The organism is Pseudomonas sp. GB2N2 (assembly GCF_054897705.1).
In genome coordinates this window covers 5092969-5140000 of record NZ_CM142701.1, presented here as the reverse complement: position 1 = coordinate 5140000, position 47032 = coordinate 5092969, and the positions used below count along the sequence as shown (strand labels likewise).

Sequence of the window (47032 nt, the reverse complement as noted above, 5' to 3'; positions counted from 1 at the left end):
CACGCGCCACCGCCGAGTTCTTCACCAAGCCCGCCTTATTAAGGACAGCCGCGATCGGCATATCTTCAGTGGCGATCAACTCAACTTCCGGCAGGACATCCGGTAGCTCACCATCTTTCATTCGGTTGCCCGCCGCACGGTGGGCATTGGCCGCAGCCTCCTCACCATGGAAGCGCGCAACGATCTCTTCAGCCAATTTGATCTTGATGTCGCGCGGGTTGGCACCCGCCTCGACATCGGCGCGCAACGCATTGATCTCTTCCATGGAGCGGAAGCTAAGCAACTCGAAGTAACGCCACATCAGCGCATCAGGAATGGAAACCAGCTTGCTGTACATCACACCCGGCGCTTCCTGGATGCCAACGTAGTTGCCCAAGGACTTGGACATCTTCTTCACGCCATCCAGACCTTCAAGCAGCGGCATGGTCAGAATGCATTGAGGCTCCTGACCATAACCGCGCTGTAGCTCCCGCCCCATCAGCAAGTTGAATTTCTGGTCGGTCCCGCCCAGCTCTACATCCGCGCGCAAAGCGACCGAGTCATAACCCTGAACCAAAGGATAGAGAAACTCATGGATGGCGATTGGCTGGTTGGTCGTGTAGCGCTTGTCGAAGTCATCGCGCTCGAGCATGCGAGCGACGGTGTATTGCGAAGTCAGGCGAATGAAGTCTGCCGGACCCATCTGATCCATCCAGGTGGAGTTGAACGCCACCTCGGTCTTGGCGGGATCGAGAATCTTGAACACCTGAGTCTTGTAGGTCTCGGCATTCTCGAGAACCTGTTCGCGAGTCAGCGGGGGACGCGTCGCGCTTTTGCCACTAGGGTCACCGATCATCCCGGTGAAGTCACCTATAAGGAAGATCACCTGATGCCCCAACTCTTGGAACTGACGCAGCTTATTAATAAGCACGGTGTGACCCAGGTGCAAATCCGGCGCGGTCGGATCGAAGCCTGCTTTGATACGTAGCGGCTGGCCACGCTTGAGCTTTTCGATCAGCTCGGACTCGACCAACAGTTCTTCCGCACCACGTTTAATCAGCGCTAGCTGCTCTTCAACCGACTTCATAACAGACCCGCAAGGCTCGAATTCAAAGGGAACCAACCATACAAGATCACGCGTCAAATACAAAGTTTGGCCGGCGCAATGACGCCAATCCGCCGGCAGAGTGACCACGGACTTGCTTCAGAGATGATTTGGTTATATTTTATACAGTTATTTCATCTTCATCATGTCATTCATCTTTTCCAATTCATCTTTTTCAAAGTCAAAATTACCTATGACCCAAGAATCGTCTAAAGCGCCACCGCTTTACCCGAAGACCCATCTGCTCGCAGCAAGTGGTATCGCCGCCCTTCTGAGCCTGGCGCTTCTGGTATTTCCTTCCAGTGATGTAGAAGCCAAAAAGACCACCCTGAGCCTTGAACTGGAAAGCCCTGCTGAACAACTGTCACAAGACCAAGACGCCGCAGATGCTGCACAAGCCACAAATGAGCCGGTAACTTCCCCCTTCGCACAGATTGAAAACAGCGAGGAAGAGTCCCAGGAAACCGCCGAGGCTGCTCCGGCGCCGGTTGTCGAAGAAAAGAAGGGCCCCAATCACAGGGAAGTGACCGTTGCCAAAGGCGACACACTTTCCACGTTGTTCGAGAAAGTCGGCCTTCCTGCCACTTCGGTGCATGAAGTTTTGGCCAGCGACAAACAGGCCAAGCAATTCAGCCAACTCAAGCATGGCCAGAAACTCGAATTCGAACTCAATCCCCAAGGCCAACTGACTAACCTGCACAGCAAAGTCAGCGACCTCGAAAGCATTACCCTAACCAAGAACGACAAGGGTTACGTCTTCAACCGCATCACCGCCAAGCCAACCGTCCGTTCCGCCTATGCGCATGGCGTGATCAACAGTTCGCTCTCGCAATCCGCTGCTCGCGCAGGTCTGTCCCATAGCCTGACCATGGACATGGCCAGCGTGTTCGGCTACGACGTCGACTTCGCCCAGGATATTCGCCAGGGAGACGAGTTCGACGTCATCTACGAGCAGAAAGTCGTGAACGGCAAGGCAGTCGGTAACGGGCCAATTCTGTCCGCGCGCTTCACCAGCCGCGGCAAAACGTACACCGCCGTGCGTTACACCAATAAACAAGGCAACAGCAGCTACTACACCGCTGACGGCAACAGCATGCGCAAGGCATTTATCCGCACGCCGGTAGATTTCGCCCGCATCAGCTCGAAGTTCTCCATGGGCCGTAAACACCCGATCCTGAACAAGATCCGCGCCCACAAAGGTGTCGATTACGCTGCTCCGCGCGGCACGCCAATCAAAGCGGCTGGTGACGGAAAAGTTTTGTTGGCCGGCCGTCGCGGCGGTTACGGCAATACTGTGATCATTCAGCACGGCAGCACCTATCGCACGCTTTACGGGCACATGCAGGGTTTTGCCAAAGGTGTCCAGACCGGCAGCTCCGTCAAGCAGGGTCAGGTGATTGGCTACATCGGAACGACTGGCCTTTCAACTGGACCGCATCTGCATTACGAATTCCAGGTCAATGGCGTGCACGTCGATCCACTGGGTCAAAAAGTGGCGATGGCCGATCCGATTTCCAAGGCAGAGCGGGCACGCTTCCTCGCGCAAAGTCAGCCGCTGATGGCGCGAATGGACCAAGAGAAGTCGACCCAACTGGCTTCGAGCAAGCGCTAAACCATGACCCTCTATATAGGCGTGATGTCCGGAACCAGCCTTGATGGACTGGACATTGCGCTGGTCGAGCTGACACCGGCGATCAATCTGATCGCCACGCACTACATTCCCATGCCTGATTCCCTGCGCGCCGAACTGCTTGCCTTGTGCGCCAGCGGCCCGGACGAGATTGCCCGCTCCGCCATCGCCCAACAGCACTGGGTGAAGCTCGCGGCACAAGGTATTCACACCCTGCTCGATCAACAAAACCTGAAACCCAAAGACATTCGCGCGATTGGCAGCCACGGCCAGACCATACGCCACGAGCCGGCGCGCGGTTTCACGGTGCAAATCGGCAACCCTGCCCTGCTGACGGAATTGACCGGCATCACCGTAGTCAGCGACTTTCGCAGCCGCGACGTAGCGGCTGGCGGCCAAGGCGCTCCACTGGTTCCAGCCTTCCACGAAGCACTGTTTGACGAACAGGCTGGCAATCGTGCCGTCCTGAACGTTGGCGGCTTCAGTAACCTAAGCCTGATTGAACCCGGTAAACCTGTGGCGGGTTTCGACTGCGGCCCGGGGAATGTATTGCTGGATGCCTGGATTCATCAGCAGCGCGGCGACAACTTTGATCGCGATGGCCAATGGGCTGCCAGTGGCAAGGTTGAGCCAGTATTGTTGAATGCATTGCTCAGCGATCCATTTTTCGTGACCAAGGGCCCGAAAAGCACCGGTCGCGAAGTGTTCAACCTGGCATGGCTGACACAACACCTTTCGTCATTGCCGACGATTGCTGCAGAAGATGTACAGGCTACGCTGCTGGAACTGACCGCGCTGACGATCATTGAATCGCTGCAGAGCGCTCAATCGGACACTCGAGAGCTGCTGGTCTGCGGTGGCGGCGCGCACAACGCCACGCTCATGAGCCGCCTGACCAGCCTTCTACCCAACGCGACCGTCAGCAGCACAGCGACTCACGGGGTCGACCCCGACTGGGTCGAAGCCATGGCCTTCGCATGGCTCGCCCACTGCTGCCTTCAAGGGATCGCAGCCAATCGCCCAAGCGTCACTGGCGCCCGCGGCCTGCGCGTACTCGGCGCCATCTATCCGGCCTGATACGAAACCGCAGACAGCAAAACGCCGCAGAACCCTCAAGCCATGCGGCGTTTGATAATGCGGTGAAGCGCGATCAGATCGAGAACGAAGAACCGCAGCCACAGGTGGTGCTTGCGTTTGGATTCTTGATCACGAAACGCGAACCTTCCAGGCCTTCCTGATAATCCACCTCGGCGCCTGCCAGGTACTGGAAGCTCATCGGGTCAACGACCAGACTCACGCCCTCGCGCTCGACAATGGTGTCGTCATCGGCCACTTCTTCATCGAAGGTGAAGCCGTACTGAAAACCTGAACAACCGCCGCCCGTAACGAATACGCGCAGCTTCAAGCGATCATTCCCCTCTTCATCGACCAGGCTTTTCACCTTGTGCGCGGCACCGTGGGTGAATTGCAAAGCGGTGGGGGTGAAGGATTCGACGCTCATGCTGACTATCTCCCGGCGTTACGCCGCCATAATGCGTGATGACGCGCATTATCCGCTTCTCCTAGAAAAGCGGTCAACTATTGTTACGGTATATCAATAAACCCGATTGCCGGTCCTCGATGCAAACAGGCCCGTCCGACGGGCCTTTTTGCTGAGTAGGATAAAGCCTTACGGCAACATGCCGGCATGGGACAAGCCCAGGCGCTCATCCAGGCCGAACAGGATGTTCAGGTTCTGTACCGCCTGACCCGACGCACCTTTGACCAGGTTGTCGATCACCGACAACACCACCACCAGATCGCCATCCTGAGGACGATGCACAGCGATACGGCAAACGTTAGCCCCACGCACGCTGCGGGTTTCCGGATGGCTGCCCGCCGGCATCACATCGACGAACGGTTCGTTGGCATAACGCTTTTCAAACAGCGCCTGCAGGTCCACCGAGCGATCGACGACCGTTGCGTAAAGCGTAGAGTGAATGCCGCGAATCATCGGTGTCAGGTGCGGAACAAAGGTCAGGCCGACGTCCTTGCCTGCTGCAAGCCGCAGCCCCTGGCGAATTTCCGGCAGGTGACGATGACCTTTGACTGCGTAGGCCTTCATGCTTTCCGACGTTTCGGAGTACAGCGAACCTACGGCAGCGCCACGCCCGGCACCGCTGACGCCCGACTTGCAGTCAGCGATCAAGCGCGTGGTATCGGCCAGACCGGCCTCGATCAATGGCAGGAATCCCAATTGCGTGGCGGTCGGGTAGCAACCGGGTACGGCGATCAGGCGAGCCTGTTTGATCCGCTCGCGATTGACTTCCGGCAAGCCATAGACCGCTTCCTCCAGCAGTTGCGGCGCGCCGTGCGGCTGGCCGTACCACTTGGCCCACTCATCGGCGTCTTGCAGACGGAAGTCCGCCGACAGGTCGATGACCTTGGTCCCGGCCGCCAACAGCTCACCGGCCAAAGCGTGTGCAACACCGTGAGGCGTAGCGAAGAATACGACGTCGCAGGCACCTAGCGTCTTGATGTCCGGAACACTGAACGCCAGGCCATCGTAATGACCGCGCAGGTTCGGGTACAGATCAGCCACGGCCAGACCGGCCTCGGATCGGGAAGTGATCACCACCACTTCTGCCTGCGGATGCTGCGCCAACAGACGCAGCAGTTCGACACCGGTGTAACCCGTGCCGCCGACGATACCGACCTTGACCATAAACCTGCCCTCAACGAACCCACTGGAAAGCCGTCGATAATAGGGCCCGTATCGCCCTGCGACAACCGGCAAGGTGACGTGCGGCCGCTCAAGCCTCTACTATCCGGGCTACCGTGAACCTGGGAATAACTCAAAATGCTTTATCTGTGGCTCAAAGCGCTTCATATCGTCAGCATGGTCTGCTGGTTTGCCGGCCTGTTCTACTTGCCGCGCCTGTTCGTCTACCACGCCCAAAGCGATGACACCGTCAGCAAGGAACGCTTCAGCCTCATGGAGCGCAAGCTGTACCGCGGCATCATGGGCCCGGCAATGATTGCCACGCTGATCTTCGGTATCGCACTGATCTACCTCAACCCCAGCATCTTCACTCAGGGCGCCTGGATTCACGCGAAGTTGACCCTGGTGGTGATCCTGATCGGCTACCACCACATGTGCGGCGCGCAGGTGAAACGTTTTGCCCGTGGCGAGAACACCCGCAGCCATGTCTTTTATCGCTGGTTCAATGAAGTGCCGGTTCTGATATTGCTGGCTATCGTCATTCTGGTCGTCGTTCGGCCGTTCTGAGTTCCATCAGCACCCGTCTTCAATTTGCACCACTCATCGGGGTACTTCCAATGTCGCTGCCCGCTCTGCTCGAACAACGTTTGCGTTTGCCCGTCGTGGCGGCGCCGATGTTTCTGATTTCCAACCCACAATTGGTGCTCGCCTGCTGCCGCAATGGCGTGGTCGGCAGCTTTCCCGCGTTGAACCAGCGTGAGAGCAGCGGCTTCAAGGCCTGGCTGCAAGAGATCGAAGCAGGCCTGGCGACGCTGGAGAACCCGGCGCCTTACGCGGTGAACCTGATCGTCCACAACAGCAATCCAAGGCTTCAAGCGGATCTGGATATCTGCATCGAGCACAAAGTGCCTATCATCATTACCAGTCTTGGCGCCGTGAAAGAACTGGTGGATGCCGTCCACAGCTACGGCGGCCTGGTGTTCCATGATGTGACCACTCGCCGCCATGCCGAGAAAGCCGCCGAAGCCGGTGTCGATGGCTTGATCGCCGTGGCCGCTGGTGCCGGTGGTCACGCCGGCACTTGGAGTCCGTTCTCGCTGATTGCGGAGATCCGCCAGTTCTTCGACAAGACCCTCCTGCTGGCAGGTTGCCTGAACCACGGCCATGAGATTCTCGCTGCGCAAGTGCTTGGTGCGGATCTGGCCTACTTCGGTACGCGATTTATCGGCACCACGGAAAGCCATGCGCCTGACGCCTATAAAGAGATGCTGCTGACGTCCAGAGCCGCAGATATCGTCCATACGCCCGCGGTGTCGGGCGTGCCGGCGAGCTTTATGCGGCAGAGCCTGGAAGCGGCCGGTTTCGACATGGCGGCGCTGCAAAACAAGGGCGATGTCAATTTCGGCTCCAAGCTCAAGCCCTTGAGTGATGAAGCCAAAGCCTGGAAAACCGTGTGGTCCGCCGGCCAAGGCGTCGGCGAAATCGATGACTTGCCGAGCGTTGATCAACTGATCGCCCGGCTGGACGCTGAATACCGCAAAGCACAGGAACTGGTGGCGCAGTTGCCAAAGCGCTGGCCGCGCTGAGATGAAAGCTTGGCCAGCCCCTACCGGCTGGCCTTACACTTGATGCCTGCAACATTCTCTATCTCAAATACTCGCGACAAGGATGCCTCGCAATGAGCGACACCCGTTTCAAGATCGTATTCGACGGCGCTCTGCTGCCGGGCGTTGACGTTACCACTGCGAAACTCAATCTCGCCGATTTGTTCAAAAGCGATGTGGCTGCGATCGAACGCTTGTTCAGTGGCCGACCTGTCGCGCTCAAACGTGACCTGTCACACGCCGATGCCCAGACGTATCTCCAGGCGTTGACCAAGACCGGTATCGATGCACGGATCGAAAGCGAGCCGTCCATTGAATTGAACCTGTCCGACGTTCACGAGCCCTCTCCCGCCCCTATCCCTATCCCTACCCCGGGCCAATGGGCATCGGCCGATACAGAATCTCCTTATGCGCCACCGCGCGCGCCAGTCGGCGAGGCGGTACCGGCGTTCGGCACGCTCAAGGCGTTCACCTCCAACGGACGCATCGGCCGCTTGCGCTATCTGGCGTGGACGATGGCGTTGATGCTGGTACTGATGGGCGTCACCGGCGTATTCGTTTCCATCGGTTTGTCGCTCATTGCCTTGACCTCGACTGTCGGCCTGGTGATCGGCGGGCTGGTCGGGGCCGCGCTGTGCATGGCGTTCCTTATCGTCAGCGTTCAGATCAGCATTCAACGTCTACATGACCTCGGCTGGTCCGGCTGGTTGTATCTGCTGACTCTGGTGCCATTCGTGGGCGGTCTTTTCCCTATTTTACTCGCGGTACTGCCGGGCAATGCCACAGCCAACCAATACGGCGCACCGCCACCGGCCAACACCACCGCAGTAAAGGTACTTTGTGCAATTTGGCTGCTATTTGTCGCCGTTGTCTCCATTGGCGCACTCACCGGCGGTATCGGCGCCCTGCAAAATGAATACGAAAGCACCACCGAGAGCAGCTACGACAGTGGCTCGGTCACTACCGATGAAGTGGAAGTCGCGCCGGCTGCAGAGGCTGAAGCACCTGAGCCAGTGCCGGATTCCGCAGACGATGAAGCCGAAGAAGCCCCGGCCCCTGTAGACTCTGCGAAAGAATGAACAGCGCTCCCCGCCCGTGACACCTGCGTCGCCGGCGCGGCGCGGTTGCGATGGAGAACTGCATGACCCGTTACGCTCTGATCACTGGCGCTTCCAGTGGCATCGGCCTGGCGATGGCCGAAGCGCTGGCCCGCCGTGGCCGCAGCCTGATTCTGGTGGCCCGACAGCGTGATCAGCTGGAAACTATTGCAATTGAACTGACCCAACGCTTTGGCGTGGAGGTGTTGTTCCGTGCCTGCGACCTGGGCGAACCGCTGCGGCTGTCCGGCTTCCTGCTGGAACTGGAGGAAGGTGACCGACAGATCGACTTGCTGGTCAACTGCGCCGGCATCGGTACCTGCGGTCCGTTTCTGGCGCAGGACTGGATGACTGAGCAAGACCTGATCGAAGTGAACATCCTCGCCCTGACTCGCCTGTGCCACGCCATCGGCAACAGCATGGCGTTGCAAGGTGGCGGGCAAATCCTCAATGTCGCCTCGGTCGCCGCGTTCCAGCCCGGCCCGTGGATGAGCACTTACTACGCCAGCAAGGCGTATGTGCTGCATTTTTCCGAAGGGTTGCGCGTCGAGCTGAAGAAATGCGCGGTCAAGGTATCCGTGCTCTGTCCCGGGCCAACCCGCACGGCGTTTTACCACACCGCACAACTGGACACGGTCAAGCTGGTCAACAGCAAACTGCTGATGAGCCCCGAGGAAGTTGCGCTCTACGCCGTGCGGGCGCTGGAGAAAAACCGCGCAATCATAATCCCCGGTCGACGCAACCGCTGGTTCGCCTTCCTGCCGCGACTCGGTTCGCGCTGGCTGAACCGGACAATTACCGGCATGGTCAACAAAGCCTACTGCCCGCGCTGATCAGCCCTACGGCAAAACACTGGGCGGGTGCATTCCTCATGAGTACACTCAGGCAAGCCCAAACAACGGAGAAAACAGCTGTGGATACTCTGTTCACCAAGATCATCAACCGGGAAATCCCGGCGAAGATCATTTACGAGGACGACCAGGTACTGGCCTTCCACGACATCGCCCCACAGGCACCCGTGCATTTTCTGGTGATCCCGAAGAAGGCTGTGCGTACCCTCAACGATCTCACCGAAGACGACAAGGCACTGGCCGGGCATATTCTGTTCACTGCCCAGCGGCTTGCACTGGAACTGGGCTGCGAAGAAGGTTTCCGTGTGGTCATGAATTGCAATGAGTTGGGTGGGCAGACCGTCTATCACATTCACATGCACGTGCTGGGTCAGCGCCAGATGCACTGGCCGCCGGGTTGATTTCAAAGCCGCCCCTGCGGCGCAATGACCCAGCGCAAACCTTCCCCGGCCGATTGGGTTAAACTGGCCGCCGAGATTCTTTCCGGAGGTCAGCATGACTACCCAACGTCACTACTCGCCGATTGACCGACTTCTGCTGCAAGCCGATGCCGCGATGCGTACCCTGCTGCCCTTTAGTGGCCAGCCGTACCGTCCATCCCCTGCGATCGTGCAGCCTGAAGCGCAGATGAGCGACGAAGACACGCGGCACGTGGCCGGGTTGATGCGCATCAACCACACCGGCGAAGTCTGCGCCCAAGCGTTGTATCAGGGCCAGGCCCTGACCGCCAAGCTGCCGCACGTGCGCGCCGCCATGGAGCATGCCGCCGAAGAAGAGATCGATCACCTTGTCTGGTGCGAACAACGCATCAAGCAGTTGGGCAGCCATACCAGCATTCTCAATCCTCTGTTTTATGGCATGTCGTTCGGGATTGGTGCCGTGGCCGGGTTGATCAGCGATAAAGTCAGCCTGGGTTTCGTCGCTGCGACTGAACATCAGGTGTGCAAGCACTTGAATGAGCACCTTGAGCAATTGCCGGCCGAGGACGAAAAGTCCCGGGCGATTCTTGAGCAGATGCGCATTGATGAAGAGCATCATGCCGAGAGCGCACTGGATGCGGGTGGTTTTCGGTTTCCGGCACCGGTGAAGTTCGGGATGAGTGTGTTGGCCAAGGTGATGACCAAGAGTACGTACCGGATCTGACCTATATCCCAAACAAAAAAAGGCGACTGCCGTGAGGTAGTCGCCTTTTTTGTGTTCGAAAATCTTAGGTCGGCATGTTGCGCGCGTAGAAGATTTCGAGCATTTCGTGTTTCACACGGTCCGTCACCTGGGCACGTTGCTCAGAGGACAGGCTGTTGGTTGCGTCGCCGAACAGGTAGTTATCCAGTTCGAAGTTCTTCAACAGCATTTTGGTGTGGAACAGGTTTTCCTGGTACACGTTGACGTCGGTCATCTGATACGCGTCGCGGGTATCTTCCGACAGGTAGTTCTGGATCGAGTTGATCTCGTGATCGATGAAGTGCTTGTTACCTTCGACGTCACGGGTGAAGCCGCGCACACGGTAATCCACGGTCACGATGTCTGAATCGAACTGGTGAATCAGGAAGTTGAGCGCTTTAAGCGGTGAAATGACGCCACAGGTCGACACGTCAATGTCCACACGGAAGGTCGCAATGCCGTCGTCCGGATGGATTTCCGGATAGGTGTGCACCGTGATGTGGCTCTTGTCGAGGTGGGCCAGGATGATTTCGGGCAGCGGGCCCGGGGACTCTTCGATCTGGCTTTCAGTCGGGGTCACCGGCTCTTCCGAGATCAGAATCGTGACGCTGGCGCCCTGCGGGTCGTAGTCCTGACTGGCAATGTTCAGGATGTTGGCACCAATGATATCGACAACTTCCGTGAGGATCTGCGTCAGGCGTTTCGCGTTGTACTCTTCATTGATGTACTCGACGTACGCCTGCTGGTCTTGCGGGGTTTCCGCATAGCAGATGTCATAGATGTTGAAGCTCAAGGTCTTTGTCAGGTTATTGAACCCGTGGAGCTTGAGTTTGCTTTTCACCGTTAAAAACTCTCTATGTATTGCGGCCCGGGCCGCGTGATCAAGCATGCCCGTCAGATGCGAACGACGCACCTGCGTAGGACGGTTAACACCTCTTCGCGATGGCGATTTTGGTTGTCTGTTCGGGCCAGCGGTCTGTCGACTGACGGACCACTACCCTGAAAAAAGTGGCGCATTATGCAGACGTCAGCTTGGGATCGCCAGAGTCTGCACTGCTTTTATGATAGTTGAATGTCGATTCAACCGAGTTCGATGATCTCGTAATCGTGCGTAATCTCTACACCCGCCGCGCCAAGCATGATCGACGCCGAGCAATACTTCTCGGCAGACAGCTCGATAGCACGTTTGACCTGGGCTTCTTTCAGGCCGCGGCCCTTGACCACGAAGTGCATGTGGATCTTGGTGAAGACCTTCGGGTCCTCCGTCGCGCGTTCGGCTTCGAGGAAAGCTTCGCAGCTTTCAACGGCCTGACGGGACTTCTTGAGGATGCTGACCACATCGAAATTGCTGCAACCGCCAACACCGAGCAGGAGCATTTCCATCGGCCGGACACCCAGGTTACGACCACCGGCATCGGGCGGCCCGTCCATGACCACGACATGACCGCTGCCGGATTCGCCGAGGAACATGGCTTCGCCAGCCCATTGGATGCGTGCCTTCATCGCCAAGACTCCACTGTCTAAAAAAGGGTCGCCAGCTTAGCACAGGGGCCTTGATTGACAGCGCTCCCCTTCCTAGGACATAACCGTCTGCTTTGTAGGTAAATTCTTAAATACTGCAGGAAGTGTCCTGTTAAGCTGACGCCAATTCGCTGGCGCGTCGCCAGCTTCGCAGCAACCTCAGCGTCTCATAAGAAAACCAAACACACCGCGCAGTCTTTTCGGGATACAACCATGGTTGCTATTACCCCCCCTACACCCAAAATCAAGAACCTCGACAAGTTGCTGATGCATTGTCAGCGCCGTCGTTATGCGGCCAAGAGCAACATCATCTGTGCTGGCGACCGCTCTGAGACGCTGTTTTTCATAATCAAAGGCTCGGTCACCATCCTGATCGAGGACGACGACGGTCGTGAAATGATCGTTGCTTACCTCAACACCGGGGATTTTTTCGGTGAGCTGGGCCTGTTTGAACAAGCCGGCCTCGAACAGGAGCGCAGCGCCTGGGTGCGCGCCAAGATCGAATGCGAAGTCGCGGAAATCAGCTACGCGAAATTCCGCGAGTTGTCCCTGCTAGATCCGGACATTCTTTACGTAGTCAGCGGACAAATCGCACAACGCTTGCGTAACACCACGCGCAAGGTTGGTGACCTGGCGTTCTTCGATGTCACCGGTCGCGTTGCCCGCTGCCTGCTGGAGTTGTGCAAGCAGCCAGACGCCATGACCCACCCCGACGGCATGCAAATCAAGGTGACCCGTCAGGAAATAGGACGGATTGTCGGGTGTTCCCGGGAGATGGTCGGGCGCGTACTCAAAGATCTGGAAGAACGCAACCTGGTGGATGTCAAAGGCAAGACCATGGTGGTTTTCGGTACACGCTAACCGTGAGCGTTAAGCCCTGAATACGTCTGCCTGCAACTGGCGATAGCGCGCGTCGAGTCTTTCCAGCGAATCCGGCGCAGCATACTTCTCATGCAGCGCGATGTGGCTTTCAGCGCGAACCCGCTGCTCCAGGCCGCACGCCTCGTTGAAGCGATTGACCGCCGCGACCATTGATTCCCGTTCGTTATCCAGCAACATGGCGCCGTGTACCAACCCGACGGGGCGCGAGCCGCCCTGGCTCTGGCGCCAGCGTTGCGCGGTGCCGACCATCTTGCGACCGTCGAGGTTGACGTTGAAACGGCCGTCGCAAAATGCCCCGTCCACTTCACCCAACGACGAAATGCCGCCCAGTTCATCCAGTAACTGACAGATCGGGTCGCAGAGGCGGCGATACGCGGTTTCGATTCGGTTCACGTCGCCCTCGCTACGCGGCGGTGCGTAGACCAATGCAATGTTAAGGGTTGACGCGGATTGCGGCACGGGTTCTCCGCCGGTTTCACGCAAGAGAACCGGCCAACCGGCTGCGGCCGAGACTTCGCAGGCGGCTTCGAAACCGGGCAAGCGATTCAGGCGGCGTGGCATGACCAATGCGCGATCGCAGGGTTGCCAGAACAGCAGGCCGAATTCTGAGTCGCCGGTGCAGACCGAGGCCAACAGATCCTGTTCGGCCTGGAGGCCGGCTTCGATGGTCAGGGAGATGGGCTGGGCCATTAATGACTCCGTAAGATATGAAGTCTTGGGGACATGACGGCCCCTTCATCGGAACGCCGCCCGGGGCAAGCCCGCTCTCACAGGGAATCGGGTTGCCCGCGAAGATGAAGGTTAGTCGAGTGTAGAACCACTCAACGCTGCACCGCGCTCCGGGAAGAACAGCCGCTGCAGCTCGGTGCCAGGGCTTTCGGCGCGCATGAACGCCTCGCCCACCAGGAATGCATACACTTCGCTGATTTCCATCAGCTCGACGTCAGCCCGGTTGAGGATGCCGCTTTCAGTGATCACCAGACGATCGCGCGGAATTCGCGGCAACAAATCGAGGGTAACTTCGAGGCTGACGTCGAAGGTGTGCAAATTGCGGTTGTTCACGCCGACCAGCGGCGTGTCGAGGGTTTTCAAGGCCCGTTCCAGCTCGTCGCCATCGTGGACTTCCACTAGCACATCAAGGCCGACGCTCTTGGCCACGGCCGCCAGCTCGGCCATTTTCACGTCATCCAGTGCAGAGACGATCAACAGCACACAGTCGGCGCCCAACGCACGGGCTTCTAAGATCTGGTACGGATCGATCATGAAATCCTTGCGGATCACCGGCAGTTTGCACGCCGCCCGAGCCTGCTGCAGATACACATCAGCACCCTGGAAGTAATCGATGTCGGTGAGCACCGACAGGCAGGTCGCGCCGCCCTTCTCGTAACTTCGGGCAATGTCGGCAGGAACGAATTTCTCGCGAATCACGCCTTTGCTCGGCGACGCTTTCTTGATTTCAGCAATGACCGCCGGGTGTTTCAGTTTGGCTTGAGCAATCAGCGCCTTGGCAAAACCACGGGGTGCATCGGCCGCCTTGGCCAGACTTTCCAGCTCGGCCAGGCTCACACGAGCGCTACGCTCGGCGACTTCCTGGACTTTGCGCGCCAGAATGTTTTCCAGAACCGTCGGTACACTCATCCTTCATTCTCCACTTTGAATACCGCGGTAAATGCACCCAACTCTTCAAGTTTTTCCCGAGCGAGGCCGGTGTGCAGCGCATCGTGCGCCAAGGCAACGCCTTCTTTCAAACTGCTTGCCAGGTCGGCAGCGTACAGCGCGGCACCGGCATTGAGAACGATCATCTCGGCGGCTTTCTGACCGTTTTCGGTTTTGCGCTTGCCGAGGGCATCGCGAATCAACTCAAGGGACGCGGCCGGGCTTTCCACCGACAGACCGTGCAGGCTCTGGCTCTTCATGCCGAGGTCTTCCGGCTCGACCCAATATTCGGTGATCTGGTCGTTTTTCAATTCCGCGACGAACGTCGGCGCTGCCAGGCTGAACTCGTCCAGGCCATCCTTCGAATGCACCACCAGCACATGCTTGCTGCCCAAGCGTTGCAAGACTTCGGCCAACGGCCGGCACAGCGCCTGGCTGAACACGCCGACCACCTGATGTTTCACGCCAGCCGGATTCGTAAGCGGGCCAAGCATGTTGAACAAGGTGCGCAGACCCAACTCGCGACGCGGGCCGGCGGCGTACTTCATGGCACTGTGATGGGACTGGGCAAACATGAAACCGATGCCGACGTTGTCGATGCAGCGCGCCACTTGAACCGGCGTCAGGTTCAGATAGATACCCGCCGCCTCCAGCAAATCTGCACTGCCGCTTTTGCCCGACACCGCACGATTACCGTGCTTGGCCACGGTGCAACCCGCTGCTGCCACCACGAAGGAAGAAGCGGTGGAGACGTTGAAGATATTCGCACCGTCGCCGCCAGTGCCGACCACATCGACAACGCCGTCGAGGGTCTTGAGTTCGACCTTGTCCGCCAGCTCGCGCATCACGGACACGGCGCCGACGATCTCGTCGATGCTTTCGCTCTTCATGCGCATGGCCATCATGAACGCGCCGATCTGCGCGTCCGTGCATTGCCCGGTCATGATTTCGCGCATCACATCGCGCATTTCTTCGGTGCTGAGGTCAAGTTGCTCGACGATACGGCCCAGGGCTGTCTTGATATTCATAGAAAGTCCTTAGCGCGTGCCGCCGGTTTGTTTGAGGAAGTTGGCGAACAATTCGTGGCCCTGTTCGGTCAGGATAGACTCAGGGTGAAATTGCACGCCTTCGATGTTCAGCGTCTTGTGACGCAGGCCCATGATTTCGTCGACCGAGCCGTCTTCAAGCTGGGTCCACGCGGTCAGCTCCAGACAGTCAGGCAGCGTCTCACGCTTGACGATCAGCGAGTGATATCGCGTAACTGTCAGCGGATGATTCAGGCCTTCGAAAACGCCTTTGTCTTCGTGGAACACCGGGCTGGTCTTGCCGTGCATGACATGGCGGGCTCGAACCACGTCGCCGCCGAACGCCTGGCCGATGGACTGATGGCCCAGGCACACGCCGAGAATTGGCAACTTGCCGCCAAAATGCTTGATCACATCGATCGACACGCCCGCTTCGGTCGGCGTGCAAGGACCTGGGGAAACGACAATACGCTCAGGGTTGAGCGCTTCGATTTCGGCGATGGTCAGCTCATCGTTGCGCACGACTTTGACTTCGGCACCGAGCTCGCCGAGGTACTGCACAACGTTGTAGGTAAAAGAGTCGTAGTTATCGATCATCAGCAACATGGCTAAAGAACCTCTTGAATTCACTGACTATAAAGACTGACTTTAAATGAACGACGCGCAGCGCTGTGTCAGACACAGCTGACATGGCATACGGGGCACATTGTTGGGTCAGCTTTCCGGGGTTTGTTCAGCCAGGGCAACTGCACGGAACATGGCGCGACGCTTGTTCAGGGTTTCTTCCCATTCCAGCACCGGCACCGAGTCGGCGACGATGCCGCCACCGGCCTGCACGTGCAGTTCACCGTTCTTGATCACCGCGGTGCGAATGGCAATCGCGGTGTCCATGTTGCCGTTCCAGGCGAAGTAACCGACGGCGCCGCCGTAGACACCGCGCTTGACCGGTTCCAGCTCGTCGATGATTTCCATCGCGCGAATCTTCGGTGCGCCGGACAAAGTGCCCGCCGGCAGGATCGCCCGCAGTGCGTCCATCGCCGTCAGCCCGGCCTTCAACTGCCCGGTAACGTTGGAAACAATATGCATCACGTTGGAATAACGCTCGATCACCATTTTTTCGGTGAGCTTCACCGAGCCGATCTCCGACACGCGACCGGTGTCGTTACGACCCAGGTCGATCAGCATCAAATGTTCGGCGATTTCCTTGTCGTCGGACAGCAGGTCTTTTTCCAGGGCCAGATCCGCTTCTTCGTTCGCACCGCGCGGGCGCGTGCCGGCAATCGGGCGCACGGTAATCAGGTTGTCTTCAACCCGCACCAGCACTTCCGGCGAACTGCCGACGACGTGGAAGTCGCCGAAGTTGAAGAAGTACATATAAGGCGTCGGGTTGAAGCAACGCAGCGCGCGATACAAATCAATCGGCGCCGCCTTGAAGTCGATCGACATGCGCTGTGACGGCACGACCTGCATGCAGTCACCGGCGAGGATGTATTCCTTGATGGTGTCGACGGCTTTTTCGTAGTCGTTCTGGGTAAAACTGGAGCGGAACACCGGATCAGCCGATTGTTGCTTGCTGAAGTCCAGGCCGCGGCGCGGGGTGATCGGCTGGCGCAGTTTTTCCAGTAACTCTTCCAGGCGCGCGCGGCCTTGCTCGAAGGCATCTTCCTGCGCCGGGTCGGCGAGGACGATCGCGTGCATCTTGCCGGCGAGGTTGTCGAACACCACCACGGCGTCGGACACCATCAGCAGGATGTCCGGCACACCCAGCGGGTCAGGATTCGGGCATTTGCCCAGGCGCTTCTCGACATAGCGCACGCAGTCGTAACCGAAGTAACCCACCAGACCGCCGTTGAAACGCGGCAGGCCGGGGATGGTCGGGACGTTGTAGCGAGCCTTGAAGGCTTCGACGAAGGCCAGCGGATCCTCTGACTCGTGGCTTTCGATCTCGACGCCATCATGCGTCACGCTGATGTGATGGTCATGAACCCGCAGCACGGTGCGACACGGCAGGCCGATGATCGAATAGCGCCCCCACTTCTCCCCGCCTTGAACGGATTCGAGCAAGTAGGAATTGGGCTCGTCGGCCAGTTTCAGGTAGATAGACAGCGGCGTGTCGAAGTCGGCCAGGGTTTCGCAGGCAAGCGGGATGCGGTTATAGCCGGCAGCGGCCAAACGCAGGAATTCTTCGCGGATCATGGTGTAGCCTCGTGGCTTGAGGTGCTAACAGTCAGGTATGCAAACGCGCCGGGATACCGGCCAGGAACAAGTCAGGCGCGCCAACGCCAGCGGGCCAGGGCCTTGATGACTTTCATCCAGAGTTTGCGAGTGACCACCACGATGGCGTTTCCAGAAGGGGGTTGGACAGCGTCGGCCAACGTTATCTCAGCGGCCGGATCCAGGCAACCGGGAATTAGCTTGCGCAGGTCGTCGATGACCAGCGCCGGCGACTCTTCGGCAATCGGCCGGCCATGGTTGTAACCGTAACTGAGGGCCACGCACTTGACCCCCGCCGCCTTCGCCGCCAGCACATCACTGCGTGAATCGCCGACGAACAGCGACTGCGACGCCGGGATGTTGGCCATTTTCATCACGAAAAACAGCGCCGCCGGATCGGGTTTCTTTTGTGGCAGGGTGTCGCCGCCGATGATCCATTTGAAGTAGCGGCCGATCTTCATCTGATCCAGCAGCGGCGCGACGAAGCGCTCCGGCTTGTTGGTGATCAGCGCCATTTCCACGCCTTGTTTGTTCAGCCACTTGAGGGTGTCGCGCACGCCAGGGTAAACCACCGTCAGCTCGTGACCGTCCTCATAAAAGCCGTTGAACAATTCCAGGGCATGTTCGGCTTCGACCTCATCGACACCCTCGGCATCGATGTGGTTGGCCAGGGCCCGACGCACCAGCACGTGCACGCCATTACCGACCCAGTCACGTACCGATTCGATGCCGGCGGGTTGGCGCCCGAGTTTGAGCAGCATGTTGTCCACCGCCGCGGCGAGGTCCGGAACCGAGTCGACCAGCGTGCCGTCCAGATCGAACATCACCAGACGCGGCAAGCGGCCTGGGAACAGCTGCTCAAAGCCGCTCATGGGCGGGCCAGGGCCAGTTCGGAGCGCATCTTCTCGATCACTTCCTGGTAGTTCGGCGCATTGAAGATCGCCGAGCCAGCCACGAAGGTGTCGGCGCCGGCGGCGGCGATTTCACGGATGTTATTGACGTTCACGCCGCCATCGATTTCCAGGCGGATATCACGCCCGGACGCATCGATCAGCGCGCGGGCTTCACGCAGCTTGTCGAGGGTGCCGGGAATGAACTTCTGCCCGCCGAAGCCAGGGTTGACGCTCATCAGCAAGATCATGTCGACCTTGTCCATCACGTATTTGAGCACGTCCAGCGGAGTCGCCGGGTTGAACACCAGGCCCGACTTGCAGCCGCCTTCGCGTATCAATTGCAAGGAACGGTCGACGTGCTGCGTAGCTTCCGGGTGGAAGGTGATATAGGTCGCACCGGCTTCGATGAAGTCGCCGACGATGCGATCCACCGGGCTGACCATCAAGTGCGCGTCGATCGGTGCGGTCACGCCGTATTTGCGCAGCGCGGCACAGACCATCGGGCCGATGGTCAGGTTCGGCACGTAGTGGTTGTCCATGACATCGAAGTGCACGAAATCGGCGCCGGCGGCCAGAACGTTGTCTACTTCTTCACCCAGGCGGGCGAAGTCGGCGGAGAGAATCGACGGAGCAATGACGAAGGGCTGCATGACGCACCTTTTCTGAACAGAATCACGATGGCGCGCATTGTATACCTCATGCTTTGGCGCGCGCACCGGCACAGCGATGATCAGTACGCCGCGCGGTAGATCTTCTCGATATCAATCGCGCTCAGTTTGCGCGGATTGTTGCGCATCAGGCGCTCGATGCCCGCGGCCTCCGCGGCCATCGCCGGAATGACATCCTCCGGAACGCCAAAGCTGCGCAGGCCCGACGGGATTTCCACTGCGGCGCACAACTCTGCCATCGCCTCGACAGCCTTATCGGCCGCTTCATTGGCGCTCAGATGAGCGGTCCTCACCCCCATCGCCTCGGCAATATCCTGCATGCGCTCGACGCAGGCCATCTTGTTCCAGGTCATTACGTAGGGCAGCAACAAGGCGTTGCTGACGCCATGGGCGATGTTGAAACGCCCGCCCAAGGGATAGGCGAGCGCATGCACCGCGCCGACCCCGGCATTGCCGAACGCCATGCCGGCCATCAGGCTGGCGGTGGCCATGTCTTCGCGGGCCTGCAAATTGGACGGGTTGGCGTAGGCCTTGGGCAGCGACTTGGCGATCAACTTGATCGCGCCGATCGCCAGCGCGTCGGTAATCGCCGAGGCATTGACCGACAGGTAAGACTCGATCGCGTGCACCAGAGCATCGACGCCACTGGCGGCGGTGACACTGCGCGGGCAGGTCAGGGTCATCTGCGGGCTGACCAGCGCGACGTCCGGCAACAGGTAGTCGCTGACAATGCCCTTTTTCAGCTGCGCAACCTTGTCGGAGAGGATCGCAACGTTGGTCACTTCCGAGCCGGTGCCGGCGGTGGTCGGAATGGCGATCAGCGGCGGGCCTTTGCGCGGCACCTGATCGATGCCGAACAAATCTTCCAGCGCGCCGTGATAACCGGCGTAGGCCGCGACGCTTTTGGCGATGTCGATCGCGCTGCCGCCGCCCAGGCCGATCAGCCCGTCATGCCCGCCTTCGCGGTAAACCCGCATGCAGTCTTCGACGATGGCGATTTCCGGGTCCGGCAGCACCCGGTCGAAAATCTCGTAACTGCGCTCGCCCAACTGTGCCAGGGCCAGCTCGACAGTGCCGGACTTGACCAGCGCGGCGTCGGTGACGATCAGTGGGTTATCGACGTCCAGCCGCGTGAGCTCGGCCGCCAGTTGCGCGATGGCCCCTGCGCCGGTGATCAATTTGTGAGCGATTTTGAAAGAGGAAATACTCATCGTGCGCAGCCTCTTATAGATAGGGGAGCTGGGCACAATAGTAGCTGGGGATTGGGGATTGTCTGCTATTCAGCACATGAATAACGAACGATCCCGAATACAACCGAAAACCCCTGCAGGAGCGAGCGCCTACAGGGGTAAGGCGTTAAACCTGCGCGGTGCGCAGTTTTTCGCTGCGCCCGCGCAGCCATTCCAGGGTCAGTAGCAGGATCACCGAGAAGGCGATCAGCAGCGTTGCCGCAGCGGCAATCGTCGGGCTGAGGTTTTCACGAATCCCGCTGAACATCTGCCGCGGCAAGGTCGCTTGTTCGGGACCGGCGAGGAACAGCGTCACCACCACTTCATCGAACGACGTCGCGAAGGCAAACAACGCCCCCGAGATCACACCCGGAGCAATCAACGGCAAAGTCACGCGACGAAATGCAGTCAGCGGCGAAGCACCGAGACTGGCGGCGGCGCGCACCAGGTTGTGGTTAAACCCCTGCAACGTCGCCGACACCGTGATGATCACGAACGGCACGCCCAGCACCGCGTGCACCACGATCAGCGAGAAGAAACTGTTACCCAGGCCCAACGGCGCGAAGAACAGATAACTCGCCACCCCGATGATCACCACCGGCACCACCATCGGCGAAATCACCAGTGCCATCACCAGTGCCTTACCCGGGAAGTCACCCCGAGTCAGGCCAATCGCCGCCAGCGTGCCGAAAATCATCGCCAGCACCGTGGCCGCCGGGGCGACGATGATGCTGTTCTTCAGCGCGCGCATCCATTCCGCCGAGGCGAAGAAATCCTGATACCAGTGGAGCGAAAAGCCTTGCAGCGGATAGACCAGGAAACTGCCCGAGTTGAACGACAGCGGGATGATCACCAGCACCGGCAGAATCAGGAACAACAGAATCAAGCCGCAGAGAATCCGCAAACTGTAGAACCACACCCGCTCGACCGGTGACATATAAGGACTCAGCATTTCAATCTCCCCTTAGCTCAGGCGCAGGCGACTGGCGCCCACCAGCCAGCTGTAAATCAGGTAAAGCACCACGGTCGCCAGTAGCAGCAACCCACCGAGTGCGGTCGCCATGCCCCAGTTGATGCTGGTGTTGGTGTAGAAGGCGACGAAGTAACTGACCATCTGATCGTTCGGACTGCCCAGCAATGCCGGAGTGATGTAGTAGCCGATGGCGAGGATGAACACCAACAGGCAACCGGCGCCGACACCGGCATAGGTCTGCGGGAAGTACACCCGCCAGAAACTGGCGAACGGGTGGCAACCGAGGGAAATCGCGGCGCGCATGTAGGTCGGCGAGATGCCTTTCATCACGCTGTAGATCGGCAGGATCATGAACGGCAGCAGGATGTGCACCATCGAGATGTAGACACCGGTGCGGTTGAACACCAGTTCCAGCGGCTTATCGATGATACCCATGGCCATCAGGCCACTGTTGATCAGGCCGCCCGATTGCAGCAACACGATCCATGCGGCAACGCGCACCAGGATCGAGGTCCAGAACGGCAGCAGCACCAGAATCATCAGCAGGTTGCTTTGGCGTGATGGCAGGTTCGCCAGCAGATACGCCAGCGGATACGCCAGCACCAAACAGATAACGGTGATGATCAGGCCCATCCAGAAAGTGCGGGCGAAGATGTCGAGGTAGATTGCCTGATCCGGTGTGGCCGGGGCGACTTCACCGAGGTCGTCGATGCGGTGATCGACCGCCGCCAGCAGGTAGTAAGGCGTGATGCTGCTGGTGTTGCGGCGCACGGCTTGCCAATAGGCCGGGTCGCCCCAGCGTTCGTCGAGCCCTTCCAGCGCTTCTTTATAAGAGGCCGGTTCGGTAGCGAACGGCAAGGCGCGGGCGGTTTTGGTCAGCAGGCTGCGGTAGCCGGCCAACTCCATGTTCAAGCGTTTGGACAGGTCGCCCAAGGTCTGATTCTTGCGCGCCTCGGCGAGGTCTTCGCTGGCCGCTTTGTACACTGGTTCAGCGGGCAGGCCGCGGCCGTCCCAACTGGCGATGGCCGCCACGGTGCGTGGCATGCCGCCGACCACTTCCGGGTTGCCGACGCTTTTATAGAGCAGCGCCACGATCGGCACCAGAAACACCAGCAACAGAAACAGCACCAGCGGCGCAATCAAGGCCTGGGCCTTCCAGCGATTGATCCGCTCGGCGTGCTTGAGCCGCTGCTTCAAGGTGGGGTCAGTGCCCGCGTTCAGGGGAACGGCGATAGCCATGGCGTACTCCGGAAATCTTTGATCGTTACAGAGGTGACATATCACCTCGAACTTTTAGTGTGGGAGCGAGCCTGCTCGCGAAGGCGTCGGCACATCCGAAATCATGGCCGTCAGATAGACCGCTTTCGCGAGCAGGCTCGCTCCCACAGGGTCATGCGTTTACTTTGCAGCCCAGGAATTGAAGCGCTGTTCCAGTTGCTCGCCGTTGTCAGCCCAGAAGCTGACGTCGATCTGCACCTGATTGGCGATGTTTTCCGGAGTGGTCGGCATGTCTTTCAGGACGTCCTTGGACAGCAGCGGTACAGCCTGGGTGTTGGCCGGGCCGTAGGCGATGTTTTCCGAGTAGGTCTTCTGCTGCTGCGGCGCCACCGAGAACGCGATGAATTTCTTCGCTGCTTCAGCCCGTGCCTTGTCCAGACCTTTTGGAATGGCCCAGGCGTCGAAGTCGTAGATGCCGCCGTTCCACACGACTTTCAGGTTGCTTTCTTTCTGTACGGCAGCGATCCGGCCGTTGTAGGCCGAGCTCATGACCACGTCACCGGAAGCTAGGTACTGCGGCGGTTGTGCGCCGGCTTCCCACCACTGAATGTTTGGCTTGAGCTCATCGAGTTTCTTGAACGCGCGATCCTGACCGTCTTTGCCGGCCAGCACTTTGTAGACGTCTTTCGGCGCCACGCCGTCGGCCATCAGTGCGAATTCCAGGGTGTACTTGGCGCCTTTACGCAGGCCGCGCTTGCCCGGGAATTTCTTGGTGTCCCAGAAATCCACCCAGCTGGTGGGCGCGGAAGCCAGTTTGTCAGCGTTGTACGCCAGCACGGTCGACCACACGAAGAAGCCTACGCCACAAGGCTGGATAGCGCCTTTGACGTAGTCTTCAGTCTTGCCGAACAACTTCGGATCGAGCTGCTCGAACATGTCTTCGTCGCAACCACGGGAGAGTTCTGGCGATTCAACTTCTACCAGGTCCCAGGACACGCTCTTGGTATCGACCATGGCTTTGACTTTGGCCATCTCGCCGTTGTACTCGCCTGCCACGATCTTGCCGTTGCCCGCCGCTTCCCACGGTGCGTAGAAAGCTTTGACCTGCGCGGCCTTGTTCGCCCCGCCAAAGGACACCACGGTCAGGTCCGGGCCCGCCGCCATCGCGTGTGCCGCACCGATCATGCCCATGACCAGGGCTGTGAATTTCAGGGATCTCAACATTTATTGTTCTCTCCACGTGCAGGGTTGGTTGAAGCAGGGGGCGATCAGTTCGCCTCTAGAAGTGGGTCGAGCGCGCGAACGTGTTCGACCTCCCAGCCAAGCGGTACCACGTCGCCGACGGCGAGCGCAGGATCGAGCTCGGCAATCGGTTGTTTCACGAAGAAGTCGGTCTTGCCACAGACTTCCAGGCGAACCCGGACGTGGTCGCCCAGATAGATGAATTCCGCCACCCTTCCTGAGAAGCGGTTAACGCAGGACTCGCTGGAACCATTGAGGCTCACGCGTTCCGGACGAATCGACAGCGTGACGGGTTCGCCGGTCTTGCCGACATTGACCGCCAGCGCTTCAACCTTTTCACCGCGAGCCAACTCGACGATGCAACGGTCACCGGTGTGGCTGTGCAGGCGGCCATTGAGGCGGTTGTTCTCGCCGATGAAGTTGGCGACAAAGGTGTTTTTCGGCTCTTCGTAGAGACTGCGCGGCGGAGCGATCTGCTGGATTTCGCCTTGATGGAACACTGCCACGCGGTCAGACATGGTCAGGGCTTCGCCCTGGTCGTGCGTCACGTAGACCACGGTCACGCCGAGGCGCTGGTGCAGGTGTTTGATTTCCATCTGCATGTGTTCGCGCAGCTGTTTGTCGAGTGCGCCGAGGGGTTCGTCCATCAGCACCAGTTGCGGTTCGAACACCAGTGCGCGGGCCAGGGCCACACGCTGTTGCTGGCCGCCGGACAATTGCGCCGGGTAGCGCTGGGCGAAGGCGTCGAGCTGAACCATGCTCAAAACACGTTTGACCCGGTCGCTGACATCGCTCTTGTTCAAGCCGCGCACGGTCAACGGGAACGCGAGGTTCTCGGATACGGTCATGTGCGGGAACAACGCGTAATTCTGGAACACCATGCCGATGTCGCGCTTATGCGGCGGCACGTTGTTGATGGAGCGCCCGGCCAGGAGGATTTCGCCAGCGGTCGGCGTTTCGAAGCCGGCGAGCATCATGAGGCTGGTGGTCTTGCCCGAGCCCGACGGCCCGAGCAAGGTGAGGAATTCGCCTTTGCGAATGTCCAGGTTGAGGTCTTTGACGATCAGGTTCTCGCCGTCGTAGCTTTTCTGCACTCCACGAAAGCTGACCAGAATATCGCTGGCCCCTGCGCTTGAATCGACCTGGCTCATACCCACACCTTTGTTGTTGATGACTGCTGTGGACTAAGCCTAGTGGACGCTGGGGAGCACGCAAATCGGGGCGCAGGAGAGAATCGCCTCAGCCGGATGGAAGGTTGGGGGTAGGGATTGCCCTACAAGGATGGCGCGCTTGGGTAAGCGCAGTGGCAAGCGGCAAGCTCCAAGCCATAAGAACAGGCAAAAGCGGTTCGGCGGGATGTCGCAAATGGGAATGCGCAGGCGATCCCTTGTAGGAGCCCGGCTTGCCGGCGATGGCGATTTCGAGGGTGCCATCGCCGGCAAGCCGGCTCCTACAGGGGGATTCGGGTTGTCAGAGAAGTTTATGTTCCATCGCGTACTTCACCAGCTCGGCCAGGGAGGTGATGTTAAGTTTCTGCATCAGCCGCGCCTTGTGGGTGCTGATGGTCTTGCTGCTCAGGGCCAGTTGCTGGGCGATGTCGTTGACGTTGGCGCCCTGGGCGAGGCGTTCGAATACCGAAAACTCGCGCTCAGAGAGCAACGAATGCAGCGGCCGCGAATCGGTCAGGCCGACTTCGAAAACCATACGATCCGCCAGGTCCGGGTCGATATAACGCCCACCCGCCGCGACCTTGCGGATCGCCGTCAGCAGCAATGCCGGATCACTGTCCTTGGTCGCATAACCCGCCGCGCCAACCTTCAACGCCCGCGCGGCCATTTGCGCTTCGTCGTGCATCGACAACACCAGGATGGCCGGCGGGTTGTTCAACGCGCGAATCCGCGGAATCGCTTCCAGGCCATTCACGCCCGGCATAGAGATATCCAGCAACACGACTTCACAGGGGACGTGGCGCAGCGTCTCAAGCAACTGCTCGCCATTGCTCGCCTCCCCCACCACCAGTAAATCCTTGGCCAGGCCGATCAATTGCTTGATGCCTTCGCGGACGATGGTGTGGTCTTCGGCTACCAGTACACGGATCACTTGACTCTCCTCTTTAATGGGCTGATGCGATGTTCATCACTCCAGAGGAACTCGCACTTCTAACGTCGTGCCCTCCCCCGGTTCACTCTCCAGCGACAACTGCCCGCCCATGATCAGCACCCGCTCACGCATACCGACAACCCCAAAGGACGTCGGCCTACCGGTGGTGGCGACAAAGCCTACGCCATCATCGCTGACCGTCAGACACAACTCGTCACCCTCAAGGGTCAGTGTCAGTTCGACAGTATGCGCCTGGGCATGACGCATCACATTGGTCAGTGCCTCCTGAAGGATGCGGAACAACCCAATCGCCATGGCATCGCTGAGCACCGGCAAGTTGTCCGGGACTTGCACCAGGCATGGAATCTGCGTGCGAGCCTCGAAGCGGCGGGCTTGCCATTCAATGGCCGAGGCGATGCCGGCGTCGAGAATCGGCGGACGTAGCGCCGTCGCTACATCGCGCACCAGCTGGAACAACTGAGCGATCAGGCGCTTCATGCTGTTCAAGCGTTCGTGCAGACCCGGGTCGAGCTGGGCGTAGGCCAGTTCACACATGGATGTTTCCAGCTTCAACACGGTCAACATCTGACCCAGTTCGTCGTGCACTTCCCGGGCAATACGCGCCTTTTCCTCTTCCCGCACGCTCTCCAGGTGCGCCGACAACTCGCGCAATTGCTCGCGGGAGCCGGCCAGTTCCAGCTCCACGCGTTTGCTCTCGCTGATGTCCCAGACAATGCCGTCCCAGACATAGGCGCCATCCTCGAGACGACGCGTGATGGCCTTGATCTCGGCCCAGCGCTGCTCGCCCTGGCGCGTGAGAATCCGCCCCTGCCATGACCAGTCGCTGTCGGTGTCCAGCGCACGATCCTGGGTCTGGTGATAGCTGGACTTGTCGTCCGGGTGCACCAGACTGCGCAGGCCTTTGTCGCGATGAGTCAGTGTCGCCGGCGAGTAACCTACCAGACTCTCACTGCCTTCGCTGATGTAGGCAAAGTCGATTTGCCCTGTCACCGGGGCCCGTTCCAGGCGAAAGACCAAACCTGGCACGTTGGCGGCGATCCCTTGCAAACGCGCCTCGCTTTCCTGCAAGGCGGCCAGTGCCCGACGTCGCTCGGTGACGTCATTGAGGTAGACCACCAGGTATTCGCCATCGCGAAACCGCAGGAAGCTCAGCGAAACATCCGTTGGCAGAATGCTGCCATCGGCCCGCAGGCAATTGGTTTCGAAGCTCAATGGCCCTTCTTCACTGGCCCGGGCGCGCTTCCACAGGTTCAGCCAACGGTCCATATGCAGACCAGGCTCGAAATCGATCAGCGGCCGGTCGATGATGCCGCCCGGCGGATAGCCGAGCATGGTTTCCGCAGCGCGGTTGGCGTAGCGCACGTGGCTGTCCCAATTGACCCAGAGAATGCCCACTGTGCTCTGATCGATGGAAAACTGGGTCAAGCGCAACGCCTCTTCACTGGCGGCGCGCAAGGCAATGTCCTCCCGCGCAACGAGCAGACGATGTTCCAGGTTGTGTTGCTGACGACGCTGCCAAAATACGATCGCCATGCTGCTCAACATGATCACCGCCAACAGCAGGCAGAGGTTCTGCCAGAAACCGGGAGACTCCGTCAGCCGCGGGTACTTGGGTTGCAGCCATTGGTTGTGCAGTTGCTCCAGGTCCTTGGCCGGAATCGCCCGCAGCGCACTTTCGACAATGCCGGCCAGCTCCGGCCAGTCCCGACGCGTGGCCACGCGCAGCAATTGCGGCAGACCTATGTCGCCCACCACCAACAACCCGGAAAACTCCGGTTCGACTGACAGGCGTCCCAACTGTGCTTCGTCGACCACGGCGAAACTGGCCTGCTGACTCAACAACAGTTGCAAAGCCTGCCGCTCGACCGGAACGCCCTGCAGGTTCAAGTGCGGATAATTACTGCGCAAGTAATCGGCGGTGGCGCTGGGCATGCGCACGGCGACGCGGGTCTGGCTGTCGAGCTTTTCCAGTTCCACGACACCGGCTGCTTTCTGATCGCTGACCACCAATTGCGGCACCCGCATGTACGGATCGGAAAACTGCCACAGGCGCAGGCCCCCGGGGGTTTGCGCCAGCCCCGGCGCGAGGTCGATTTCACCTTCGCGCGCGGCGGCTTCCAACTGCGCGAGGTCGGGAAAGTTGCGCCAGCTCAGTTCGACCTTGAGCGCCTTCGCCAGCCACTTCATCAGCTCGACGTTAACCCCGGAAAGCCGCTGTAAACGCCGATCGTATTGCGCATAGGGCACTTGCAACACCAGTCCGACCCGCAACTCACTGTGCTGCGCCAGCCATTGTTGCTGGCTCGCGGACAAGGGTGCGACGTGCGCCCCCGGCGCAGACGCCGCCCAGCCCATCAAGGGAAACCACAAACAGCCGATAACCCACAGGCAGCGAAAACGCTTCATCGATATCTCACACACTGACAAATACTGACCAACCCATTAGGCTGCCGGAATAACTTCTGGCCTGGAATATCCGATGCCCCTTGTCTACCGCCTGGCGCTGCCAGCATTGTGCCTGTCGCTGATCCTGCCTTGCGCCTTTTCTGTCGAGGCCGCTGTCGCCGCAAACGCCCCTGTGGAAAAGCCCGTTGACGAAAAACCGGTGGAACGTCAGCCGTTGCTTGAGCGTAGTCAGGAAGAGGCGACAGCACTTGAGCGAAAAATCCCTGTTCAGGAACAGCAACAACTGCAAGCGGGCAGCGATACGTTTCTGGCCTTGTGGAAACCGGCGAACACCGCAGACCCCAAAGGTGCGGTGATTATCATCCCGGGTGCCGGTGAAACCGTTGACTGGCCGCAAGCTATAAGTCCATTGCGGCGCAAACTGCCGGACGCCAAGTGGAGCAGCCTGAGTATCACCTTGCCCGATCTGCAAAGCGATGCCATTGCACCTCGCGTCACCGAACTCCCGCCAACGCTTAAGGCGCCTGAGGTCGGCAGCAAGGACTCGACGACCGCCGCGCCCATCGAGCAGGCGGCTGGCGGTGAAGCGGAAGTGGCCGACAAGGCCATCGCCGAAACCAGCGACGAACAGGCCAAAGCCGATGCCGAACGAATCTTCGCACGCATCGATGCGGCCATTGCCTACGCCGAACAACAGAGCGCCCGCAGCATCGTTGTATTGGGTCACGGCACCGGCGCGTACTGGGCCGCGCGTTATCTGAGCGAAAAACAGCCCTCGCAAATCGAGAAGTTCGCGATGGTCGCTGCCCAGACGCCCGTTGCGGCCAAGCCTGAACTGGCCGAACTGACACCGACCCTGAAACTGCCGACCGTCGATATCTTCTACATGGATAAACCGCTGGATCGCAATGCGGCGCTGGAACGCTTGCAGGCAAGCAAGCGCTTGAAGGCTTCGGCGTTCAGTCAGGTGTCGTTGAAGGCATTGCCTGGGGACGACAAGGCCGAGCAAGAGCAGCTGGTGCGCCGGGTGCGGGGCTGGTTGAATCCTCAGCCGGTGGCGGACTGATAGACCGAGGCGCGCCCTTCGCTGGCAAGCCAGCTCCCACAGGTTGTGTGTCGTTCCTGGACAATGAAACAACACACAACAGGTGGGAGCTGGCTTTCCAGCGAAGGCGTCATCACTGACGACGCCTCACTCACTGACTAGCGAAAATTGCGCCGCTGACGGATCAACGTGTACGCACTCTGCAATTCCCGCGTCTTGTCCGTCGCCTCTCGCACCTGCAACGCCGTCGCGCCGCTGCCGGCAATCTTGTCCGGGTGGTGACGACTGAGCAGGCGCCGATAGGCGCGTTTGATCTGCGCCGGCTCGGTGGAGGCCGTTACACCCAGCAGCATCAATGCTTCCTGATACAGGACAGAACTGCTTACCACCGATCGTCTTTGCGGCTCGTAGTCAGCCGCCAGAGCCTGCACCTGATACGACTTCCAACCCAGCCATTTGCCCCACTGGGCAATCAATGCCCGCTCGGCGGTGCTGGCACGACCATCGGCCCAGATCATTCGCCAGCAGGCGCGCAACACGCCTTCGGCCGCATGGGGTTGAACACTCAGACGACGCAGATAGCCCTGTAACCGGTCATGGCCCGACTTGCCGCGGTTAAACGCGGCGATCGCTCGTTGTTTTGCCGGGTCGGTCATGTCCAGCGCCTGCATTTCCTGGCGCGCCTGGTGGATGTGTCCGTCCACCACTCGCCCGTTGCTCTTGGCCAGTCGCCCCAGCAAAACGAACAACAGTTCATCGTTGCGCAGCATTGGTTTGCCGCCGAGCTTTTCGCGCAAATGTCCCCACGTCTGCAATTGGAGGCGTCGATCCAGCGCCTGTCCCAACAAGGCGCCGAGCATGGCCCCTGGAATACTGGCGATGGCAAAGCCCGCACCGGCTCCTATCAGAGTCCCTGGCCACAGCATGTCAGCGACTCGCTTCAATCAGTATTTCGACTTCAGCCAAACGCTCATGGGTGCCGACATCCACCCACCGACCGTTCAGCCGCTCCCCTGTCACTTGCCCGTCAGCCATGGCTTTGCGCAGCAGCGGCGCAAGCTTGAAAGCCCCGGGCGAGCATCCGTCGAACAACTGCGGATGCAACACCGCGATACCGCTGTAAGTCAGAGTCGACGTATCCGCCCGGCTATCGTGCACTTGCCCGTCCACCAGGCTGAAATCGCCGGCGGGATGGTGCGGCGGGTTATCCGCCAGCACCAGATGCGCCAGACCGTTGATGGGTTGATGCAATACGCTGAAGTCGTAGTCGGTCCAGATATCACCGTTGACCACCAGGAACGCATCGTCGCCCAACAACGGCAAGGCACCGAAGATTCCGCCGCCGGTTTCCAGCGGTTCACCTTCCGGCGAGTATTTAATCCGCACGCCGTATTGCGAGCCATCCCCCAGATAATCTTCGATCTGCAGACCGAGCCAGGCGTGATTGATCACGATCTCGGTAAAACCGGCAATCGCCAGGGCCTTCAAGTGGTACTCGATCAGCGGTACACCGCCGGCACGTACCAGTGGTTTAGGCGTGGTCAAGGTCAGCGGGCGCATGCGCTCGCCCTTGCCCGCAGCCAATATCATTGCCTTCATGCATTCGCTCCAGCACGCAGGCTCAGCAGCAACACATCCAGTTCCGCCAGTTCCGGACGGCGGGCGATCACGGCTTCTATATAAGCAAAGAAGCGCGGTACGTCAGCCAGATAACGCGGCTTGCCGTCGCGGTGGCAAATGCGGGCGAAGATACCGATGACTTTCAGGTGACGCTGCACGCCCATCAGGTCGCTCGCGCGCAGGAAGTCTTCGAAATCCGGTTGCACCTCAATGCCGAGGGCGCCTGCCTGTTGCCAGTAATTTTCCAGCCAGCCACGCACACGCTCCTCGGGCCAGCTCAGGAAAGCGTCCTTGAACAGGCAGGTCACGTCGTAAGTCACCGGGCCGTAAACGGCGTCCTGAAAATCCAGCACCCCAGGATTCGGCTCGCTGAGCATCAGATTGCGCGGCATGTAGTCGCGATGCACCAGCACTTTGGGTTGCGCCAGCGCGCTGTCGATCAGCAGCTGCGTAACGTTCTGCCAAAGTATTTGCTGCGCCGTGTCGAATTCGATGCCCAACTCGCGCTTCACGTACCACTCGGGGAACAGTTCCAGCTCGCGACGTAGCAGCGCGACGTCGTAACCCGGCAGTGGTGCAACCATCGGCAATTGCTGAAAAGCCAGCAGAGCTTGCAGGGCATCCTTGAACAAATCGTCGGCATTTTTGCTGTCGATCACGTCCAGATACGTCTTGTTGCCCAAGTCATTGAGCAAAAGAAATCCACGATCAAGGTCTTCGGCATAAATTTTCGGAACATTTATTCCGGATTTCGCCAGCAGAAAAGCGATATCCACGAAGGGTTTGCAGTTTTCCTGGGGCGGTGGCGCGTCCATTACAACGAAACTTCTGCCCTCGCCTTCCCAGCGGAAGTAGCGCCGGAAACTCGCGTCACTACTGGCCGCGGTCAACGTGGCCGGGGGTACGGCACCCCAACCTTGCTCTGCAAAGAGGACTGCCAACTGCTCATCGAGCCAAACTTTCAGGTGTTGCAAACGTACATCTTGGTCAGGCATTGCAAGGGTCTCCGACGGCGCTAGCCGTCAAGCGGGTCATGCTTTATTATCCAGCATCTTTTTCAGACCATCGAGAGGCGTGCGGCCCACACCGCGGGCAGATGGCACGCAGGAAGCCCGGACTAATAAGATGGCATTGAAATCCCCCGCGTTTCGTAAAAAATTTCCGTTGTTGGTTACCGGCAGTCTGCTGGCACTGCAACCCCTAGCCACTTCGTTCGTGGTAGCCGCGGAACAGTATGACTGCTCAGTCTCTGCTTCGGGTGCCTGGAACTGTGCGCCCAAGACGCCGGCGGCTGCATTGCCTCCGCGTCCCGTCCATGACGGCAGCGCAGTTTCCGCCACCGGTGAAACGCCTGCCGAGGGCGGCACCCGCGAAGACACTGGTGCCAAGACTGCACTGGTTACCGAGTCCAAAGGCCGCGGCCTGAAGTCGCGTAGCGAGGACTACAGTCACCTCGACTGGGTTCCGCGCGAGAAGCTGACTGCCGCGCAATTGGCCGAAACCGGTCCTTACTGCTCTGGTTCCTATATCGAACCGATTCGTCCTGGCATGAATGACAAGACGAATAAAAGTGACGCTCCGACCTTTGTCGGCGCCAAGGCATCCCGCTACAAGCAGGATGAGCAAATTGCTACCTTGGCCGGTGACGTCGTCTTGCGCCAGGGCAGCATGCAGGCCGAAGCTGACGAAGCCAACCTTTACCAGGCCGAAAGCCGTGGTGAGCTGGACGGCAACGTGCGCATTCGCGACAACGGCGCGCTGATCGTCGGCGACCACGCCGAAGTGCAGCTCGACACCGGCGAAGCCAAGGTCGACAACGCCGAATACGTGATGCACAAATCCCGTATCCGCGGTAACGCGTTGTACGCCAAACGCGCCGAGAACGCGATCATCCGCCTCAAGGATGGCACGTACACCACGTGTGAACCGAACAGCAACGCCTGGCAGCTCAAGGGCAACAACATCACCTTGAACCCGGCCACCGGTTTCGGTACTGCGACCAACGTGACACTGCGGGTCAAGGACATTCCGGTTCTGTACACGCCGTATATTTATTTCCCGATCGACGACCGTCGTCAGTCCGGCTTCCTGCCGCCGACCATCGGCACCGGCAGCGATACCGGCTTCCTGTTGGTTACACCGTATTACTTCAACCTGGCACCGAACTACGATGCCACGTTGTACCCGCGCTACATGAGCAAGCGCGGCTTGTTGATGGAAGGCGAGTTCCGTTACCTGACCAAGTCCAGCGAAGGTCAGTTCGGTGCCGCGTACCTCAACGATGACAACACGGACCGCAGCCAGCAGACCGACTACGAAAAAACCCGCTACATGTACAACTGGCAGCACAAGGGCGGTCTCGACTCTCGCGTCTTTACGCAAGTCGATTACACCAAGATCAGCGATCCGTATTACTTCCAGGATCTGCAGACCGATCAGATCGGTATAAAAAGCGCCGATTACGTCAATCAGCAGGGTTCTGTGACCTATCGGGGTGACAGCTACACAGCTCGCTTGAACGCCCAGGCGTATCAGTTGGCAACCGTGTCGAACATCACGCCGTATGATCGTTTGCCGCAGATCACCTTCAATGGTCAGCTGCCTACGCATCCGGAAGGTTTGAATTTCGATTACGAAACAGAAATCGTGCGGTTTGACCGTGACCTGGAAAAGGGTCAGTTCTCCGATGAAGATGGCAACCTGACGCCGCGTCTGGACACCAATGTGTTCGGTCTTGCGCGCGCCAACGGTGATCGTCTCAACGTCAAGCCAGGTGTAAGCCTGCCACTGGACTGGACCTATGGTTTCATCAAGCCATCGCTCAAGTATCAGTACACCCAGTATCAGCTGGATCTAGACGGCAAGGGTAAAACTGACATCGCTGGCCAGGGTGCTGAAGGCGACCGCCTCAATGGCACGTTCAGCAGCAACCAGAGCCGCGGCGTTCCGATTGCAAGCATCGACAGCGGCCTGTATTTCGACCGCAATACCACTTGGTTTGGCAAAAACTATCGCCAGACCCTGGAACCGCGCCTCTTCTATCTCTACGTTCCTGAAGAGGACCAGAAGGACATTCCTGTATTCGATACCGGGGAATACACCTTCAACTATGCATCGCTGTTCCGCGACAACCGCTTCTCGGGCTCCGACCGCGTCGGCGACGAGAACAAACTGTCGCTGGGTGTGACCAACCGCTGGATCGAAGAAAACGGTTTCGAGCGTCAACGCATCAGCGTCGGCCAGGCGCTGTACTTCAAGGATCGCAAAGTCCAATTGCCGGGTATCGATGAGAGAACCCGCAAAGACGCGCAAGCCGACGTTTCGCCGTATGCGCTGGAATACGAATACCGCTGGAACCGCGATTGGCGCACGACCGCTGATTACAACTGGGACCCGGACAGCCGCAGCCCGCGTTCGGGTAGCGCGATGTTCCACTACCAGCCTGAAGATAATCCGAACAAGATCATCAACGCCGGCTATCGCTATCGCAACGACCAGGTCCGTTATGACCAGACTACTGGTCAATGGTCGGTGGGCGGGGGTGACTATGGCACTCCAGGCCAACCTGGCTACGTGAAGGACTACTACAAGATCCAGCAGCACGATTTCTCGGTGATGTGGCCGATCGTGCCGCAATGGAACGCCATCAGCCGCTGGCAGTATGACTACAACCGCAACCGTACCCTGGAAGCCTTTGGTGGTTTCGAGTACGACAACTGCTGCTGGAAACTGCGCCTGATCAACCGTTACTGGGTTTCCTACGACGAGTTCAGTCAGGAAGCTCCGCAAAACGAAAAAGGCGACCATGGCATCTTCCTACAGATCGTTCTGAAAGGTCTCGGCGGCCTCACCGGCGCCAAAGTAGAGAGCTTCCTCGACAAAGGCATCCAAGGTTATCGTGAACGTGAAGACCAAGCTTTCTGATTGTCTGCGCCCGCTAGTGCTGGGCGCGCTGTTCCTGGGTACTGCGGCGAATGCCGCGGTACAGTCCATCGATAAAGTGGTGGCCATTGTCGACAACGATGTGGTCATGCAGAGCCAACTGGACCAGCGTGTTCATGAAGTTCAGCAAACCATCGCCAAGCGCGGTTCCGCCGCGCCGCCAGCCGGCGTTCTGGATCAGCAGGTGCTAGAGCGCCTGATCGTCGAGAACCTGCAATTGCAGATCGGCGAACGCTCCGGCATTCGCATCACCGATGAGGAACTGAACCAGGCAGTCGGCACCATTGCCCAGCGCAATAACATGTCGATCGAACAATTCCGCACTGCCCTGACTCGCGACGGCCTGTCTTACGACGACGCTCGCGACCAGATTCGCCGTGAAATGATCATCAGCCGTGTGCGTCAACGTCGTGTGGCCGAGCGCATCCAGGTGTCGGAACAGGAAGTGAAGAATTTCCTCGCGTCCGACCTGGGCAAAATTCAGCTGTCCGAAGAGTTCCGCCTGGCCAACATCCTGATTCCTACGCCGGAAAGCGCCAATTCTGACGCGATTCAGGGTGCAGCGAAGCAGGCAGATGCCGTTTATCAGCAACTCAAGCAAGGCGCTGATTTCGGTCAATTGGCAATTGCCAAGTCCGCCAGCGAAACCGCACTGGAAGGCGGCGACATGGGCTGGCGCAAAGCGGCTCAATTGCCACCTCCGTTCGATCGCATGCTGGGCACCATGGCGGTTGGCGACATTACCCAGCCAATGCGCACGCCGGGCGGCTTCATTATCTTGAAGATTCTCGACAAACGTGGCGGCGAGACCCAGACGCGTGACGAAGTGCACGTACGTCATATCCTGGTCAAACCGAGTCCGATCCGCGACGAGGCCAAAACCAAGGCGCTGGCACAGTCGCTCTACACTCGAATTCAAGCGGGCGAAGACTTCGGCGATCTGGCGAAAAGCTACTCGGAAGATCCTGGTTCTGCCCTCAACGGCGGCGACTTGAACTGGATCGATCCGAACGCCCTGGTACCCGAGTTCCGCGAAGTGATGGCCAAGACCCCACAAGGCAAGCTGTCCCAGCCGTTTCAGACTCAGTATGGCTGGCACGTCCTCGAAGTCCTTGGCCGTCGCGCCACCGACAGCACCACCCAGGCTCGTGAGCAGCAAGCAATGACCGTACTGCGTAACCGCAAATACGACGAAGAGCTGCAAACCTGGCTGCGTCAGATTCGTGACGAAGCGTATGTAGAGATCAAACTCCCTGGTGCAGACCAGGCAGCGCAGTGAAACCCAAACGTTTCGCGCTGACACCCGGCGAACCGGCGGGCATAGGTCCTGACCTGTGCCTGCTGCTCGCCTCGCAAGCCCAGCCACACCCCCTGATTGCCATTACCAGCCGCGACCTGCTCATCGAGCGGGCCGCGCAACTGGGCGTAGTTGTCGATTTGTTGCCCGTGACGCCTGACGCCTGGCCGGACGTACCCGCGCCAGCCAACGGCCTGTACGTCTGGGATACGCCGCTCAGTGCGCCAGTGGTTGCCGGTCAACTCGACAAGACGAATGCTGCCTTCGTCCTGGAAACTTTGACCCGCGCTGGCCAGGGCTGCATGGACGGGCACTTCGCCGGGATGATCACAGCCCCTGTGCACAAGGGGGTGATCAATGAATCAGGCATCGCCTTCTCCGGTCACACCGAATTTCTCGCTGACCTGACGCACACCGCGCAAGTAGTGATGATGCTCGCAACACGCGGTTTGCGCGTGGCACTGGTGACCACTCACCTGCCTCTTCGGGAGATTGCCGATGCGATCACGCCAGAGCGCCTGGAACGGGTCACGCGGATTCTGCATGCTGACCTGCAGCAAAAATTCGGCATCGCCCAGCCCCGCATTCTGGTGTGCGGACTTAATCCCCATGCCGGTGAAGGTGGCCACCTGGGCCATGAAGAAATTGACATCATCGAACCCACATTAGAGCGCCTGCGCGGTGAAGGTATGGACCTTCGCGGTCCCCTGCCCGCCGACACTCTGTTTACCCCCAAATATCTGGAGCACTGCGACGCAGTGCTGGCGATGTACCACGACCAGGGCCTGCCGGTGCTGAAATACAAAGGCTTCGGCGCGGCAGTCAACGTGACCCTCGGCTTGCCGATCATCCGCACATCGGTCGACCACGGCACTGCCCTGGATTTGGCCGGTAGCGGAAAAATCGACACCGGCAGCCTGCAAGTCGCCCTGGAAACCGCCTACCAGATGGCCGAGACCCGTTTATGACCGAGCATTACCAACACAAGGCGCGCAAACGCTTTGGCCAGAATTTCCTGCATGATGCCGGCGTTATCGACCGCATCCTGCGCGCCATCCGCGCCAAACCTGAAGACCGCCTCCTGGAAATCGGTCCGGGCCAGGGCGCACTGACTCAAGGCCTGCTCAACAGCGGCGCTCAACTTGACGTGGTGGAACTGGACAAGGACCTGATCCCGATCCTCAACCAACAGTTCGCCGGCATGAGCAACTTCAACCTGCACCAGGGCGATGCACTGAAGTTCGACTTCAACAGCCTGAACGCGGCGCCGCACAGCCTGCGTGTGGTGGGCAACCTGCCGTACAACATCTCCACGCCGCTGATTTTTCACCTGCTGAACAACGCCAGCATCATCCGCGACATGCACTTCATGCTGCAAAAGGAAGTGGTCGAACGTCTGGCGGCCGGTCCTGGTGGCGGTGACTGGGGTCGCCTGTCGATCATGGTTCAATACCACTGCCGCGTAGAGCACCTGTTCAATGTGGGTCCGGGCGCATTCAATCCGCCGCCGAAAGTCGACTCGGCCATCGTACGCCTGGTCCCTCACGACGTGCTGCCGCACCCGGCCAAGGATCACAAACTGCTGGAGCGCGTCGTGCGCGAAGCTTTCAACCAGCGCCGCAAGACCTTGCGCAACACCCTCAAGTTGCTGCTAAGCAACGATGAGATCACCGCGGCCGGTGTCGACGGCAGCCTGCGTCCAGAGCAACTCGATCTGGCCGCCTTCGTGCGCTTGGCCGACAAGCTCAGCGAACAAGTCCTACAGACGCCCGCCGCGGACTGACAGACGACAAGCGTTATCGGGTAGTACACCAGCGCCCATGTCTGGTTTACTACCCGGTACTTGGCCTAGACTGAATTCCATCAGTTACGCCCCGCGTCCCGCTTCGTTTTTAAGGCCTCTTGCATGTCCGATCCTCGTTATCAGGTCGACGTCAGCGTCGTCACCCGCTATCTGGCAGAACAATCGCAACCCGAGCAGAACCGCTTTGCTTTCGCCTACACCATCACCGTGCACAACAAAGGCGAGTTACCCGCCAAGCTGTTGTCGCGGCACTGGGTGATCACTGACGGTGACGGGCATGTCGAAGAAGTGCGCGGTGCCGGCGTCGTGGGCTTGCAGCCGTTGATTCAGGCTGGCGAAATTCACACCTACAGCAGCGGCACTGTGATGACGACCAAGGTCGGCACCATGCAAGGCTCCTATCAAATGATTGCCGACGACGGCAAGCACTTCGACGCCACCATCGCTCCATTTCGTCTGGCGGTGCCCGGAGCCCTGCACTGATGGCGACGTACGCCGTCGGTGACCTGCAAGGTTGCCTCGAACCGCTGAAATGCCTGCTCGAGCAAGTCACCTTCGACCCTGCCCGAGACAGACTGTGGCTGGTGGGTGATCTGGTCAACCGTGGCCCGCAGTCGCTGGAAACCCTGCGTTTTCTCTATAGCCTCCGCGAATCGCTGGTGTGCGTGCTCGGCAACCACGATCTGCATCTGTTAGCCGCCGGGCATAACATCGAACGCTTGAAGAAAGGCGATACCCTGCGCGAAATTCTCGAAGCACCGGATCGCGCAGAATTGCTGGAGTGGGTGCGCCAGCAAAAGCTCATGCATTACGACGAGCAGCGCAACATCGCCCTGGTCCACGCCGGCATACCGCCACAATGGTCTTTGCGCAAAGCCTTGAAATGCGCTGCCGAAGTCGAAGAGGCCTTGCGCGACGACAACCGTTTTGCCCCCTACCTTGATGGCATGTACGGCAACGAGCCGCTGAAGTGGGACAGTGACCTTAAAGGCGTGACCCGCCTGCGTGTGATCACCAACTATTTCACCCGCATGCGTTTCTGCACCAGCGAAGGCAAACTCGATCTCAAGGGCAAGGAAGGCGCCGACACTGCGCCGCCGGGTTACGCGCCGTGGTTCAGCTACAAGGAACGCAAGACCAAGGGCGTGAAAATCATCTTCGGCCACTGGGCCGCGCTTGAAGGCCAATGCAGCGAGCCGGGTATTTTCGCGCTCGACACCGGTTGTGTCTGGGGCGGATCAATGACCCTGATGAACGTCGATACCCTTGAGCGCCTGCAATGCAAATGCGATGACCATGGCCGCACCTTGCCGCCAGTCGTACCGCCTATTTCCGAACAAGCACCCGTCGGCGCCCAGCGCTAGACTGCGCTTTCAGCCGAGCCACAGGAGCCCGCCATGAGCGAATTCAAACGTATCCCCCCAGAGCAGGCCCAGGCCCTGCGCAAGCACGGCGCAGTCGTGGTCGATGTTCGAGACCCGGCAACGTTTGCCGCGCTGCACATCAGCGGCTCGAAGCATCTGGACAACCACTCCCTGCACACTTTCATTCAGGGCGCCGATCTGGACGCACCGACGGTCGTGGTCTGTTATCACGGCAATTCCAGCCAGGGCGCGGCCGCCTACCTGATCAGCCAGGGTTTCTCCGATGTCTACAGCATGGACGGCGGTTTTGAGCTGTGGCGTACGACTTATCCTTCGGAAACGGCGCAAAGCGCTTGCGAATAATTTTTTTGTAATGCGCAAGCCCCGGCCCCCGCGGGCTATGGCGGTGGCAGACGAACGGTCTGCCACAACTAATTACGTATCTCTCCTTTACCTCCCGAATTCCCAACTATCCTTAAGCGCAGGCCATCCAAAACAGGGGAGAGCCGGTACACCGGCGCGCGGATCATCGGGAGTAGCTTTCGGAGTTGTCAGCTCCGGGAGAGTTCTGGGGGGTAAACAGCGACTGCCTGTTCGGTTGCTGCCAGCATCGACTGAGTGATCCGGCGTCGGCTCCACGTATCGAGCGAGGTGACGTCATGAGTATCTTTAGCCACTTCCAACAACGCTTCGAGTCCACACGCCAGGAAGAGCTCTCGCTGCAAGAGTATCTTGAGTTGTGCAAAAAGGACCGCAGCGCCTACGTTTCCGCCGCCGAGCGTCTGTTGCTGGCCATCGGAGAACCGGAGCTGCTCGACACCTCGGCCAATTCGAGGCTTTCGCGAATCTTTTCCAACAAGGTGATCCGTCGCTATCCGGCCTTTGAGGACTTCCACGGGATGGAAGAATGCATCGACCAGATCGTGTCGTATTTCCGCCATGCCGCTCAGGGTCTGGAAGAAAAGAAACAGATCCTCTATCTGCTCGGCCCCGTCGGTGGCGGTAAATCATCTCTGGCTGAAAAGCTCAAACAACTGATCGAGAAGGTGCCCTTCTACGCGATCAAAGGCTCGCCGGTTTTCGAATCGCCTCTGGGTTTGTTCAACGCCACTGAAGATGGCGCGATCCTCGAAGAAGACTTCGGCATTCCGCGGCGCTATCTCAACACCATCATGTCGCCATGGGCCACCAAACGCCTTGCCGAGTTCGGCGGCGACATCAGCCAGTTCCGCGTGGTGAAACTCTATCCGTCGATCCTTAACCAGATCGCCGTGGCCAAAACCGAGCCGGGAGATGAAAACAACCAGGACATCTCCGCACTGGTGGGCAAGGTCGATATCCGCAAGCTGGAGGAATACCCACAGAACGACGCCGACGCCTATAGCTACTCGGGCGCACTGTGCCGGGCCAACCAGGGCCTGATGGAATTCGTCGAAATGTTCAAGGCACCGATCAAGGTGCTGCACCCATTGCTGACCGCCACTCAGGAAGGCAACTACAACAGTACCGAAGGCTTGGGGGCGATACCCTTTACCGGGATCCTGCTCGCTCACTCCAACGAATCGGAATGGCACACTTTCCGTAACAACAAGAACAACGAAGCCTTCATCGACCGGATCTACATCGTCAAGGTCCCTTACTGCCTGCGGGTCAGCGATGAGGTGAAGATTTACGACAAACTGTTGTTCAACAGCTCTCTGGCAAAAGCCCATTGCGCGCCCGACACCTTGAAAATGCTCGCCCAGTTCACCGTGCTCTCGCGCCTCAAGGAGCCGGAAAACTCGAACATCTATTCGAAGATGCGCGTGTATGACGGCGAAAACCTCAAGGATACCGATCCGAAAGCCAAGTCGATCCAGGAATACCGCGACAACGCCGGTGTCGACGAGGGTATGAATGGTCTTTCGACTCGCTTCGCCTTCAAAATCCTGTCGAAGGTCTTCAACTTTGATCCGCATGAAATCGCCGCCAATCCAGTGCATTTGCTGTACGTGCTGGAACAGCAGATCGAACAGGAGCAATTCCAGGCAGAAACCCGCGAACGTTATCTGCGCTTTCTCAAGGAATACCTCGCACCGCGCTACATCGAATTCATCGGCAAGGAGATCCAAACCGCCTACCTCGAGTCCTACAGCGAGTACGGCCAGAACATCTTCGATCGTTATGTGCTGTACGCCGACTTCTGGATCCAGGACCAGGAATACCGCGACCCGGAAACTGGCGAAATCCTCAACCGCGTAGCGTTGAACGAAGAACTGGAGAAAATCGAAAAACCGGCTGGTATCAGCAATCCTAAGGATTTCCGCAACGAAATCGTTAACTTCGTGCTGCGTGCCCGCGCCAACAACAATGGCAAAAATCCGACCTGGCTCAGCTACGAAAAACTGCGGGTGGTCATCGAGAAGAAAATGTTCTCCAACACCGAGGACCTCCTGCCGGTCATCAGCTTCAACGCCAAGGCCAGCAAAGAGGACCAGCAGAAGCACAACGATTTCGTCACACGGATGGTCGAGCGGGGCTACACCGACAAACAGGTACGGCTTCTTTCCGAATGGTACCTTCGGGTCCGGAAATCGCAGTGAAGCAGCCGCAAGCTACAAGCCACAAGCGGCGAGAACAAAGCGCGTAAACCCTGGTATCTGGGTAACTGCTTGTTCTTGCAGCTTGCAGCTCACAACTTGAAGCTGCCCGGAGGGCCACCTATGAGCTATGTGATCGACCGACGTCTCAATGGCAAGAACAAGAGCACGGTGAACCGTCAGCGCTTCCTGCGGCGATACCGTGATCACATCAAGAAGGCCGTCGAAGAGGCGGTCAGCCGGCGCTCCATTACCGATATGGAACACGGCGAACAGATCAGCATCCCCGGCCGCGACATCGATGAGCCGGTGCTTCACCATGGTCGCGGCGGCAAACAGACCGTCGTGCACCCCGGAAACAAGGAATTCACCAGCGGCGAGCACATCGCCCGTCCGCCCGGAGGTGGCGGCGGCAGAGGTCCAGGCAAGGCCGGTAACTCCGGCGAAGGCATGGACGAGTTTGTCTTCCAGATCACTCAGGAAGAGTTCCTTGAATTCATGTTCGAAGACCTGGAACTGCCTAACCTGGTCAAGCGCAACCTGACCGGCACTGACACGTTCAAGACCGTTCGCGCGGGCATCAGTAACGAGGGCAATCCGTCGCGGATCAACATTATCCGCACCTTGCGTTCAGCCCATGCGCGGCGTATCGCCCTGTCCGGCAGCAGTCGGGCGAAACTGCGCGAAGCCAAAGAGGAACTGCTGCGACTCAAACGGGATGAACCGGATAACTTCGGCGACATCCAGGAAATCGAAGCGGAAATCGAGAAGCTCAGTGCGCGCATTCATCGCGTTCCGTTCCTCGACACCTTCGACCTCAAATACAACTTGCTGATCAAACAACCCAATCCCAGCTCCAAAGCCGTCATGTTCTGCCTGATGGACGTTTCCGGGTCGATGACCCAGGCAACCAAGGACATCGCCAAGCGCTTTTTTATCCTGTTGTACCTGTTTCTTAAACGTAACTACGACAAGATCGACGTCGTGTTCATTCGCCACCACACCAGCGCCCGGGAAGTGGACGAGGAAGAGTTTTTCTACTCCCGCGAAACGGGCGGCACCATTGTTTCCAGCGCGTTGAAATTGATGCAGGAAATCATGGCTGAACGCTATCCCAGCAATGAATGGAACATCTACGCTGCCCAGGCGTCCGACGGCGATAACTGGAACGACGATTCGCCGATCTGCCGCGACATCCTGATTAACCAAATCATGCCGTTTGTGCAGTACTACACTTACGTTGAGATCACCCCGCGCGAACATCAGGCCCTGTGGTTTGAATACGAACGAATCGCCGATGCCTTTTCTGACACTTTTGCCCAGCAACAACTGGTCTCGGCCGGGGATATCTATCCGGTCTTCCGTGAACTCTTCCAGCGCAGGTTAGTGACATGACCGCCAAAGAGCAGAAGCGCCAACCCATTTCCACCGGCTCTGAATGGACGTTCGAGCTGATCCAGGCCTACGACCGCGAAATCAGTCGTATCGCGGCTCGCTACGCGCTCGACACCTACCCTAATCAGATTGAAGTGATCACCGCTGAACAGATGATGGATGCCTATGCCTCCGTCGGCATGCCGCTGGGGTATCACCACTGGTCCTACGGCAAACACTTCCTTAGCACCGAGAAGTCTTACTCGCGCGGCCAGATGGGCCTCGCCTACGAGATCGTGATCAACTCCGACCCTTGCATCGCCTACCTGATGGAAGAAAACACCATCTGCATGCAGGCCCTGGTGGTGGCGCATGCCTGTTACGGGCACAACAGCTTCTTTAAAGGCAACTACCTATTTCGCACCTGGACCGACGCCAGTTCGATCATCGACTACCTGGTATTTGCCAAGCAGTACATCATGCAGTGTGAAGAACGACATGGCATCGATGCGGTGGAGGACCTGCTGGACTCCTGCCATGCGCTGATGAACTACGGTGTTGACCGCTACAAACGCCCTTACCCGATTTCCGCCGAGGAAGAGCGTCGCCGGCAAAAGGATCGCGAAGAGCATTTGCAGAAGCAGATCAACGACCTGTGGCGCACCATTCCCAAAGGCGCGGATAAGTACAGCGACAAGGATAACGCGCGCTTCCCCGCCGAACCTCAGGAAAACATCCTGTACTTCATCGAAAAACACGCTCCGTTGCTGGAGCCATGGCAACGGGAAATCGTGCGTATCGTGCGCAAGATCGCGCAGTACTTTTACCCCCAACGCCAGACTCAAGTGATGAATGAAGGATGGGCCACGTTCTGGCATTACACGCTGATGAACGACCTGTATGACGAAGGCCTGGTCACCGACGGCTTCATGATGGAGTTTCTGACCTCGCACACCAGCGTGGTCATGCAGCCGGGCTTCGACAGTCCTTACTACAGCGGCATCAACCCTTATGCACTGGGGTTCGCCATGTATCGGGACATCCGGCGCATGTGTGAAAGTCCGACGGAAGAGGATTACCGCTGGTTCCCCGACGTTGCTGGCACCGACTGGCTGTCGAGCATCAAGTTCGCCATGAGCAGCTTCAAGGATGAGAGCTTCATTCTGCAGTACCTGTCACCCAAGGTGATCCGCGACCTGAAGTTGTTCAGCATTCTCGACGACGACCAGAAGGATGATCTGCTGGTTCCGGCCATTCATGACGAGCCGGGATATAAGACTATTCGCGAAACGCTGGCTGCACAGTACAACCTGGGGAATCGCGAGCCCAACATCCAGATCTACAGCATTGACCGTCGCGGCGACCGCTCGCTGACCCTGCGTCACCAGCAACACGACCGAAAACCGCTGGGCGAATCCACCGAGGAAGTGCTCAAACACCTGCATCGCCTCTGGGGCTTCGACATTCACCTGGAAACCCTTCAAGGGGATCAGGTGATGAAAACCCACCATGTACCACCGAGAACAGAGCATAGCGAAGGCGATTACGGCCGGTTGGACCTGGCCGTCATTCATCTTTGATCGTGTTTCTGCCTCCGAAAGCTCGACGCAACGGTTATTCTGTCGAGCTAACGGAGGTTTTTTATGCAGATTTTTAAAGTCGGCGGCGCGGTTCGCGATCGTCTGCTTGGCAAGCCTGTCACAGACATCGACTGGGTTGTAGTCGGCGCCACGGCCGAGGAAATGCTCGCCAAGGGTTTTCGCCCGGTGGGGGCAGACTTCCCGGTGTTCCTTCACCCCAAAACCGGAGAGGAATACGCCCTCGCCCGAACCGAACGCAAAAGTGGCCGGGGTTACGGCGGGTTTACCTTCCATGCCAGTCCTGATGTCACCCTCGAAGAAGACCTGATCCGTCGCGATTTGACGATCAACGCCATCGCCGAAGACGATCAGCAAAATCTGACCGACCCTCATCATGGCCAGCGCGATCTGGAAGCGCGCATTCTTCGTCATGTTTCCCCTGCTTTTGCCGAAGATCCGCTCCGAGTTCTGCGCGTTGCCCGCTTCGCCGCTCGCTATGAGAAGTTGGGTTTTACTGTCGCACCTGAAACACTGGATTTGATGCGCGCACTCAGCGATTCAGGCGAACTTGAAGCGTTGACGGCGGAACGCATCTGGAAAGAAATCTCCCGCGCGCTGATGGAAGATCAACCGCAGGTTTTCATCCAGGTGCTGCGCGATTGCGGTGCGCTGAAGGTAATGATGCCGGAAGTCGATGCACTGTTCGGCGTTCCGCAGCCGGAAACTCATCATCCGGAAATCGACACCGGTGTGCACACGTTGAGCGTGCTTGAGCAAGCAGCACTGCACAAACAGCCACTGACCGTGCGTTGGGCCTGCCTGCTGCATGACGTGGGCAAGGGCCTGACACCGGAAGGAGAATGGCCAAGGCATATCGCACACGAGCACAAAGGCCTGAAGCTGATCAAAGCGGTGAACGAGCGCTTCAAGGCGCCGAAGGACTGCCACGAACTGGCCTTGCTCGTGGGCCAATATCACACCCACGGCCACCGCGCCCTGGAACTGAAGCCATCGACCTTGCTGGAGTTGCTGCAGAGCTTTGACGTCTACCGCCGGCCGCAGCGATTTGAGGAATTCATCGCCGCGTGTGAAATGGATGCTCGAGGACGCAAAGGGCTGGAACAGCGAAGTTATCCACAGGCGGATTATTTACGTGGGGCGGCGACTGCGGCTCGGAGCGTGGCGGTTCAGCCGTTGCTGGAGAAAGGCTTCAAGGGGCCAGAGCTGGGTGAGGCGATCAAGCGTGAACGGCTTAATGCGCTCAAGATTTATAAGGAGGCATCCGCCTGAAAGGCTTCGCGGGCTTGCTCGCGAAGGCGTCTGGTGCCTCACAGCAGATTCAATGGGGTCAACTGCTGCCCCCGCCACTCAAACGCCACCGGCGCCAACACCTGGTCAATCTCTGCCTCGCCCCACAACGCCGCAAAGCTTTTGCCTACGCCCGGATGCACACGGTCCGGTGCAATCAGCGACAAAGGCCACAATACAAAGGCATTTTTCAGAATTTCGGCACGCGGCAGGATCAAGCCATCAAAGTTGCCCACCCGATCGCCGAACAGCAAAACGTCGATATCCAGTGGCAAACCCTTGCGGTCCGGCGCATAGCGACCGTTGTCCGCCTCGATGAATTTCAAGCGGCGGTCGAGCTCCATCAGCGGCAGATCGGTGTAAGCCGAGACCACGAAATTGAAGAACGGCCCGCTCTTGATCCCCACTGGCTGGCTTTCGAAGACCGCCGAGCAGCGTATATCCACCAGAAAACCCGCCAGGGCTTCCAGACCCGCCTGCAAATGGGTTTCGCGCTCGATGTTGCTACCGAGCCCGAGGTACACCTGAGTCAGCGACATCCGCGCTCGATCTCCACGCCCACGCCACCGGTTGCCGCCGGGACGGCGCCAGGCTTGGTCAGTTTGAGGCGCATCCAGGTGATGTTGAATTCGCTCATCAGCACTTCAACCAGACGCTCGGCAAAGGTCTCGACCAGTTGAAACCGTGCCTGCTCCGCAAAGGCCTGGATGCGTGCCGAAACGCTCGCGTAATCGAGCGCCAGGGTCAGGTCGTCTCCGGCGGCGGCCGGGCGATTATCCCAAGCGAAACTCAGATCAAGACGCAGGCACTGTCGGATGCCTCGTTCCCAGTCGTAGGCACCAATGACGGTGTCGACTTCCAGGCCCTCGATAAACACTCTGTCCAAGCACTCTTCTCCACTGCACGACAAGGGCGCAATGCGCCGTTAGAATCAGGGCGTCCT

Annotated in this window: 45 protein-coding genes (1 of these 45 cut by a window edge); 21 read left to right on the top strand and 24 right to left on the bottom strand. The window is 58.9% G+C overall.

Translation table 11 applies throughout. The annotated features are described in order from the left end of the window. On the bottom strand, nucleotides 1-1066 hold the 5' portion of the coding sequence (gene tyrS / locus ACYZT4_RS23760) for a tyrosine--tRNA ligase (protein WP_461988777.1). The gene continues 134 nt to the left of window position 1, outside the view; only the first 1066 of its 1200 coding nucleotides appear in the window; it begins with the start codon at nucleotides 1064-1066; its stop codon lies off the left edge, out of view. 211 nt (nucleotides 1067-1277) lie between these two features. Here tyrS and ACYZT4_RS23755 point away from each other — a divergent pair, with 211 nt between their 5' ends. Together ACYZT4_RS23755 and ACYZT4_RS23750 are read left to right on the top strand one after the other, a co-directional pair. Next, complete coding sequence (locus tag ACYZT4_RS23755; protein ID WP_461983258.1) at nucleotides 1278-2696, top strand: peptidoglycan DD-metalloendopeptidase family protein; 1419 nt, start codon at nucleotides 1278-1280, stop codon at nucleotides 2694-2696. Nucleotides 2697-2699: 3 nt separating this feature from the next. After that, nucleotides 2700-3791 carry an anhydro-N-acetylmuramic acid kinase gene (locus tag ACYZT4_RS23750; protein WP_461983256.1) on the top strand — a complete coding sequence of 364 codons (1092 nt, stop codon included), beginning with the start codon at nucleotides 2700-2702 and terminating at the stop codon, nucleotides 3789-3791. A 73-nt stretch (nucleotides 3792-3864) separates the two neighbouring features. Here ACYZT4_RS23750 and erpA read toward each other — a convergent pair whose 3' ends face one another. Together erpA and argC are read right to left on the bottom strand one after the other, a co-directional pair. Continuing rightward, entirely contained in the window at nucleotides 3865-4215 is a 351-nt protein-coding gene (erpA, locus tag ACYZT4_RS23745; protein ID WP_007947969.1) for an iron-sulfur cluster insertion protein ErpA, read from the bottom strand. Between the two features lie 168 nt (nucleotides 4216-4383). After that, the gene (gene argC, locus ACYZT4_RS23740) at nucleotides 4384-5418 is read right to left on the bottom strand and encodes an N-acetyl-gamma-glutamyl-phosphate reductase (RefSeq protein WP_461983254.1); all 1035 of its coding nucleotides are present in this window, start codon (nucleotides 5416-5418) and stop codon (nucleotides 4384-4386) included. 135 nt (nucleotides 5419-5553) lie between these two features. Here argC and hemJ point away from each other — a divergent pair, with 135 nt between their 5' ends. From hemJ to coq7, 6 genes are all read left to right on the top strand, one after another. Beyond that, the gene (gene hemJ, locus ACYZT4_RS23735; RefSeq protein ID WP_461983252.1) at nucleotides 5554-5982 is read left to right on the top strand and encodes a protoporphyrinogen oxidase HemJ; all 429 of its coding nucleotides are present in this window, start codon (nucleotides 5554-5556) and stop codon (nucleotides 5980-5982) included. Nucleotides 5983-6032: 50 nt separating this feature from the next. Further along, complete coding sequence (locus ACYZT4_RS23730) at nucleotides 6033-7001, top strand: NAD(P)H-dependent flavin oxidoreductase (protein ID WP_461983250.1); 969 nt, start codon at nucleotides 6033-6035, stop codon at nucleotides 6999-7001. Between the two features lie 92 nt (nucleotides 7002-7093). After that, a complete protein-coding gene (locus tag ACYZT4_RS23725) occupies nucleotides 7094-8098 on the top strand; it encodes a DUF805 domain-containing protein (protein ID WP_461983248.1) in 1005 nt (334 codons plus the stop codon). 62 nt (nucleotides 8099-8160) lie between these two features. After that, entirely contained in the window at nucleotides 8161-8949 is a 789-nt protein-coding gene (locus ACYZT4_RS23720) for an SDR family NAD(P)-dependent oxidoreductase (RefSeq protein ID WP_461983247.1), read from the top strand. Nucleotides 8950-9029: 80 nt separating this feature from the next. Then, nucleotides 9030-9368: a histidine triad nucleotide-binding protein gene (locus ACYZT4_RS23715; RefSeq protein ID WP_094470373.1), complete on the top strand. Its 339-nt coding sequence runs from the start codon at nucleotides 9030-9032 to the stop codon at nucleotides 9366-9368. 94 nt (nucleotides 9369-9462) lie between these two features. Continuing rightward, the gene (gene coq7 / locus ACYZT4_RS23710) at nucleotides 9463-10110 is read left to right on the top strand and encodes a 2-polyprenyl-3-methyl-6-methoxy-1,4-benzoquinone monooxygenase (protein WP_461983245.1); all 648 of its coding nucleotides are present in this window, start codon (nucleotides 9463-9465) and stop codon (nucleotides 10108-10110) included. A 64-nt stretch (nucleotides 10111-10174) separates the two neighbouring features. On the opposite strand, the gene speD is transcribed toward coq7, so the two are convergent. Continuing rightward, nucleotides 10175-10969 carry an adenosylmethionine decarboxylase gene (gene speD, locus ACYZT4_RS23705; protein WP_461983243.1) on the bottom strand — a complete coding sequence of 265 codons (795 nt, stop codon included), beginning with the start codon at nucleotides 10967-10969 and terminating at the stop codon, nucleotides 10175-10177. A 239-nt stretch (nucleotides 10970-11208) separates the two neighbouring features. After that, complete coding sequence (locus ACYZT4_RS23700; protein ID WP_008061600.1) at nucleotides 11209-11631, bottom strand: OsmC family protein; 423 nt, start codon at nucleotides 11629-11631, stop codon at nucleotides 11209-11211. Nucleotides 11632-11862: 231 nt separating this feature from the next. On the opposite strand from ACYZT4_RS23700, the gene crp reads away from it, so the two are divergent. After that, nucleotides 11863-12510 (top strand): cAMP-activated global transcriptional regulator CRP, encoded by a 648-nt coding sequence (crp, locus tag ACYZT4_RS23695; protein WP_461983242.1) that lies wholly within the window; start codon nucleotides 11863-11865, stop codon nucleotides 12508-12510. Between the two features lie 9 nt (nucleotides 12511-12519). On the opposite strand, the gene ACYZT4_RS23690 is transcribed toward crp, so the two are convergent. The 14 genes from ACYZT4_RS23690 to ACYZT4_RS23625 all read right to left on the bottom strand — a co-directional run bounded on the left by ACYZT4_RS23690 (nucleotide 12520) and on the right by ACYZT4_RS23625 (nucleotide 28176). Next, nucleotides 12520-13221, bottom strand: a complete 702-nt coding sequence (locus ACYZT4_RS23690) for a lipoate--protein ligase family protein (RefSeq protein WP_461983241.1) — start codon at nucleotides 13219-13221, stop codon at nucleotides 12520-12522. Between the two features lie 111 nt (nucleotides 13222-13332). After that, complete coding sequence (gene trpC / locus ACYZT4_RS23685) at nucleotides 13333-14169, bottom strand: indole-3-glycerol phosphate synthase TrpC (protein WP_461983240.1); 837 nt, start codon at nucleotides 14167-14169, stop codon at nucleotides 13333-13335. After that, nucleotides 14166-15215 carry an anthranilate phosphoribosyltransferase gene (gene trpD / locus ACYZT4_RS23680; RefSeq protein WP_461983239.1) on the bottom strand — a complete coding sequence of 350 codons (1050 nt, stop codon included), beginning with the start codon at nucleotides 15213-15215 and terminating at the stop codon, nucleotides 14166-14168. Before trpD ends, trpC begins: the two co-directional genes overlap by 4 nt. Nucleotides 15216-15224: 9 nt before the next feature. Continuing rightward, entirely contained in the window at nucleotides 15225-15818 is a 594-nt protein-coding gene (locus ACYZT4_RS23675) for an aminodeoxychorismate/anthranilate synthase component II (RefSeq protein ID WP_461983238.1), read from the bottom strand. A gap of 108 nt (nucleotides 15819-15926) precedes the next feature. Continuing rightward, nucleotides 15927-17408 (bottom strand): anthranilate synthase component I, encoded by a 1482-nt coding sequence (gene trpE / locus ACYZT4_RS23670; RefSeq protein ID WP_461983237.1) that lies wholly within the window; start codon nucleotides 17406-17408, stop codon nucleotides 15927-15929. Between the two features lie 71 nt (nucleotides 17409-17479). Next, nucleotides 17480-18298 (bottom strand): phosphoglycolate phosphatase, encoded by an 819-nt coding sequence (locus ACYZT4_RS23665; protein ID WP_461983236.1) that lies wholly within the window; start codon nucleotides 18296-18298, stop codon nucleotides 17480-17482. Beyond that, a complete protein-coding gene (gene rpe / locus ACYZT4_RS23660; RefSeq protein WP_008035979.1) occupies nucleotides 18295-18969 on the bottom strand; it encodes a ribulose-phosphate 3-epimerase in 675 nt (224 codons plus the stop codon). The genes ACYZT4_RS23665 and rpe overlap by 4 nt, the downstream gene beginning before the upstream one ends. Nucleotides 18970-19049: 80 nt before the next feature. Further along, on the bottom strand, nucleotides 19050-20198 hold the full coding sequence (locus ACYZT4_RS23655; protein WP_461983235.1) for an iron-containing alcohol dehydrogenase: 1149 nt from the start codon (nucleotides 20196-20198) through the stop codon (nucleotides 19050-19052). A gap of 145 nt (nucleotides 20199-20343) precedes the next feature. Continuing rightward, nucleotides 20344-21168, bottom strand: coding sequence for an ABC transporter permease (locus ACYZT4_RS23650; protein ID WP_095170550.1), 825 nt, complete (start codon nucleotides 21166-21168; stop codon nucleotides 20344-20346). A gap of 12 nt (nucleotides 21169-21180) precedes the next feature. Then, on the bottom strand, nucleotides 21181-22428 hold the full coding sequence (locus ACYZT4_RS23645) for an ABC transporter permease (protein ID WP_461983234.1): 1248 nt from the start codon (nucleotides 22426-22428) through the stop codon (nucleotides 21181-21183). A 159-nt stretch (nucleotides 22429-22587) separates the two neighbouring features. Then, nucleotides 22588-23631 carry an ABC transporter substrate-binding protein gene (locus tag ACYZT4_RS23640; RefSeq protein ID WP_461983233.1) on the bottom strand — a complete coding sequence of 348 codons (1044 nt, stop codon included), beginning with the start codon at nucleotides 23629-23631 and terminating at the stop codon, nucleotides 22588-22590. Nucleotides 23632-23675: 44 nt separating this feature from the next. Next, nucleotides 23676-24800, bottom strand: coding sequence for an ABC transporter ATP-binding protein (locus ACYZT4_RS23635; protein ID WP_461983232.1), 1125 nt, complete (start codon nucleotides 24798-24800; stop codon nucleotides 23676-23678). A 319-nt stretch (nucleotides 24801-25119) separates the two neighbouring features. Continuing rightward, the gene (locus ACYZT4_RS23630) at nucleotides 25120-25749 is read right to left on the bottom strand and encodes a response regulator (protein ID WP_003210977.1); all 630 of its coding nucleotides are present in this window, start codon (nucleotides 25747-25749) and stop codon (nucleotides 25120-25122) included. Nucleotides 25750-25785: 36 nt separating this feature from the next. After that, nucleotides 25786-28176, bottom strand: a complete 2391-nt coding sequence (locus ACYZT4_RS23625; protein WP_461983231.1) for a PAS domain-containing sensor histidine kinase — start codon at nucleotides 28174-28176, stop codon at nucleotides 25786-25788. A 73-nt stretch (nucleotides 28177-28249) separates the two neighbouring features. Here ACYZT4_RS23625 and ACYZT4_RS23620 point away from each other — a divergent pair, with 73 nt between their 5' ends. Next, complete coding sequence (locus ACYZT4_RS23620) at nucleotides 28250-29242, top strand: alpha/beta hydrolase family protein (protein ID WP_461983230.1); 993 nt, start codon at nucleotides 28250-28252, stop codon at nucleotides 29240-29242. A gap of 137 nt (nucleotides 29243-29379) precedes the next feature. Here ACYZT4_RS23620 and ACYZT4_RS23615 read toward each other — a convergent pair whose 3' ends face one another. From ACYZT4_RS23615 to ACYZT4_RS23605, 3 genes are read right to left on the bottom strand one after another with little or no spacing between them, the layout of a single operon-like run. Then, the gene (locus ACYZT4_RS23615; protein ID WP_461983229.1) at nucleotides 29380-30147 is read right to left on the bottom strand and encodes a DnaJ domain-containing protein; all 768 of its coding nucleotides are present in this window, start codon (nucleotides 30145-30147) and stop codon (nucleotides 29380-29382) included. Between the two features lies 1 nt (nucleotide 30148). Next, entirely contained in the window at nucleotides 30149-30820 is a 672-nt protein-coding gene (gene murU / locus ACYZT4_RS23610; protein WP_461983228.1) for an N-acetylmuramate alpha-1-phosphate uridylyltransferase MurU, read from the bottom strand. Further along, the gene (locus ACYZT4_RS23605; protein ID WP_461983227.1) at nucleotides 30817-31836 is read right to left on the bottom strand and encodes an aminoglycoside phosphotransferase family protein; all 1020 of its coding nucleotides are present in this window, start codon (nucleotides 31834-31836) and stop codon (nucleotides 30817-30819) included. Before ACYZT4_RS23605 ends, murU begins: the two co-directional genes overlap by 4 nt. A 130-nt stretch (nucleotides 31837-31966) precedes the next feature. Here ACYZT4_RS23605 and ACYZT4_RS23600 point away from each other — a divergent pair, with 130 nt between their 5' ends. The 11 genes from ACYZT4_RS23600 to ACYZT4_RS23550 all read left to right on the top strand — a co-directional run bounded on the left by ACYZT4_RS23600 (nucleotide 31967) and on the right by ACYZT4_RS23550 (nucleotide 46071). After that, a complete protein-coding gene (locus ACYZT4_RS23600; protein ID WP_461983226.1) occupies nucleotides 31967-34765 on the top strand; it encodes an LPS-assembly protein LptD in 2799 nt (932 codons plus the stop codon). Then, nucleotides 34746-36062, top strand: a complete 1317-nt coding sequence (surA, locus tag ACYZT4_RS23595; RefSeq protein WP_461983225.1) for a peptidylprolyl isomerase SurA — start codon at nucleotides 34746-34748, stop codon at nucleotides 36060-36062. The genes ACYZT4_RS23600 and surA overlap by 20 nt, the downstream gene beginning before the upstream one ends. Then, the gene (gene pdxA / locus ACYZT4_RS23590) at nucleotides 36059-37048 is read left to right on the top strand and encodes a 4-hydroxythreonine-4-phosphate dehydrogenase PdxA (protein WP_461983224.1); all 990 of its coding nucleotides are present in this window, start codon (nucleotides 36059-36061) and stop codon (nucleotides 37046-37048) included. The genes surA and pdxA overlap by 4 nt, the downstream gene beginning before the upstream one ends. Next, nucleotides 37045-37863 carry a 16S rRNA (adenine(1518)-N(6)/adenine(1519)-N(6))-dimethyltransferase RsmA gene (rsmA, locus tag ACYZT4_RS23585; RefSeq protein WP_461983223.1) on the top strand — a complete coding sequence of 273 codons (819 nt, stop codon included), beginning with the start codon at nucleotides 37045-37047 and terminating at the stop codon, nucleotides 37861-37863. The genes pdxA and rsmA overlap by 4 nt, the downstream gene beginning before the upstream one ends. Before the next feature lie 123 nt (nucleotides 37864-37986). Then, on the top strand, nucleotides 37987-38367 hold the full coding sequence (apaG, locus tag ACYZT4_RS23580) for a Co2+/Mg2+ efflux protein ApaG (RefSeq protein ID WP_461983222.1): 381 nt from the start codon (nucleotides 37987-37989) through the stop codon (nucleotides 38365-38367). After that, nucleotides 38367-39248 (top strand): symmetrical bis(5'-nucleosyl)-tetraphosphatase, encoded by an 882-nt coding sequence (locus ACYZT4_RS23575; RefSeq protein WP_461983221.1) that lies wholly within the window; start codon nucleotides 38367-38369, stop codon nucleotides 39246-39248. The genes apaG and ACYZT4_RS23575 overlap by 1 nt, the downstream gene beginning before the upstream one ends. Before the next feature lie 33 nt (nucleotides 39249-39281). Then, nucleotides 39282-39611, top strand: a complete 330-nt coding sequence (gene glpE / locus ACYZT4_RS23570) for a thiosulfate sulfurtransferase GlpE (RefSeq protein ID WP_461983220.1) — start codon at nucleotides 39282-39284, stop codon at nucleotides 39609-39611. Nucleotides 39612-39907: 296 nt separating this feature from the next. Then, nucleotides 39908-41830, top strand: a complete 1923-nt coding sequence (locus ACYZT4_RS23565) for a PrkA family serine protein kinase (protein ID WP_461983219.1) — start codon at nucleotides 39908-39910, stop codon at nucleotides 41828-41830. Between the two features lie 120 nt (nucleotides 41831-41950). Beyond that, nucleotides 41951-43222, top strand: coding sequence for a YeaH/YhbH family protein (locus ACYZT4_RS23560; protein WP_461983218.1), 1272 nt, complete (start codon nucleotides 41951-41953; stop codon nucleotides 43220-43222). After that, a complete protein-coding gene (locus ACYZT4_RS23555) occupies nucleotides 43219-44781 on the top strand; it encodes a SpoVR family protein (protein ID WP_461983217.1) in 1563 nt (520 codons plus the stop codon). Before ACYZT4_RS23560 ends, ACYZT4_RS23555 begins: the two co-directional genes overlap by 4 nt. A gap of 63 nt (nucleotides 44782-44844) precedes the next feature. Continuing rightward, nucleotides 44845-46071 carry a multifunctional CCA addition/repair protein gene (locus ACYZT4_RS23550; protein ID WP_461983216.1) on the top strand — a complete coding sequence of 409 codons (1227 nt, stop codon included), beginning with the start codon at nucleotides 44845-44847 and terminating at the stop codon, nucleotides 46069-46071. A 38-nt stretch (nucleotides 46072-46109) separates the two neighbouring features. On the opposite strand, the gene folK is transcribed toward ACYZT4_RS23550, so the two are convergent. Both folK and folB read right to left on the bottom strand, forming a co-directional pair. Next, the gene (gene folK / locus ACYZT4_RS23545) at nucleotides 46110-46628 is read right to left on the bottom strand and encodes a 2-amino-4-hydroxy-6-hydroxymethyldihydropteridine diphosphokinase (RefSeq protein ID WP_461983215.1); all 519 of its coding nucleotides are present in this window, start codon (nucleotides 46626-46628) and stop codon (nucleotides 46110-46112) included. After that, nucleotides 46619-46975 (bottom strand): dihydroneopterin aldolase, encoded by a 357-nt coding sequence (gene folB / locus ACYZT4_RS23540; RefSeq protein WP_461983214.1) that lies wholly within the window; start codon nucleotides 46973-46975, stop codon nucleotides 46619-46621. Before folB ends, folK begins: the two co-directional genes overlap by 10 nt. Nucleotides 46976-47032: the final 57 nt, after the last annotated feature.

What these genes read in the sequence shown, in the direction of transcription:
- trpC (WP_461983240.1), bottom strand. Translation starts at nt 14,169, where the DNA reads ATGAGTGTACCGACGGTTCTGGAAAACATTCTGGCGCGCAAAGTCCAG.
- ACYZT4_RS23550 (WP_461983216.1), top strand. Translation starts at nt 44,845, where the DNA reads ATGCAGATTTTTAAAGTCGGCGGCGCGGTTCGCGATCGTCTGCTTGGC.
- glpE (WP_461983220.1), top strand. Translation starts at nt 39,282, where the DNA reads ATGAGCGAATTCAAACGTATCCCCCCAGAGCAGGCCCAGGCCCTGCGC.
- hemJ (WP_461983252.1), top strand. Translation starts at nt 5,554, where the DNA reads ATGCTTTATCTGTGGCTCAAAGCGCTTCATATCGTCAGCATGGTCTGC.
- rpe (WP_008035979.1), bottom strand. Translation starts at nt 18,969, where the DNA reads ATGCAGCCCTTCGTCATTGCTCCGTCGATTCTCTCCGCCGACTTCGCC.
- ACYZT4_RS23565 (WP_461983219.1), top strand. Translation starts at nt 39,908, where the DNA reads ATGAGTATCTTTAGCCACTTCCAACAACGCTTCGAGTCCACACGCCAG.
- erpA (WP_007947969.1), bottom strand. Translation starts at nt 4,215, where the DNA reads ATGAGCGTCGAATCCTTCACCCCCACCGCTTTGCAATTCACCCACGGT.
- rsmA (WP_461983223.1), top strand. Translation starts at nt 37,045, where the DNA reads ATGACCGAGCATTACCAACACAAGGCGCGCAAACGCTTTGGCCAGAAT.
- ACYZT4_RS23755 (WP_461983258.1), top strand. Translation starts at nt 1,278, where the DNA reads ATGACCCAAGAATCGTCTAAAGCGCCACCGCTTTACCCGAAGACCCAT.
- folK (WP_461983215.1), bottom strand. Translation starts at nt 46,628, where the DNA reads ATGTCGCTGACTCAGGTGTACCTCGGGCTCGGTAGCAACATCGAGCGC.
- ACYZT4_RS23600 (WP_461983226.1), top strand. Translation starts at nt 31,967, where the DNA reads ATGGCATTGAAATCCCCCGCGTTTCGTAAAAAATTTCCGTTGTTGGTT.
- ACYZT4_RS23720 (WP_461983247.1), top strand. Translation starts at nt 8,161, where the DNA reads ATGACCCGTTACGCTCTGATCACTGGCGCTTCCAGTGGCATCGGCCTG.
- ACYZT4_RS23725 (WP_461983248.1), top strand. Translation starts at nt 7,094, where the DNA reads ATGAGCGACACCCGTTTCAAGATCGTATTCGACGGCGCTCTGCTGCCG.
- ACYZT4_RS23605 (WP_461983227.1), bottom strand. Translation starts at nt 31,836, where the DNA reads ATGCCTGACCAAGATGTACGTTTGCAACACCTGAAAGTTTGGCTCGAT.
- ACYZT4_RS23575 (WP_461983221.1), top strand. Translation starts at nt 38,367, where the DNA reads ATGGCGACGTACGCCGTCGGTGACCTGCAAGGTTGCCTCGAACCGCTG.
- ACYZT4_RS23635 (WP_461983232.1), bottom strand. Translation starts at nt 24,800, where the DNA reads ATGAGCCAGGTCGATTCAAGCGCAGGGGCCAGCGATATTCTGGTCAGC.
- ACYZT4_RS23750 (WP_461983256.1), top strand. Translation starts at nt 2,700, where the DNA reads ATGACCCTCTATATAGGCGTGATGTCCGGAACCAGCCTTGATGGACTG.
- crp (WP_461983242.1), top strand. Translation starts at nt 11,863, where the DNA reads ATGGTTGCTATTACCCCCCCTACACCCAAAATCAAGAACCTCGACAAG.
- argC (WP_461983254.1), bottom strand. Translation starts at nt 5,418, where the DNA reads ATGGTCAAGGTCGGTATCGTCGGCGGCACGGGTTACACCGGTGTCGAA.
- ACYZT4_RS23730 (WP_461983250.1), top strand. Translation starts at nt 6,033, where the DNA reads ATGTCGCTGCCCGCTCTGCTCGAACAACGTTTGCGTTTGCCCGTCGTG.
- trpE (WP_461983237.1), bottom strand. Translation starts at nt 17,408, where the DNA reads ATGATCCGCGAAGAATTCCTGCGTTTGGCCGCTGCCGGCTATAACCGC.
- ACYZT4_RS23650 (WP_095170550.1), bottom strand. Translation starts at nt 21,168, where the DNA reads ATGCTGAGTCCTTATATGTCACCGGTCGAGCGGGTGTGGTTCTACAGT.
- ACYZT4_RS23645 (WP_461983234.1), bottom strand. Translation starts at nt 22,428, where the DNA reads ATGGCTATCGCCGTTCCCCTGAACGCGGGCACTGACCCCACCTTGAAG.
- ACYZT4_RS23640 (WP_461983233.1), bottom strand. Translation starts at nt 23,631, where the DNA reads ATGTTGAGATCCCTGAAATTCACAGCCCTGGTCATGGGCATGATCGGT.
- ACYZT4_RS23665 (WP_461983236.1), bottom strand. Translation starts at nt 18,298, where the DNA reads ATGAGCGGCTTTGAGCAGCTGTTCCCAGGCCGCTTGCCGCGTCTGGTG.
- ACYZT4_RS23655 (WP_461983235.1), bottom strand. Translation starts at nt 20,198, where the DNA reads ATGAGTATTTCCTCTTTCAAAATCGCTCACAAATTGATCACCGGCGCA.
- ACYZT4_RS23615 (WP_461983229.1), bottom strand. Translation starts at nt 30,147, where the DNA reads ATGCTGTGGCCAGGGACTCTGATAGGAGCCGGTGCGGGCTTTGCCATC.
- ACYZT4_RS23555 (WP_461983217.1), top strand. Translation starts at nt 43,219, where the DNA reads ATGACCGCCAAAGAGCAGAAGCGCCAACCCATTTCCACCGGCTCTGAA.
- ACYZT4_RS23700 (WP_008061600.1), bottom strand. Translation starts at nt 11,631, where the DNA reads ATGAAGGCACGCATCCAATGGGCTGGCGAAGCCATGTTCCTCGGCGAA.
- ACYZT4_RS23625 (WP_461983231.1), bottom strand. Translation starts at nt 28,176, where the DNA reads ATGAAGCGTTTTCGCTGCCTGTGGGTTATCGGCTGTTTGTGGTTTCCC.
- murU (WP_461983228.1), bottom strand. Translation starts at nt 30,820, where the DNA reads ATGAAGGCAATGATATTGGCTGCGGGCAAGGGCGAGCGCATGCGCCCG.
- ACYZT4_RS23690 (WP_461983241.1), bottom strand. Translation starts at nt 13,221, where the DNA reads ATGGCCCAGCCCATCTCCCTGACCATCGAAGCCGGCCTCCAGGCCGAA.
- ACYZT4_RS23560 (WP_461983218.1), top strand. Translation starts at nt 41,951, where the DNA reads ATGAGCTATGTGATCGACCGACGTCTCAATGGCAAGAACAAGAGCACG.
- trpD (WP_461983239.1), bottom strand. Translation starts at nt 15,215, where the DNA reads ATGAATATCAAGACAGCCCTGGGCCGTATCGTCGAGCAACTTGACCTC.
- coq7 (WP_461983245.1), top strand. Translation starts at nt 9,463, where the DNA reads ATGACTACCCAACGTCACTACTCGCCGATTGACCGACTTCTGCTGCAA.
- ACYZT4_RS23675 (WP_461983238.1), bottom strand. Translation starts at nt 15,818, where the DNA reads ATGTTGCTGATGATCGATAACTACGACTCTTTTACCTACAACGTTGTG.
- apaG (WP_461983222.1), top strand. Translation starts at nt 37,987, where the DNA reads ATGTCCGATCCTCGTTATCAGGTCGACGTCAGCGTCGTCACCCGCTAT.
- ACYZT4_RS23620 (WP_461983230.1), top strand. Translation starts at nt 28,250, where the DNA reads ATGCCCCTTGTCTACCGCCTGGCGCTGCCAGCATTGTGCCTGTCGCTG.